The organism is Mesorhizobium sp. M1050 (assembly GCF_040318715.1).
Taxonomy (GTDB): Bacteria; Pseudomonadota; Alphaproteobacteria; order Rhizobiales; family Rhizobiaceae; genus Mesorhizobium.
This window is the reverse complement of the sequence record NZ_JAMYMV010000015.1, coordinates 55,850-100,130: the sequence shown is the minus strand read 5'-3', so window position 1 is coordinate 100,130 and position 44,281 is coordinate 55,850. Positions and strand designations below refer to the sequence as shown.

Annotated in this window: 47 protein-coding genes (1 of these 47 only partly in view); 32 read left to right on the top strand and 15 right to left on the bottom strand. The window is 61.0% G+C overall.

Going from position 1 to position 44,281, the window contains the following annotated elements:
* Positions 1–157 precede the first annotated feature (157 nt).
* The 5 genes from urtB to NKH57_RS11880 all read left to right on the top strand — a co-directional run bounded on the left by urtB (position 158) and on the right by NKH57_RS11880 (position 4,966).
* A complete protein-coding gene (gene urtB / locus NKH57_RS11900; protein WP_352944360.1) occupies positions 158–1,771 on the top strand; it encodes an urea ABC transporter permease subunit UrtB in 1,614 nt (537 codons plus the stop codon).
* Positions 1,768–3,000, top strand: coding sequence for an urea ABC transporter permease subunit UrtC (gene urtC, locus NKH57_RS11895; RefSeq protein ID WP_352944358.1), 1,233 nt, complete (start codon positions 1,768–1,770; stop codon positions 2,998–3,000). Before urtB ends, urtC begins: the two co-directional genes overlap by 4 nt.
* Positions 3,001–3,006: 6 nt before the next feature.
* A complete protein-coding gene (gene urtD, locus NKH57_RS11890; protein WP_352944356.1) occupies positions 3,007–3,753 on the top strand; it encodes an urea ABC transporter ATP-binding protein UrtD in 747 nt (248 codons plus the stop codon).
* 69 nt (positions 3,754–3,822) lie between these two features.
* Positions 3,823–4,518, top strand: a complete 696-nt coding sequence (gene urtE, locus NKH57_RS11885; protein ID WP_352831796.1) for an urea ABC transporter ATP-binding subunit UrtE — start codon at positions 3,823–3,825, stop codon at positions 4,516–4,518.
* Positions 4,519–4,789: 271 nt separating this feature from the next.
* Positions 4,790–4,966 carry a hypothetical protein gene (locus NKH57_RS11880; protein WP_023759335.1) on the top strand — a complete coding sequence of 59 codons (177 nt, stop codon included), beginning with the start codon at positions 4,790–4,792 and terminating at the stop codon, positions 4,964–4,966.
* 47 nt (positions 4,967–5,013) lie between these two features.
* On the opposite strand, the gene NKH57_RS11875 is transcribed toward NKH57_RS11880, so the two are convergent.
* The 10 genes from NKH57_RS11875 to NKH57_RS11830 all read right to left on the bottom strand — a co-directional run bounded on the left by NKH57_RS11875 (position 5,014) and on the right by NKH57_RS11830 (position 13,901).
* Complete coding sequence (locus NKH57_RS11875; protein WP_352944353.1) at positions 5,014–6,165, bottom strand: GGDEF domain-containing protein; 1,152 nt, start codon at positions 6,163–6,165, stop codon at positions 5,014–5,016.
* 109 nt (positions 6,166–6,274) lie between these two features.
* Entirely contained in the window at positions 6,275–6,415 is a 141-nt protein-coding gene (locus NKH57_RS11870; RefSeq protein ID WP_245266605.1) for a hypothetical protein, read from the bottom strand.
* Between the two features lie 284 nt (positions 6,416–6,699).
* Positions 6,700–7,503, bottom strand: coding sequence for a DUF72 domain-containing protein (locus NKH57_RS11865; protein WP_352944351.1), 804 nt, complete (start codon positions 7,501–7,503; stop codon positions 6,700–6,702).
* A gap of 58 nt (positions 7,504–7,561) precedes the next feature.
* On the bottom strand, positions 7,562–8,026 hold the full coding sequence (locus NKH57_RS11860; RefSeq protein WP_352944349.1) for a GNAT family N-acetyltransferase: 465 nt from the start codon (positions 8,024–8,026) through the stop codon (positions 7,562–7,564).
* 34 nt (positions 8,027–8,060) lie between these two features.
* The gene (gene uvrA, locus NKH57_RS11855) at positions 8,061–10,982 is read right to left on the bottom strand and encodes an excinuclease ABC subunit UvrA (protein WP_352944347.1); all 2,922 of its coding nucleotides are present in this window, start codon (positions 10,980–10,982) and stop codon (positions 8,061–8,063) included.
* Between the two features lie 714 nt (positions 10,983–11,696).
* Positions 11,697–11,864: a hypothetical protein gene (locus NKH57_RS11850; RefSeq protein WP_352944345.1), complete on the bottom strand. Its 168-nt coding sequence runs from the start codon at positions 11,862–11,864 to the stop codon at positions 11,697–11,699.
* A gap of 320 nt (positions 11,865–12,184) precedes the next feature.
* Positions 12,185–12,790 carry an ATP-dependent Clp protease proteolytic subunit gene (locus tag NKH57_RS11845; RefSeq protein ID WP_352732259.1) on the bottom strand — a complete coding sequence of 202 codons (606 nt, stop codon included), beginning with the start codon at positions 12,788–12,790 and terminating at the stop codon, positions 12,185–12,187.
* Positions 12,791–12,813: 23 nt separating this feature from the next.
* Positions 12,814–13,320, bottom strand: coding sequence for an SRPBCC family protein (locus tag NKH57_RS11840; RefSeq protein WP_352606137.1), 507 nt, complete (start codon positions 13,318–13,320; stop codon positions 12,814–12,816).
* Positions 13,317–13,631, bottom strand: a complete 315-nt coding sequence (locus tag NKH57_RS11835) for an ArsR/SmtB family transcription factor (RefSeq protein ID WP_352944343.1) — start codon at positions 13,629–13,631, stop codon at positions 13,317–13,319. The genes NKH57_RS11840 and NKH57_RS11835 overlap by 4 nt, the downstream gene beginning before the upstream one ends.
* Positions 13,632–13,676: 45 nt before the next feature.
* On the bottom strand, positions 13,677–13,901 hold the full coding sequence (locus NKH57_RS11830) for a cupin domain-containing protein (RefSeq protein ID WP_352944341.1): 225 nt from the start codon (positions 13,899–13,901) through the stop codon (positions 13,677–13,679).
* A gap of 377 nt (positions 13,902–14,278) precedes the next feature.
* On the opposite strand from NKH57_RS11830, the gene NKH57_RS11825 reads away from it, so the two are divergent.
* From NKH57_RS11825 to NKH57_RS11815, 3 genes are read left to right on the top strand one after another with little or no spacing between them, the layout of a single operon-like run.
* Positions 14,279–14,794, top strand: coding sequence for a single-stranded DNA-binding protein (locus NKH57_RS11825; RefSeq protein ID WP_352732247.1), 516 nt, complete (start codon positions 14,279–14,281; stop codon positions 14,792–14,794).
* A gap of 37 nt (positions 14,795–14,831) precedes the next feature.
* Positions 14,832–15,254 (top strand): DUF2306 domain-containing protein, encoded by a 423-nt coding sequence (locus tag NKH57_RS11820; RefSeq protein WP_352944339.1) that lies wholly within the window; start codon positions 14,832–14,834, stop codon positions 15,252–15,254.
* A 39-nt stretch (positions 15,255–15,293) separates the two neighbouring features.
* Positions 15,294–15,725, top strand: coding sequence for an OsmC family protein (locus NKH57_RS11815; RefSeq protein ID WP_023759324.1), 432 nt, complete (start codon positions 15,294–15,296; stop codon positions 15,723–15,725).
* A 17-nt stretch (positions 15,726–15,742) separates the two neighbouring features.
* Here NKH57_RS11815 and NKH57_RS11810 read toward each other — a convergent pair whose 3' ends face one another.
* Together NKH57_RS11810 and NKH57_RS11805 are read right to left on the bottom strand one after the other, a co-directional pair.
* Positions 15,743–16,372: a MarC family protein gene (locus tag NKH57_RS11810; protein ID WP_023759323.1), complete on the bottom strand. Its 630-nt coding sequence runs from the start codon at positions 16,370–16,372 to the stop codon at positions 15,743–15,745.
* A 146-nt stretch (positions 16,373–16,518) separates the two neighbouring features.
* Positions 16,519–17,049: a hypothetical protein gene (locus NKH57_RS11805; protein ID WP_352944336.1), complete on the bottom strand. Its 531-nt coding sequence runs from the start codon at positions 17,047–17,049 to the stop codon at positions 16,519–16,521.
* Positions 17,050–17,133: 84 nt separating this feature from the next.
* Between NKH57_RS11805 and NKH57_RS11800 the strand changes: the two genes are divergently transcribed.
* Together NKH57_RS11800 and gyrA are read left to right on the top strand one after the other, a co-directional pair.
* Positions 17,134–17,988, top strand: coding sequence for a helix-turn-helix transcriptional regulator (locus NKH57_RS11800; protein WP_352944335.1), 855 nt, complete (start codon positions 17,134–17,136; stop codon positions 17,986–17,988).
* Positions 17,989–18,251: 263 nt separating this feature from the next.
* The gene (gene gyrA / locus NKH57_RS11795; protein ID WP_352944333.1) at positions 18,252–21,053 is read left to right on the top strand and encodes a DNA gyrase subunit A; all 2,802 of its coding nucleotides are present in this window, start codon (positions 18,252–18,254) and stop codon (positions 21,051–21,053) included.
* Positions 21,054–21,128: 75 nt separating this feature from the next.
* On the opposite strand, the gene NKH57_RS11790 is transcribed toward gyrA, so the two are convergent.
* A complete protein-coding gene (locus NKH57_RS11790) occupies positions 21,129–21,281 on the bottom strand; it encodes a hypothetical protein (RefSeq protein WP_023759319.1) in 153 nt (50 codons plus the stop codon).
* 194 nt (positions 21,282–21,475) lie between these two features.
* Here NKH57_RS11790 and coaD point away from each other — a divergent pair, with 194 nt between their 5' ends.
* From coaD to tgt, 7 genes are read left to right on the top strand one after another with little or no spacing between them, the layout of a single operon-like run.
* Positions 21,476–21,976 carry a pantetheine-phosphate adenylyltransferase gene (coaD, locus tag NKH57_RS11785; protein WP_023759318.1) on the top strand — a complete coding sequence of 167 codons (501 nt, stop codon included), beginning with the start codon at positions 21,476–21,478 and terminating at the stop codon, positions 21,974–21,976.
* A gap of 17 nt (positions 21,977–21,993) precedes the next feature.
* Positions 21,994–22,581, top strand: a complete 588-nt coding sequence (locus NKH57_RS11780) for a peptidylprolyl isomerase (protein ID WP_352606150.1) — start codon at positions 21,994–21,996, stop codon at positions 22,579–22,581.
* A 27-nt stretch (positions 22,582–22,608) separates the two neighbouring features.
* Positions 22,609–23,121: a peptidylprolyl isomerase gene (locus NKH57_RS11775; RefSeq protein WP_352732222.1), complete on the top strand. Its 513-nt coding sequence runs from the start codon at positions 22,609–22,611 to the stop codon at positions 23,119–23,121.
* 12 nt (positions 23,122–23,133) lie between these two features.
* A complete protein-coding gene (locus NKH57_RS11770) occupies positions 23,134–23,583 on the top strand; it encodes a DMT family transporter (RefSeq protein ID WP_023759315.1) in 450 nt (149 codons plus the stop codon).
* Complete coding sequence (queA, locus tag NKH57_RS11765; protein WP_352606154.1) at positions 23,583–24,671, top strand: tRNA preQ1(34) S-adenosylmethionine ribosyltransferase-isomerase QueA; 1,089 nt, start codon at positions 23,583–23,585, stop codon at positions 24,669–24,671. The genes NKH57_RS11770 and queA overlap by 1 nt, the downstream gene beginning before the upstream one ends.
* Positions 24,661–24,930: a hypothetical protein gene (locus NKH57_RS11760; RefSeq protein ID WP_352606156.1), complete on the top strand. Its 270-nt coding sequence runs from the start codon at positions 24,661–24,663 to the stop codon at positions 24,928–24,930. Before queA ends, NKH57_RS11760 begins: the two co-directional genes overlap by 11 nt.
* Complete coding sequence (tgt, locus tag NKH57_RS11755) at positions 24,923–26,053, top strand: tRNA guanosine(34) transglycosylase Tgt (RefSeq protein WP_352732215.1); 1,131 nt, start codon at positions 24,923–24,925, stop codon at positions 26,051–26,053. The genes NKH57_RS11760 and tgt overlap by 8 nt, the downstream gene beginning before the upstream one ends.
* Positions 26,054–26,057: 4 nt before the next feature.
* Here tgt and NKH57_RS11750 read toward each other — a convergent pair whose 3' ends face one another.
* A complete protein-coding gene (locus NKH57_RS11750; RefSeq protein ID WP_023759311.1) occupies positions 26,058–26,477 on the bottom strand; it encodes a DUF4864 domain-containing protein in 420 nt (139 codons plus the stop codon).
* Between the two features lie 264 nt (positions 26,478–26,741).
* Between NKH57_RS11750 and NKH57_RS11745 the strand changes: the two genes are divergently transcribed.
* The 5 genes from NKH57_RS11745 (at position 26,742) to NKH57_RS11725 (ending at position 31,357) form a co-directional block, all read left to right on the top strand.
* Positions 26,742–26,978: an Lrp/AsnC family transcriptional regulator gene (locus tag NKH57_RS11745; RefSeq protein ID WP_010909609.1), complete on the top strand. Its 237-nt coding sequence runs from the start codon at positions 26,742–26,744 to the stop codon at positions 26,976–26,978.
* A gap of 170 nt (positions 26,979–27,148) precedes the next feature.
* Complete coding sequence (locus NKH57_RS11740) at positions 27,149–28,561, top strand: circularly permuted type 2 ATP-grasp protein (protein WP_352944329.1); 1,413 nt, start codon at positions 27,149–27,151, stop codon at positions 28,559–28,561.
* A 142-nt stretch (positions 28,562–28,703) separates the two neighbouring features.
* Complete coding sequence (locus NKH57_RS11735; RefSeq protein WP_023759308.1) at positions 28,704–29,645, top strand: alpha-E domain-containing protein; 942 nt, start codon at positions 28,704–28,706, stop codon at positions 29,643–29,645.
* Between the two features lie 52 nt (positions 29,646–29,697).
* Positions 29,698–30,492 carry a transglutaminase family protein gene (locus tag NKH57_RS11730; protein ID WP_023759307.1) on the top strand — a complete coding sequence of 265 codons (795 nt, stop codon included), beginning with the start codon at positions 29,698–29,700 and terminating at the stop codon, positions 30,490–30,492.
* Positions 30,493–30,625: 133 nt separating this feature from the next.
* Positions 30,626–31,357, top strand: coding sequence for a proteasome-type protease (locus NKH57_RS11725; protein ID WP_023759306.1), 732 nt, complete (start codon positions 30,626–30,628; stop codon positions 31,355–31,357).
* Positions 31,358–31,423: 66 nt separating this feature from the next.
* On the opposite strand, the gene NKH57_RS11720 is transcribed toward NKH57_RS11725, so the two are convergent.
* Positions 31,424–32,248 carry a CPBP family intramembrane glutamic endopeptidase gene (locus NKH57_RS11720; protein ID WP_352732207.1) on the bottom strand — a complete coding sequence of 275 codons (825 nt, stop codon included), beginning with the start codon at positions 32,246–32,248 and terminating at the stop codon, positions 31,424–31,426.
* A gap of 829 nt (positions 32,249–33,077) precedes the next feature.
* Between NKH57_RS11720 and NKH57_RS11715 the strand changes: the two genes are divergently transcribed.
* The 10 genes from NKH57_RS11715 to glpK all read left to right on the top strand — a co-directional run.
* Entirely contained in the window at positions 33,078–34,490 is a 1,413-nt protein-coding gene (locus NKH57_RS11715) for a pyridoxal phosphate-dependent decarboxylase family protein (protein ID WP_023759303.1), read from the top strand.
* A 128-nt stretch (positions 34,491–34,618) separates the two neighbouring features.
* The gene (locus NKH57_RS11710; protein ID WP_023759302.1) at positions 34,619–35,386 is read left to right on the top strand and encodes a DeoR/GlpR family DNA-binding transcription regulator; all 768 of its coding nucleotides are present in this window, start codon (positions 34,619–34,621) and stop codon (positions 35,384–35,386) included.
* 126 nt (positions 35,387–35,512) lie between these two features.
* Positions 35,513–37,039 (top strand): glycerol-3-phosphate dehydrogenase, encoded by a 1,527-nt coding sequence (glpD, locus tag NKH57_RS11705; protein ID WP_352944325.1) that lies wholly within the window; start codon positions 35,513–35,515, stop codon positions 37,037–37,039.
* A 41-nt stretch (positions 37,040–37,080) separates the two neighbouring features.
* Positions 37,081–38,160, top strand: coding sequence for an ABC transporter ATP-binding protein (locus tag NKH57_RS11700; RefSeq protein ID WP_352944323.1), 1,080 nt, complete (start codon positions 37,081–37,083; stop codon positions 38,158–38,160).
* A gap of 9 nt (positions 38,161–38,169) precedes the next feature.
* Positions 38,170–39,252 carry an ABC transporter ATP-binding protein gene (locus tag NKH57_RS11695; protein ID WP_352944321.1) on the top strand — a complete coding sequence of 361 codons (1,083 nt, stop codon included), beginning with the start codon at positions 38,170–38,172 and terminating at the stop codon, positions 39,250–39,252.
* Entirely contained in the window at positions 39,253–40,119 is an 867-nt protein-coding gene (locus tag NKH57_RS11690) for a carbohydrate ABC transporter permease (protein WP_023759298.1), read from the top strand. It begins immediately after the preceding gene.
* A 1-nt stretch (position 40,120) separates the two neighbouring features.
* Positions 40,121–41,044, top strand: coding sequence for a carbohydrate ABC transporter permease (locus NKH57_RS11685; protein ID WP_127258930.1), 924 nt, complete (start codon positions 40,121–40,123; stop codon positions 41,042–41,044).
* Between the two features lie 67 nt (positions 41,045–41,111).
* Positions 41,112–41,399, top strand: coding sequence for a DUF2160 domain-containing protein (locus tag NKH57_RS11680; protein ID WP_023777478.1), 288 nt, complete (start codon positions 41,112–41,114; stop codon positions 41,397–41,399).
* A gap of 81 nt (positions 41,400–41,480) precedes the next feature.
* Positions 41,481–43,208 carry an ABC transporter substrate-binding protein gene (locus NKH57_RS11675; protein ID WP_352732187.1) on the top strand — a complete coding sequence of 576 codons (1,728 nt, stop codon included), beginning with the start codon at positions 41,481–41,483 and terminating at the stop codon, positions 43,206–43,208.
* Positions 43,209–43,302: 94 nt separating this feature from the next.
* Positions 43,303–44,281: the 5' portion of a glycerol kinase GlpK gene (glpK, locus tag NKH57_RS11670; protein ID WP_352944316.1), read on the top strand. It continues 512 nt past the right edge of the window; 979 of the gene's 1,491 nt are visible here — the first part of the coding sequence; its start codon is at positions 43,303–43,305; the stop codon falls past the right edge of the window.

Here is a 44,281-nt window from a genome sequence, read left to right as displayed (position 1 = left end):
CCCGGGCCTGGGCGCCCGAAATCCACCTCAGGGACCCCCCCGGCGGGGCCCCTTCGTCCCATCCCCCGGGCTTCGAGCGCCCCCCCGCGGGGGCCGGCCCGGCGCCCCCCGGCGGGGGCACGCCCAATTCAAACCTCCAAGGGGCTAACAGAAGCCGATGACCTTGATCCGCGCGGGCCTGACGCTGTTGTTCCTGCTGGCGATGCTGTCGTCATCGGGCGCAGGCGAGGCCGATCTGCGCGGCATCATCGCCAAATTCGCGACGGCCAAGGGCTTTTCGGAGACAGGAGCCGTCGTCCACGAATTGGCAGGCACCGGTGACCCGGCGGTGGAGCGGCCGCTTGCGGCACTCGCCGACGGCAACCTTTATGTCCGCAAGGCCGATTCCCTGGTGTTTGCCGGTAAGGAAGCAGGCGAGAGCGTTCAGCTTTTCGACCCGCTGAACGGCGAAGCGTCGGGCCAAGCGGGCAAGGACGACATCACCAAGATCAAGGTCAACAACACGCTGCGCCGCGTCATCCGCGATGCGCTGGGCACGCTGACGCTTGGCGCCAAGGATCCGACTGTCCGCATTGCCGCCGCCGACACCATGTTCAAGACACCCGATGCGGCAAACATCGAGCCGCTCGACACCGCGATCGCCAGTGAGACCGTGGCCAGCGTCAAGGCTCTGCTCGAACAGGCTCGTGCGGCCTCCATCCTGGTCTCCGACCGGCCAGACGCGGACAAGCTCGCCGCAATTGCACTCATCGGTGCACGGGGCGACCGTGATGCGGTTTCATTGCTGACTTCGGTCGAGGCGAATTCCCCGGATGCGATCAAGCAGGCGGCGACAGCCGCGATCGCCACCATTAACTCGACGCTGGCCTTCTGGGATGCGGGCCAGAACATCTGGTATGGCATTTCGCTTGGCTCGGTGCTGCTGCTGGCGGCAATCGGACTTGCCATCACCTTTGGCGTCATGGGCGTCATCAACATGGCGCATGGCGAGATGGTCATGCTGGGCGCCTACACGACCTTCGTCGTCCAGCAGTTGATCCGTACGTCTTTTCCGGACCTGTTCGACTGGTCGCTGGTCATTGCACTGCCGCTCGCCTTCCTCGTCTCGGCTCTGGTTGGTCTGATCATCGAGCGCGGCATCATCCGTTTCCTTTATGGGCGGCCGTTGGAGACACTGCTGGCGACATGGGGCGTTTCGCTGATCCTGCAGCAGTCGGTACGCTCGATCTTCGGGCCGACAAACCAGGAGGTCGGCAACCCCTCCTGGATGTCGGGCTCAGTCAATCTCGGCCAGCTTGCGATCACCTGGAACCGGCTGTGGATCCTGGTTTTCGCGCTCACCGTCTTCGCGGTGCTGCTCTATGTCATGAAGCGCACGCCTTGGGGCCTGCAGATGCGCGCGGTCACCGCCAACCGGCGCATGGCCGCCTCGATGGGCATCAGGACACCGTGGGTCGACGCGCTGACTTTCGCGCTAGGGTCCGGCATTGCCGGCATCGCCGGTGTCGCGCTCAGCCAGATCGACAATGTCTCGCCCAATCTTGGCCGTGGCTACATCATCGACAGCTTCATGGTCGTCGTCTTCGGCGGCGTCGGCAATCTGTGGGGCACGCTGGTCGGCGCCTTCTCGCTCGGCATCGTCAACAAATTCCTTGAGCCCTATGCCGGCGCCGTGCTCGGCAAGATCGTCGTGCTGGTCCTGATCATCCTGTTCATCCAGAAGCGCCCGCGCGGCCTGTTCGCGCTCAAGGGCAGGGCGGTGGAGGCATGATCTCAGGACGCTTCTTCTCCGCCGGCGCGGATCGCCGCATTGCCATCACGATTCTCATCCTGCTGGCGGTGGCTGTCATCGTGCCGCTGCTCAACCTTGCGGTCTCGCCGGCCAGCGCCTTCTACGTGCCGTCCTACATCGTCGCGCTGACCGGCAAATATCTCTGCTACGCGCTGCTCGCCTTGGCGCTCGACCTTGTCTGGGGCTATTGCGGCATCCTTTCGCTCGGTCACGGCGCCTTCTTCGCGCTCGGCGGCTACGCGATGGGCATGTATCTGATGCGCCAGATCGGCTCGCGCGGCGTCTATGGCAACCCGATCCTGCCCGATTTCATGGTGTTCCTGAACTACAAGGAATTGCCGTGGTTCTGGACTGGGTTCGATCATTTCTGGTTCGCCGGCCTCATGGTGCTGGCGGTGCCGGGCCTGCTCGCCTTCGTCTTCGGCTGGTTTGCCTTTCGCAGCCGTGTCACCGGCGTCTATCTCTCCATTATCACCCAGGCGATGACCTATGCGCTGCTGCTCGCGTTTTTCCGCAACGACATGGGTTTCGGCGGCAATAACGGGCTGACCGATTTCAAGGATATTCTGGGCTTCAACGTGCAAGCCGACGCGACGCGTTCGGCGCTGTTCGCGGCCAGCGCGGTGACGCTCGCACTCGCCGTTTTCGTCACCTGGGCAATCGTCGGCTCAAAATACGGCAAGCTCTTGATGGCGGTGCGCGACGCCGAGAGCCGCACGCGCTTCCTCGGCTGGCGGGCGGAGAACGTTAAGCTGTTCGCCTTCACCGTGTCGGCTGTCATGGCCGGGATTGCGGGTGCGCTCTACGTGCCGCAGGTCGGCATCATCAATCCGGGCGAATTCGAGCCGGCCAATTCGATCGAGGTCGTCGTTTGGGCCGCTGTCGGCGGACGCGGCACCATTGTCGGGCCGATCATCGGTGCGTTGCTGGTCAATGCCGGCAAATCCTGGTTCACCGGCGTGCTGCCGGAGTTCTGGCTGTTTGCACTGGGCGGGCTGTTCGTCGCCGTCACGCTTTTGCTGCCCAAGGGCATTATCGGCATGTGGGATTCCTGGCGTGGCAACGCCAAGGCACTGCGGGCAGCCTCGATTGCCGAGGAAGCCGGCACCGATGCCGACGTCCCGCTGCCGGCAAAGATTGTTCGTAGCGAAGCGAGAAAGCCCGGTGACTGGTCCGCGACCAGCCCCGAACCGCAGCCGGCGGAGTGAGCGATCATGTCAAAGTCGAACACGATCCTCTATCTCGACGGCGTCTCGGTTTCCTTCGACGGTTTCCGTGCCATCAACAATTTGTCGCTGGTGCTCGACAAGGGCGAGATGCGGGCCATCATCGGCCCCAACGGGGCCGGCAAGACGACGATGATGGACATCGTCACCGGCAAGACGCGGCCCGACGAGGGCGAGGTGTTCTTCGACGGAGAGGTGGATCTCACCAAGCATGACGAGGCCGAGATCGCCATGATGGGCATCGGTCGCAAATTCCAGAAGCCGACTGTCTTCGAAAGCCATACGATCGAGGAAAACCTGATGCTGGCGCTGAAGGGTCCGCGCTCGATCTTCCCGGCGCTGTTCCATCGCCGCTCGGCAGCCGAGACGCGGCAGATCGACGATATCCTCGGCATCATCCGGCTTGGCGACAAGCGGAACGACCTGGCAGCCAATCTCAGCCATGGACAGAAGCAGTGGCTCGAGATCGGCATGCTGCTGGCGCAGGATCCGAAGCTGCTTCTGGTCGACGAGCCGGTCGCCGGCATGACCGACGCAGAGACCGAGGAAACCGCGCGCCTGCTCAAGGATATCGCGCGCGATCATTCGGTCATCGTCGTCGAGCACGACATGCATTTCGTGCGCGAACTCGGCGTCAAAGTCACCTGCCTGCACGAGGGCTCGGTGCTGTCGGAAGGCACACTCGATTTCGTGTCGGCCGACGAGCGCGTCGTCGAAGTCTATCTGGGGAGATGAGCATGGTCTGGCGGGTTCAATTCCATCGCTTCGATCTGTCGTTTCTCAGGTTCTGGAGAAGGCGCTGACATGCTCGAAGTTTCCAATGCCACGTTGCACTACGGCGCCGCCCAGGCGCTGCGCGGCGTGTCGCTGAAGGCGGGCGCGGGCAAGATCACCTGCGTGCTCGGCCGCAACGGCGTCGGCAAGACCAGTTTGATGAGATCGATCGTCGGCCACCACCGGCTGACGAGCGGAAGCGTTGCCTTCGAGGGGAAGGCGCTCGACCGGAGCGCGGCGTATGACCGCGCCCGGTCGGGCATCGCATTCGTGCCGCAGGGCAGGGAGATCTTTCCGCTGCTCACCGTGCGGGAAAATCTCGAATCGGGCTTCGCGCCCCTGAAGCGGACCGACCGCAACATTCCCGCGCATGTCTTCGAATTGTTCCCGGTGCTCAAGCAGATGCTCGGCCGGCGTGGCGGAGACCTTTCCGGCGGCCAGCAGCAGCAGCTCGCCATCGGCAGGGCGCTGGTGATGCGGCCGAAGCTGCTGGTGCTCGACGAGCCGACCGAAGGCATACAGCCGTCGATCATCAAGGATATCGGCCGTGCCATCCGCTATCTGCGCGACCAGGCCGGCATCGCCGTGCTTTTGGTCGAACAATATCTCGATTTCTGCCGCGAACTCGCCGACGAGGTCAACATCATGGACCGTGGCCTGATCGTCCATACCGGCCCGGCGGAAGATTTAGACCGTGCTGATGTACGCAAGTTCCTGACGGTGTAGAATCGACACTGGACTTCAGTTGACGATCCGAAGTCCTTGGCAAGTCCAATATTTCTCCGATCGAACGCTCTGCGTCACTGGTGCGCCACAAGCTGCGTGCTAGTCTTTCGCAGGGCTTTTGTGAGTCGGCCGCTTCCGTATCAGTCTGGTTCATCGCAGATCGAGGGCGCGGCTAGCACCGGGCAAGTTTCACGCAAGCAAGGCTTCCTAGCTTCTCTCCTGCGATCTCTGTCGTTCAAACGCGTTTGGGCACACAGGCCAAGGGACAGCCATGGAACGTTATGTCGAGGACTACCAGAAGCGGCGGCTTACCGAGCGCGTCGATATCATCACCGCCATCAACATCTTGAAGTCCCAAGGCTACGGCCATGACGACCTGATCGAGGAGATCACCAAGGTCTTCTATGTCGACCTGGACGCTTTCAATGAAATCGTCATGGCGGCATAAGAGCCGCAATCTCTCCGGGCCGTTGCCATGGCATCGATACGCGTGGTCTAACCCACGCGCCGTAATGCCGAGGCGGTTACGCGGTTGCGGCCGCCGCGTTTGGCGGCGTAGAGCGCCTTGTCGGCGGCGCTGAGCACCTTGTCGAAGCTGAGGCCCTCTTTGGTGCCGAAAGCAAATCCGGCACTGACCGTGCAAATCAGCGAGCCTGCCTCGGTTTCGATGCGACGCGCGGCGAAAGCTGCCCGGATGGATTCGGCGGTGGCTTCCACCGTTTCGGGCAAGGTCCGCTTCAGCACCAGCGCGAATTCCTCGCCGCCCATGCGCGCAGCGACATCGGCCGGGCGAAGATTGCCGGCGAGATCCCTGGCGAACACCCTCAGCACTTCATCGCCGGCGGCATGGCCGAATTCGTCGTTGATGGCCTTGAAGCCGTCGAGGTCGAACACCACCACGGCCGTGAAGGCGCCGACGGGCGCATCACCGTGCATGTCGAAAAGGGCTCGGCGATTGAGAAGGCCGGTCAGCGGATCGGTCAGCGCGTTGCGGCGGTGATACTGTGCCAGGCGCCCCTGGTTGAGTGCCAGCGAAAGGGAGCCGATACCGGTCATGCAGGCGATGACGATGACCAGGCTGAGGTCCTCGGCCCAGTTGCTCGGCGCATGGCCGAGCACAAGCTTGCCGTCCGATGCCAGAACCATGGCGCACAGCACGAAGGATACGGCGGTGATCGAATAGAGCGCGGTGACCCCGATTATCGGGACAGGGGATTCGGCACGGCCCTTCCAGTATTCGAGAGCGGTGGCGAAGAGCAGCAGCGCGGCAAAGAAATTCTCCAGCATGAAGCCCAGTCCGTCATAGCCGAGCGCCATCGGCGGCAGGGCCACGGCCAGCGAGATGTTGGCGCCGAGCGCGATACGCGGCAGCGGAGAGCGGCCCGTGGTGAACTGGTGGGCGGCGCCGAGCATGGTCGAGAAGCCGAGCAGCAGCAGCGTGAACGAGGCGACGCCGAGCATCGGTCCGGGCTGGTCGATATAGGCTTTGTAGGTGAAGACGTCGCCGACAACCAGCAGCACGCTGGCCGCCCAGGTCAGCAAGAATTTCTCCGAACGCGCTGTAAGCCAGATACCGAACAACGTCAGGCTGAGGCAGGCGGCGGAAAAGCCGACAGCGAGCAGCAGTGAGTTGTAGTCGAGTGACATGCCCTCTTCCTTGCCCGCGCTGGAGCAACTCTGCGCCCAACTGGATTTATGCAGCAAGGAAGTATCGATAAGGTTACGATATCAGTGAAGATGTCGAGATTCCGCAGTATCAGAAGAGCGCCGACAACAACAGCAGCGCCAGGCCAATGCCCATCATCAAAAGGCCCGGCCAATTCTGCGACAGGCCGAGGAAACTGAGCCCCCGCCGGCGTGGCTCGAGCGTCGGGCCTGGTGTTGCGAGGTGTGGCATCGGGCGATCCGGAACGACAGGCGCAGGATCGCTAAGCCTCCCGCGCCAAAGGACGGCGCCTGCCATGTACACAACGCCAGCGACAGTAAGCAATGCACCGAGGAGGATGATAGCCATTTGTCGTTGCCCTTTTTCAAGTCCCTGCATCCGATGCAGGAACTTGCGGGATCGCTGGCTAAGCGTTCGCGATGTCGCATACGTCGCCGCCTGCCACGATAGAACGATCAACGCGCCGGGCTGGTTCCAACAACAATCTAAGGCGCGCCGGGTGGAGGTCCGCCGCTCTAATTCACTCGCTTCATCAATGCCATGGCGCCGAACGGCGCGCGCACTTTGCCCTCGGTGATGAAGTAGACGAACACGTCGCGCGGCTGGGCTGGTGCATCGGTACCGGGATCGGCACGTCGCAGGTCGGCCGGCTGCTTGCCCTCCGCCCAGGTCTTTGCCCGCGCGGCCCATTCATCGAGACCCTTCGGCGTGTAGCAATCGGGATTGTCGTCACTGCCGGTCTGTAGCCGTGCATAGACGAAATCGGCTGTAACGTCGGCGATGTCGGGATACTTGGCATGATCGGCATAGACGATCGCCGCCTTGTGTCTGCGCGCCAGCGCCACGAATTCCGGCACGATAAAGCTATCGTTGCGTACTTCAAGCGCGTGGCGCAGCGCGACGCCATCCTGTTTTTCCGGCAGCAGTTTCAGGAAGGCTTCGAAGTCATCCGGATCGAATTTCTTGGTCGGCGCGAACTGCCACAGGATCGGCCCAAGCTTTTCACCGAGCGCGGTCACGCCTGATCCGAGGAAGCGCATTATCGATTCGCCGGCCTCGCCGAGCACGCGGCGGTTGGTGACGAAGCGATTGCCCTTCAGCGCATAGACGAAACCGTCGGGCGCCTCGCTGGCCCATTTGACGAAGGTCGGTTCCTTGAAGCTGGAGTAATAGGTGCCATTGACCTCGATGGTCGGCACCTGCCGGCTGGCGTAGTTCAGCTGCTTGGCCTTGGAAAGCTTGTCGGGATAAAAGGACGTATCCCAGGGCTCGAAGGTCCAGCCGCCCATGCCGGCGCGGATTGTTCCCGATGTGCTCATTGTCATCCTCCCAGTGAAGAAATCTGGCCAGTGAAGAAATCTGGCCAGTGAAGAAAAATCAGGCCGCTTCATCGACTGGCTTTGCCATGTCGACGAGCACCCAGCCTGGCCGGTAGGGATTGGGCCTGCGACCCGTTTCATGGAAACCATAGGCCAGATAGAGCGCGATGTTCCGCTCCATCCTGGCGTTGGTGTAGAGCCGCACCTCGGGCAAGCCCCAGAGGCGCGTCTGTTCGTCGGCGTGTTTGAGCAGGGCGACGCCGAGGCCCTTGCCTTGGAAGGCCGGGGCCACGGCGACGGAAAAGATCATCGCGTGATCGTCATGCCACTCCAGCGTGAGCACTCCGGCAAGCTCGCCGCCGCTCTCCAGCAGCCAGACCTCGCCGCGCTCGATGCGCGGAGCGTAGTCCTCGGTGACCGGGATCGGCGGCGCGCCGAACAAGGCGGTGTAGGGGGCATAGGCTGCTTCCGTCAGCGAGACGACTGTCTGGAGATTACCGGCCCGAGCCCTTCTGATTGTCATTCAAAAGCTCCCCCAGGTGCCGCCGGTCCGATCATCACTCCGCGGCTTCGCGCTTGCCTCCGGGGCGTCGCTCCAGCAGCTCCTTGAGGAACTGACCGGTGTAGCTGCGCTTCTCGCGCACGATTGCTTCCGGCGTGCCGGAGGCGACCAGTTCGCCGCCGCCATCGCCACCTTCGGGGCCGAGGTCGAGCACCCAGTCCGCGGTCTTGATCACTTCGAGGTTATGCTCGATGACGACCACCGTGTTGCCTTGGTCGACCAGCTCGTGCAGCACTTCCAGCAGTTTGGCGACGTCGTGGAAGTGCAGGCCGGTGGTCGGCTCGTCAAGGATGTAGAGCGTCTTGCCTGTCGCCTTGCGCGACAGTTCCTTGGCGAGCTTGATGCGCTGCGCCTCGCCGCCGGACAGCGTCGTTGCTTGCTGGCCGATATGGATATAGCCGAGGCCGACCTGCTTTAGCGTATCGAGCTTGTCGCGCACGCCCGGCACCGCGGCGAAGAAATCGACGCCTTCCTCTACGGTCATGTCGAGCACGTCGGCGATTGACTTGCCCTTGAACAGCACATCGAGCGTCTCTCTGTTGTAGCGCTTGCCGTGGCAGACGTCGCAGGTGACGTAGACGTCGGGCAGGAAGTGCATCTCGATCTTGATGACGCCGTCGCCCTGGCAGGCTTCGCAGCGCCCGCCCTTGACGTTGAACGAGAAGCGTCCCGGCTGATAGCCGCGCGCCTTGGCTTCTGGAAGGCCGGCGAACCAGTCGCGGATCGGTGTGAAGGCGCCGGTGTAGGTGGCCGGATTGCTGCGCGGGGTCCTGCCAATGGGCGACTGGTCGATGTCGATGACCTTGTCGAGGAATTCCAGGCCCTCGATGCGGTCATGATCGGCCGGGTGTTCGCGCGAGCCCATGATGCGGCGCGAGGCCGCCTTGAACAGCGTCTCGATCAGGAAGGTCGACTTGCCGCCGCCCGAGACGCCGGTGACGGCGGTGAACGTGCCGAGCGGGATTTCGGCGGTGACGTTCTTCAGATTGTTGCCGCGAGCGCCGACGATCTTGAGGCGCCGGTTCTTCTTCGCTTCGCGGCGCACGCCAGGCGTCGCCACTTCGAGCGCGCCCGACAAATATTTGCCGGTGATCGAATTGGGGTTGGCCATGACTTGCTGCGGCGTGCCCTGGGCGATGATCTCGCCGCCATGGATGCCGGCGGCCGGGCCCATATCGACGACGTAGTCGGCATGCAGGATGGCATCCTCGTCATGCTCGACGACGATCACCGTGTTGCCGATGTCGCGCAGGTGCTTGAGCGTGTCGAGCAGGCGGGCATTGTCGCGCTGATGCAGGCCGATCGACGGCTCGTCCAGCACGTAGAGCACGCCGGTGAGGCCGGAGCCGATCTGCGACGCCAGCCGGATGCGCTGGCTCTCGCCGCCCGATAGCGTGCCGGAATTGCGCGACAGGGTCAGATAGTCGAGCCCGACATCGTTGAGGAAGCGCAGCCGCTCGCGGATTTCCTTGAGCACACGCACCGCGATCTCGTTCTGCTTGTCGTTCAGCGAGGCGGGCAGGTCGGTGAACCACCGGTCGGCCTTGCGGATGGAAAGCTCGGTGACTTCGCCGATGTGCTTGCCGGCGATCTTGACCGCCAGCGACTCGGGTTTCAGCCGATAGCCTTTGCAAGCCGGGCAAGGTGTGGCCGACATGAAGCGCTCGATCTCCTCGCGCATCCAGGCGGATTCGGTCTCTTTCCAGCGCCGCTCGAGATTGGGAATGACACCTTCGAAGGTTTTCGTGGTCTTGTAGGAGCGCAGACCGTCATCGTACTGGAAGGTGATCTCGCGCTCGCCGGTGCCGCGCAGGATGGCTAACTTTGCCTCTTCGGTCAGGTCTTTGAACTTGTCGCCGAGCTTGAAGCCATAGGCCTTGCCGAGCGCCTCCAGCGTCTGCGCGTAATAGGGCGAGGTCGACTTCGCCCACGGGCTGACGGCGCCGTCGCGCAGCGAGATGTTTTCGTCCGGCACTATCAAATTGCCGTCGATGGCGCGCTGGCTACCGAGACCGTCGCAGGTCGGGCAGGCGCCGAACGGATTGTTGAACGAGAACAGGCGCGGTTCGATTTCCGGAATGGTGAAGCCGGACACCGGACAAGCAAATTTTTCCGAGAACAGGATGCGCTCATGCGTCTCGTTCTTCGACTTGTTGACCGAATCCTCGCCGGTCTGGCTGGCGTCGAGCGGCTTGTCGGCGAATTCGGCGACCGCCAACCCATCGGCCAGCTTCAAAGCGGTTTCGATGGAGTCGGCGAGCCGTGTCGCCAGATCGCCGCGCACAACGATGCGGTCGACGACGACGTCGAGGTCATGCTTGTACTTCTTGTCCAGCGCCGGCACGTCGGCGATTTCATAGAAGACGCCGTCGACCTTGACGCGTTGAAAGCCCTTTTTCTGCAACTCCAGCAGTTCCTTGCGGTACTCGCCCTTGCGGCCGCGCACCATCGGCGCAAGGATGAACAGACGGGTGCCTTCCTCGACCGCCAGCACGCGGTCGACCATCTGCGAAACCGTCTGGCTCTCGATCGGCAGGCCGGTGGCCGGCGAATAGGGGATGCCGACGCGCGCAAACAACAGGCGCATGTAGTCGTAGATCTCGGTGACGGTACCGACCGTCGAACGCGGGTTCTTCGAGGTGGTCTTCTGCTCGATCGAGATGGCAGGCGACAGGCCGTCGATCTGGTCGACGTCCGGCTTCTGCATCATTTCGAGGAATTGCCGGGCATAGGCCGACAGGCTCTCGACATAGCGGCGCTGCCCTTCGGCATAGATGGTGTCGAAAGCAAGCGAGGATTTGCCGGAACCCGACAGGCCGGTCATGACAATCAGGCTGTCACGCGGCAGGTCGAGATCGACATTCTTCAGATTGTGTTCGCGCGCCCCGCGAACGGAAAGATATTTATGGTCGGCCATCGCCGGTCGCCGCCTCAGAATCTGGAGATTTCCTGGTATGGCGAGTTTCCCAGCCATCCCCTATGTAGGTAGTTTTGCCGCCGCGTCGAGAGACGCCACAATTCCCAACAAAAGCGTTTAACCGTCTTTCGCGTAAACGGGCAAGCGGAAAGAACAAAGACCGAACACGCTCCTGACAAAGCTGTGCAAAAACTGACCTGTGCGTAATCTCCGGGCGATCACATTTTTCGGTATCTGTCTATTGCCGGTTGACGTCCCCGACACACGGGGGCAGACTCCGGCAGTCAACGAAGCCGGCCGTCTTTCGATGGTCTCGCCGCCCGGAGGCGGCCTGCGAGACGCCGCAGGCATTAGCGATTTGTGCTTCGAGACGACAACGTTGGAATGGACAAAGGAGCGGAGCTATGACGCCACCGGATCGTCCCCCAGGGTTCCAGTTGTTACTGGAGCCGCGGCAGGCATAAGTGCCAGGGTTTAGCGTCTGCGCCACCCGACAAACCGTGACCTGCCATACCCCGTAAAAATCAGAGACTGCAGTCGGATCGTCGGCTGACGCCGCGTTGCATCCGAAATCAAATGCCGGCAGTACGCCCCCGGTAGAAGTTGGATTTGAGATCCAAAAAGGCCCCGTCCGTTTGCGCAAAGCACGGCGGGGCCATTTATGTGCGGATTGTCTTGTTGGCGATATGGCAGCGCAGCACGCCGACACCACTATCAGTGGCGCGGCTGCCCGATTGAGCCGGCGCCGACATCGACGGTGATGCTGCCTGAAATCCTGACATCCGTGTCACCGATCTTGAACTGGCCGTTGCCGTTGCCGGGAAATGCGTCGTCGGGTTCGGGCTCGGGAGCCGGCTTGGCGATGTGATAATCGCCGGCCACGCCGGGCAGGGCTCTTTTTTGCGCCTGCGCCGAGCTATCGCCTGCGAACGCCGAGCCGCTCGAGAGACACGCGAGCGCTACAATGGCGATCACACGGTGCAATGTTCTGGGCGGATGAGTGTCGATCATCCCAGGATGATAGTGGCATGCCGTCGACGGGACCAGACCGACATCGTCAAATCTTCCAAAGCGTGTCGTGTTTCGAGAGCGGATTCAGGCGACGCGTTTTAGCCCTTTGTCTTTATGCATGTCATTCTCCCAAAACCGGGCCACTTTGGGCGACCACTTGACCGCGGGCGGGAATGCGATCCGGCCCACTTTTATGCCGCCTTTTTTCGTGTGTCGAAGACATGGTCGACGATGCCCCAGGCCTGGGCCTCGCGGGCGGTCATGAAGTGGTCGCGGTCCAGCGTGCGTTCGACCTCTTCATAGGTGCGGCCGCAATGCTGCGCGTAGAGTTCGGCCATGTGCCGTTTCGTCTGGACGATGCGCTCGGCATGGCGCTGGATGTCGGAGGCCTGACCCTGGAAGCCGCCAAGCGGCTGATGCAGCAGGATGGTGGCGTTCGGCAGTGAGATACGACGCCCGGCCGTTCCTGCCATCAGCAGGAACGAGGCCATCGAGGCGGCAAAGCCCATGCACACGGTCGAGACCGGGCAACTGATGTATTGCATCGTGTCGTAGATGGCGAAGCCGCTGGTCACCACGCCGCCCGGCGAGTTGATGTAGAGCGAGATCTCCTTGTCGGGATTGTCCGATTCCAGCGACAGCAACTGTGCGCAGACCAGCGCCGAGATGTCGTCGTTGATCTCGCCATTGATAAAGACAATGCGTTCGCGCAACAGCCGCGAAAAGATGTCGAAGGCGCGTTCGCCGCGGCTCGATTGCTCGATGACCATCGGCACCAGACTGGCAACACCGCTCATGATCTTCTCTCCATTGTCCCTGTTCAGGCTGCACGCAACAAGAGGCGAGGCGTGTTTGCGGCGATTGGCTTGCGTGAATCGGTTGCGTCGAGTGAAAGCCGGCAGTTGGCGCCCGCCATGGCGACCGCGGGCATTGCCTTGCGGGCGAAGCCGTCATGGACAATGCGCAGATGGGTGCCGCCGGAAACTGTAGGGGCAAGTGTGAAGGTGACAATGCTGTCCAATGCGCTGTCGAGGCTATCCTGTCGCGCGGCGTCGCCTGGCTGCTCCCGCCAGGAATAGCGCAGCAGCTTCTCCGGCTCGGCGTCGAGAATTTCGCATTCGATCGCTGCGTCCGGCCCGGCGAAGGCAAAACGATTGCCGGTCTGCGGTCTGATATCGTTCGGCATCATCCAGGCGGCGAGCAACTCCGGCACGGTCAGAGCCCGCCATACCTTTTCCGGCGGCTCGGCAAGGTCATACTCGAATTCGATCGCATCGGGAGAGATCTCGCGATGGCTATCGGCCTTCATCGATCGAACGTTTTTCATTGGTCCATGTCCTTCAAAACCGCCTTCAGTCTTTCGATGCGTTCCGGCCAGAAGGTCCGGTAGCGTTCGATCCAGGAGAGCAAGGGGGCTAGCCCTTGCGGGTCGGCGCGGTAATAGGCGTTGCGGCCCGCGCGGCGCTCGACCACCAGGCCGGCGCCGCGCAGCACCGCCAGATGCTGCGATACCGCCGGTTGCGACACCGTCATGCCGGTGCGCAATTCCGATACCGTCATTTCGCCAGAGCCGAGCCGCTCAAAGACGGCTCGGCGCGTCGGGTCGGCCAGGGCCCGGAAAATCTCTGCTTCGATCATGGCCAAAGCATAAGTATACACTTATTGATTTGGCAAGTGCTGTTTTCACGAGACTGCCGGAAGCCAGCGCCTCACTGCCCCAACAGGCCCATCAAACGTCGCCTCGAAGATCGGCGATGCGAGCACGGCGTGAATATGAAGCGTTCCGGTGCCGACGTTCTTGAACCCATGTTTCCTGTTTGCGGGAACAACCAAAGACTGGCCCGGTGTCAGGACGCGGTGCTCATCGTCGATCCACATCTCGGCCCTGCCGGCGATGACGGTCAGCACTTCCTCCACGGGATGCCAGTGCGTTGGGGCACCGACCGTGGGTTCGACCCATTGTTCGAATATGCAGAGTTGCGATGCACCGTTGCTGGCTGATACATTGCATACGCGTTTCCACACCTGCTCGCCATTGCTCGCGCTGCTGGTTCCTCATGTGCCACGAACTTCATTTGATCGTCCGGTCCATTCCCGATTTCATGGAAAATCTCGGACTGGGACACTACGTCTTGCTGACAAACATTGACAGAACGTCGTACATACAATAGAACGAAAAGAGAACAAAAAACGTTGTGGGAAAAGCCAGCCTTAGCAGGCGGCTGACGTCGGCAGCCTGTAAGGTGCTGCGACAAAAATTGGTTTTGGATAAGCGGAGAAATATCATGGCGGGTAGCGTCAACAAGGTCATTCTGGTCGGCAATCTCGGTGCGGACCCTGAAATCCGCCGGCTGAATTCGGGCGAACCGGTCGTCAACATCCGCATCGCGACGTCGGAAAGCTGGCGCGACAAGAATTCCGGCGAGCGCAAGGAAAAAACCGAGTGGCACAACGTCGTCATCTTCAATGAGGGCATCGCCAAGGTGGCGGAGCAGTATCTGAAGAAGGGCATGAAGGTTTACGTCGAGGGCCAGCTGCAGACGCGCAAATGGCAGGACCAGACCGGCGCCGACAAGTACACGACGGAAGTCGTGCTACAGAAGTTCCGTGGTGAGCTGCAGATGCTCGACGCACGCGGGCAGGGTGAGGGCGGACAGGTCGGCGGCTATGCCGGTGGTGGCAGCAGCCGTGGTTCCGATTTCGGCCAGTCCAGCCCCAGCGAAGGCTTCAATCGCGGTGGCGGCGGTGCCAAGAGCGGTGGCGGTTCGTCGCGCGAACTGGATGACGAAATTCCGTTCTGAAGACATACAATAGAGGGGCAACCGCCGGAGAGGGGCAATGTCGCTGGACCCGCTGCTTGCCGCGCCATCTCCTATACCCTGGCATGCCTTTGCGGCCTTCGCCGCATTGGCGATAGGGGCCACGCAGCTGGTGCTGCCGAAGGGAACCCCGCGCCACCGCATCGCGGGCTATGTCTGGGCCGTGCTGATGCTGGTCATCGCGGTCTCGAGTTTCTGGATTCATCAGATCCGCCTCATCGGCCCTTTCGGTCCTATCCATTTCCTGTCGATCCTGGTGCTGGTCACCGTGCCGCTGGCCGTGTGGCACGCCCATAATCAGCGCGTCGCCAAGCATCGCAAGGTCATGATTTCACTTTACGTTTTCGCGTTGATTGGCGCCGGCATTTTCACCCTGTTGCCGGGCAGGGTCATGCACGACGTCGTCTTTGGCGTCGCGCGAGCCGGCCGTGATCCGATTTAATTCTTGAGGCGGATGAACTCGAGTGGAAGGAAATGTCAGGTGAAAGCACGCGTAAAATGGGTCGAGGAGCGCACCTTCGTCGGCGAGTCCGGTAGCGGCCACAAGGTCGTACTCGGAACCGCGCCCGGGCCGGAAGGCAGGACGCCGGGCCCGAGCCCGATGGAACTGGTGCTGATCGGGACCGGCGGCTGTTCGGCCTATGATGTCGTCCATATTCTCGAGAAGGGCCGGGAAGCGGTCGAGGATTGCATCGTCGAACTTGACGCCGACCGAGCCGAAACCGAGCCGAGGGTTTTCACCCGCATCCATATGCATTTCGTGGTCAAGGGTCGGGCTCTTTCCACCGACAAGGTCAAGCGGGCGATCGATCTTTCGATCGAGAAATACTGCTCGGCCTCCGCTATGTTGGCCAAGACCGCTACGATCACACACGACTTCGAAGTGATCGATACGGGCGTGAGTAGGCAGTAGGGAAGCAGGGACGCCGCTCAGCCAGCCATCAACGCCTTGATGCCGTCGGCGACGAACTGGACGGCAAGCGCCGCCAGGATGACGCCAAGCAGGCGGGTGAGGATCGAACGCCCGGTCTGGCCGAGGATGCGGTCGATGCGCTCCGACAGCACGAACACAAGGTAGGTGATGGCGAGGCAGACGAAGATTATGCCGACCAGGGCAGCCTGCGCGGCAAATCCCTGAAAGGAACCGGAGAGCAGCACGGTCGCTGAAATCGCGCCTGGGCCGGCGATCAACGGGATCGCCAGCGGGAAGGCGGCGATGTTGTGGATCATGTCCTTGGTGATGGCGACGTCGCCGATCTTCTCCTTGCGGTCCTGCCGTCGCTCGAACACCATTTCGAAAGCGATGAAGAACAGCAGAAAACCGCCGGCGACCCGGAAGGCCGGCAGCGTGATGCCGAACACCGACAGGATGGAGGCGCCGGCAACCGCAAACAGCGCCATCACCAGGAAGCCGATGATCGAGGCGCGGACGGAAACCTGCTGGCGCTCCTCGCGGTTCATGCCGCGTGTCACGGCGAGGAACAGCGGTGCCAGTCCAGGCGGATCGATGGTCACGAGAATGGTCACGAAGGCGTTGAACAGACTGTCGAAATTCGGCATTTCTGACCCTCCCGCCGGGCCGTGCCCGCACCATGATAGTGGTAGAGCAAAGCCCGGTCGGTGGGAACCGTCAGCGAAAAAGTCGTTCGCGTATCAAGAACTTCGATGCCGGAGGGACACAGGGGGCGTGAACGATCGCGACACTTTCATTCCATTCTGTGCGCCAGGAACTCGACTTCCAGCCGCCATGTCGCGCCATTGTCGTGCGAGCGCTCGCCAAGCCAGCGGAAGCTGTCTTCGGTGATCCGCGAAAAGCTCCAGCGCACGGAGGATCCGGTGCCATCGGCGCCCGCTTGCACGATCGTATCGCCCTCGGCGCGGCCGAGCTGGCGGCTATAATACTGGTTGCGCGGGTCGCTCCAGAAAATGTGCCAGGCGTCGGCAGTCGGGTCGTACAGGCGCAACGTCGTACCATAGAACGTCCATTTGCCGAGCGACGGCGAGGGACCGGCGTCACGCGCGGGCAGGATCCAGACATCCTGAATCGCGCGGCCTTCCAGGACCCAGCCGAAGTGCACCTCGCCGCGCCCGGTCAGCACCGTGCCGTCATCAAGATGGCGCGAGGCATCAAACATCCAGGCGCCGACGAAGCGGCCGTAAAGGTTCAGTTTTTCGGCAAGCCCTTCTGCTGGTCCGGGACTGTGCAAGGCTTCGGCAAACGAGGATTGGTCGAACATGGCTCCGGTCTCTTCTTGTCAGGAGACCGGAGGAGTAGGCGGTGAAGGGGTTCTGGGCTTGGGAAAAATTGCTATATTTCGGTCATGACAGCGACCACACGCTCACTCGCATCCGGACCTGGCTGGCAGGTATCGGATGTGATTTGCACGGCCAGCGCTGGTGATAGGCCGTTCGAGGAAGCACATCGGGATTTCTGTGTCGCCGCGGTCACCAGCGGCACGTTCCGCTATCGCGCCCAACAAGGCACGGCGATGCTGGCGCCCGGCGCGCTCCTGCTCGGCAATCCCGGCACGTGCTACGAATGCGGGCACGAGCACGGCAGCGGCGATCGTTGCCTCTCGTTCCATTTCGGACCGGTCTATATGGAACGGATCGTGGCCGGCGTGCCGGGCGCCAGGAAGCTGGCCTTCGAGGCGCCCCGCCTGCCACCTTTGCCGATCCTGGCGTCCTTGCTCGCCGAGGCGGAAACCGCTCGCGAGATGGCCGACACCGACGCCTTCGAGGAACTCGGGCTGCGCATTGCCGGTGCCGCTGTGGCAAAAGTCTGCGGGCCGACGCCTGTCAGGCGTACGCCAAGCCGCCGCGATCAGAAACGGGTTGCCGAGGCGGTGCGGCGGATCGAACTCGATGCCGACAGGCCGGTCTCGCTTTCAGCGCTTGCCGACGAGACGGCGACCAGCCCCTATCATTTCCTGCGTGTCTTCCGGCAGGTCGCGGGCATGACGCCCTATCAGTTCCTGCTCAAGACCCGGCTGCACAGAGCTGCGGTGCGGCTGCGCATGTCGGATGATGCGGTCTCTGCGATCGCCTTCGAGGCCGGCTTCAACGATCTGTCGACGTTCAACCGGCGGTTTCGGCGTGTCATGGGCGAAACGCCGGGTCACTATCGCGCCTGCCGTGGTGCATTTCGCGACATCCGGGTCGCTCCGGTCTCGTGAAATCCGCGTCTACCCGCTCAGTGCTCGCAAAGGCAGCCACGGGTCCAATTCATCGCGCTCGTGGCTTTCGCTCAGGGAAAACGGTCGATTGCGGGCTTTTGCCTCGGTGGTGGAGAAACCGCCTTGGCCATATCGTCGCAATCAGTGGTATCCTTTTGAAATTACCACCAAAAATGACACTGGAAAAGTGCCTGACATGTTGGAGTTTCGGCCTTGCTTCCTATATAAGCACCGAGTGATTCCTGATTAGATTGTGATCCGATTTGACCGACCAGAAGACACCGCGCGGCGCCGACGGCGGCCCAACCGGCATCGAGCCGATATCCATCGTCGAGGAGATGCAGCGCTCCTATCTCGATTACGCCATGAGCGTGATCGTCAGCCGTGCGCTGCCCGACGTGCGCGACGGCCTGAAGCCGGTGCATCGCCGCATTCTCTTCGCCGCCCATGAGAGCGGCTACCACTGGAACCGCAAATATGTGAAGTCGGCGCGTCCCGTCGCCGACGTGATGGGTAAATACCATCCGCATGGCGACGCTTCCATCTACGACGCCTTGGTGCGCATGGCGCAGGACTGGTCGTTGCGCGTGCCGCTGATCGACGGACAGGGCAATTTCGGCTCCATCGACGGCGATCCGCCGGCGGCGATGCGCTACACGGAAGCGCGGCTGACCAAGGTTGCGCACGAGCTCTTGGAGGATATCGACAAGGACACCGTCGATTTCCAGGACACGTACGATGCGTCGGGCAGCGAACCGAAGGTTCTGCCTGCACGGTTCCCCAATCTTCTTGTCAACGGCTCGGGCGGCATAGCCGTCGGCATGGCGACCAACATCCCGCCACACAACCTCGGCGAGGTCTGCAACGGCGCCATCGCCATCATCGACAATCCGGCGATCGACCTGCCGGCGCTGATGGAGATCATTCCGGGACCGGATTTTCCAACTGGCGGCATCGTGCTTGGCCGTTCCGGCATCTACAGCGCCTATGCGACCGGCCGCGGCTCCATCGTCATGCGTGGCAAGGTCAACATCGAACAGCGCGGCAATGACCGCGAGTCGATCATCATCACCGAAGTTCCCTACCAGGTGAACAAGTCGTCGATGATCGAGAAGATGGCCGAACTGGTGCGCGACAAGCGCATCGAAGGCATTTCCGACATTCGCGACGAGAGCGACCGCCAGGGCTACCGGGTCGTCATCGAGCTGAAGCGCGACGCCGTTGCCGACGTCATCCTCAACCAGCTTTATCGCTTCACGCCGCTGCAGACTTCCTTCGGCGCCAATATGGTGGCGCTGAACGGCGGCAAGCCGGAAGTGATGAACCTGACCGATATGCTGAAGGCGTTCGTCGCCTTCCGCGAGGAGGTGATCACAAGGCGGACGAAATTCCTGCTGCGCAAGGCGCGCGACCGCGCCCATGTGCTGGTCGGTCTCGCCATCGCCGTCGCCAACATCGACGAGGTCATCAAGCTGATCCGCACCGCGCCGGATCCGCAGACGGCGCGCGAGCAGTTGATGGAACGGCGCTGGCCGTCCGGCGACGTCGAATCGCTGATCCTCCTGATCGACGATCCGCGCCATCGCATCAACGAAGACGGCACCTACAACCTGTCCGAGGAGCAGGCGCGCGCCATCCTCGAACTGCGCCTGCAGCGCCTGACGGCGCTTGGCCGCGACGAAATCGCCGACGAGTTGAACACGATCGGCGCCGAAATCATTGATTATCTGGACATTTTGTCTTCGCGCGCGCGTGTCCAGCAGATCGTCAAGGACGAGCTTGCCGCCGTGCGCGACGAGTTCGGCACGCCGCGGCGCACCGAGCTCTCCGAAGGCGGCTCGGACATGGAAGACGAGGACCTGATCCAGCGCGAGGACATGGTCGTGACGGTGAGCCATTCCGGCTACATCAAGCGCGTGCCGCTGTCGCTCTACCGGGCTCAACGCCGGGGCGGCAAGGGCCGCTCCGGCATGTCGACCAAGGAAGAGGATTTCGTCACCCGGCTGTTCGTCGCCAACACGCATACGCCAGTGCTGTTCTTCTCCTCGCACGGCATCGTCTACAAGGAAAAAGTCTGGCGGCTGCCGATCGGCAACCCGCAGTCGCGCGGCAAGGCGCTGATCAACATGCTGCCCCTGGAGCAGGGGGAACGCATCACCACCATCATGCCGCTGCCCGAGGACGAGACCAGCTGGGGCGAGCTCGACGTGATGTTCGCCACCACGCGCGGCACTGTGCGCCGCAACAAGCTTTCCGACTTCGTCCAGGTCAACCGCAACGGCAAGATCGCCATGAAGCTGGAGGAGGAGGGCGACGAAATCCTCGGCGTCGAGACCTGCACCGACAATGACGACGTGCTTTTGACCGCCAGTTCCGGCCAGTGCATCCGCTTCTCGGTCGGCGACGTGCGCGTCTTCCAGAGTCGCAATTCGGTCGGCGTGCGTGGTATCGCGATGGCCAAAACCGACAGGGTGATTTCCATGGCGGTGATCGAGAACGTCGATGCGCCGCCGGCCGAGCGCGCCGCCTATCTGAAGCGGGCGGCGGCCGAACGGCGGCTTGCCGCCGGCATCGCTGCCGGCGAAGAGGAAGAGATCGCGCTGACCAACGAAGAGGTCGGCGAGGAGACGGAGCTTTCCGACGAGCGCTACGAATTCCTCAAGGCACATGAGAAGTACGTGCTGACGGTGACGGAATATGGCTACGGCAAGCGCTCTTCGTCCTACGATTTCCGGCTGACCGGACGCGGCGGCAAGGGCATTCGCGCCACCGATGTTTCCAAGGTAGCCGAGATCGGCCGGCTGGTGGCGACCTTCCCGGTCGGCAATGACGATCAGATCATGCTGGTATCGGACGGCGGCACCGTCATCCGGGTGCCGGTCAACGGCATCCGTTTCGCCAGCCGCGCCACCAAGGGCGTGACCATCTTCAATACGGCCGAAGGTGAAAGGGTGGTTTCGGTCGAGCGGATCTCTGAGCCGCAATCGGACGAGGAAGAGATCGTTGAAGTCGGTACCGAGGCCACTCCTCCTGCGCCTGATGCCGGTCCCGAAGGTGCGGAGTAAGCACGGCATCCAGAGTTCGATTTTGACATAGCAACGCCGGCCCATCGGCCGGCGTGGCAGCAAGTCTGGACCGACTTAGTGGTGACGATACGGCTTGCGGGGGCCGAAGCCTTCGAAGCGTTTGGTGTTAGCCTTGACGCGGACGCGTTGTGCCTCATGATGCAGCCCAAGTAGGGTGGCGATCAGCATGGCGACGGTCATTGCGATGGCGAGCATGTAGATCAGCATGTGCGTGTTCTCCTGCGCCTTACAACGGATAGGTGGGATTTTGGTTTCATCTTATTAAGGCGCAACCTAGTGAACGCTGCGTGAAGGCTCCGTGATCAGCGTGTTCATCTGTCGTCCATGTGCCGGAAAAGGTTCACGGCCGGCGCGCCAATCGGATTTGCCTTTGCGAGAGAGGCTCGCTAGAAGCACCAGCCATGACTGAACGCATCGCCCTCTATGCCGGCTCTTTCGACCCGCTGACCAATGGCCATCTCGACGTGCTGAAGGCGTCGCTGGCCGTGGCCGATGTCGTTTATGCGGCGATCGGCATTCATCCGGGCAAGCAGCCGCTGTTTTCCTTCGAGGAACGGGTGAAGCTGATCGAGACGGCGACGAAAGCGGAATTCGGCCGCGACAGCACCCGCATCAAGGTCGTCGCCTTCGACGGTCTGGTCATCGACGCTGCCAGGAAGCAGGGCGCGTCGATCATGATCCGCGGCCTTCGCGACGGTACCGACCTCGACTACGAGATGCAGATGGCCGGCATGAACGAGACCATGGCGCCTCAACTGCAGACGGTTTTTCTGCCCGCCAGCCCCTCCGTGCGCACCATTACCGCCACACTTGTCCGCCAGATTGCCTCGATGGGAGGCGACATTCGCCCCTTCGTGCCGGCGGCGGTTGCCGGTGCGCTCACCGCCAAATTCGCAAAATAAGTTTCTCGGAGAAAACCATGCAGCTGAAGAAGCTCGCCTCGTTCCTCGTCGTGTTTGCCGGCCTCGTGACCGCATCGGTCTCGGCTTTCGCCGCCGACCCGGAAAACACCATGATCATCACGCTGAAGGACGGCGATGTGACCGTTGCTCTTCGGCCCGACCTCGCACCCAAGAACGTTGCCCAAATCAAGACGCTGGTGCGCCAGGGCGCCTATGACAACGTCGCCTTCCACCGCGTCATCGATGGTTTCATGGCGCAGACCGGCGACGTCAAGTTCGGCAACATGAAGAAGGGTTTCAGCGCCGAGGCCGTCGGCACCGGCGGTTCCGATCTGGCCGATCTGCCGGCTGAATTCTCGCAGACCGAACGCTTCAAACGCGGCGTGGTCGGCATGGCCCGCTCGCAGGACCCCAACTCCGCCAATTCGCAGTTCTTCATCATGTTCGCACCGGCGCCGCCACTTGATGGCCAGTACACCATCGTCGGCAATGTCGTCAGCGGCATGGAGCTGGTGGACAACATCAAGAAGGGCGACGAAGCGGACAATGGCACGGTCACCGATCCTGACCGGATGATCAAAGTGCGCATCGCTGCCGACAAATAACTGTGTTTTTTCAAAAGGATATCTGACATGGCCGAAATCAAAGACCGCGAGAACGCGCTCATCATGGAAACGACCAAGGGCAATGTGGTCATCGAACTTTTCCCCGACCTGGCGCCCGGCCATGTAGCCCGCATCAAGGAACTGGCCCGCGAAGGCGCTTATAACGGGGTGGTCTTCCACCGCGTCATCGAGGGCTTCATGGCGCAGACCGGCGACGTCAAGTTCGGCAATTCGACCAAACCGACATTTGCTCCATCCCGCGCGGGCATGGGTGGCTCGGAAAAGCCGGACCTGAAGGCCGAATTCTCAAACGCCAACCATGGCCGCGGCACCTGCTCGATGGCCCGTTCGCAGAATCCGAACTCGGCCAATTCGCAGTTCTTCATCTGCTTCGACGATGCCGCCTTCCTCAACCGCCAGTATACGGTCTGGGGCCAGGTCATCGAAGGCATGGACAATGTCGACAAAATCAAGCGCGGCGAGCCGGTGCAGGATCCCGACAAAATCGTGTCGCTGAAGGTCGCGGCCGACGTCAAGTAAGGGTAATCGACAATGATGGGCGTCGTCTGGTCGCTTCTCGGCATCCTGTCCGGCGCCTTCATTGCCATTCAGGCGCCAATCAATTCGCAACTGGCGCGCGATCTCGGGCTTCCGGTCGCGGCGGCGGCGTTTTCGTTTCTATCGGGCGCGATCGTGCTTGGCGTCATCTCCCTCGCGGTGGTGAAGCTGCAAGGCATCTCGCTCGAATGGAAAGCGCCGGCGCCCTGGCTGTTCGTCGCAGGCGGAATGCTCGGCGGCTTCTATGTGACGCTGTCGACGATCCTGACACCGCGCATCGGCGCCGCCGCGCTGATGGCGTTTCTGGTGGCCGGCCAGTTGCTGGCCGGCATGCTCATCGACCGCGTCGGCTTCCTCGGCGTCGCGGTGCGTGAAATCTCGCTCGGCCGCGTTGCCGGCGCGGTGCTGCTGCTGGCCGGAGCGCTGCTCGTCCGGCTCTATTGATGCGCGTCGACCTCTTTGATTTCGATTTGCCGGAGGAGCGCATCGCGCTTCGTCCGGCAGAGCCGCGCGACAGCGCCAAGATGCTGGTCGTGAAGCCAGGCGAGGGGCTCGACGACCGCACGGTTAGTGACCTGCCATCCTTGCTCAGGGCCGGCGACGTGCTGGTGTTCAACGATACCAAGGTCATTCCGGCGCAGCTCAAAGGCATCAGGCGGCGCGGCGAGGCGGCGGCACAGGTAGAGGCCACGCTGCACATGCGCATGGCACCCGACCGCTGGCTGGCCTTCATGCGGCCGGGCAAGCGCATTGCTGCCGGTGACCGCATTCATTTCGGCCATGACGGCAATTCCTGTTTTCTCGGCCAGCTTGACGCTACGGTGATCGAGAAAGGCGAGGGCGGCGAGGCGCTGCTTGGCTTCGATCTGTCAGGGCCTTTCCTCGACGAGGCGCTGCACGCGGTCGGCCACATTCCGCTGCCGCCCTATATTGCCTCGAAGCGCGATGACGACGAACGCGACCGGGCCGACTACCAGACCATCTATGCCCGCGAGGAAGGTGCCGTCGCGGCACCGACAGCGGGCCTGCATTTCACGCCGGAGCTTTTTGCAGCGCTTGACGCCAAGGGCATCGAACGCCGCTTCGTCACCTTGCATGTCGGCGCCGGTACGTTCCTGCCGGTGAAGGCGGACGATACCGCCGACCACAAGATGCATGCCGAGACGGGTTCAGTCAGCGCAGAAACCGCCGACGCGTTGAACGCAGCGAAGGCGAGGGGCGGACGCATCGTCGCCGTAGGCACAACCTCGCTGCGCCTGCTGGAGAGTGCTATGCGTGAGAACGGTGCCATGGCTGCCTGGTCCGGCCCAACCGACATCTTCATCACGCCCGGCTATCGCTTTCGCACTGCCGACTTGCTGATGACCAATTTCCATCTGCCGCGCTCGACGCTGTTCATGCTGGTTTCGGCCTTCAGCGGACTTGATACGATGCGTGCGGCCTATGAGCATGCCATCGAGAACCGTTACAGGTTCTATTCCTATGGCGACTCAAGTCTGCTTTATCGAGCGGAGACGAGCGATGGACGATGACCTCAAGAACCTGGACCGCGACGCCCTGATCGCGGAAGTGAAAAAACTGCGCGCCGGCATTCGTGCCCACCGCGATGCAACAGGGCATGATCTGTGCTGGCATCACCCCGATTTGTGGTCGCTGTTGCCGGAGAGGATCGAGCCGGCGATCGCCGTGCCGCCCTGGCCCAAATTCATGCGCGGCTGCATCCACTACCGGCAGTCGCTCGACAGGCAGGCACCCGGCGCACCGGTCCATGACAAGGAATTCAATGGCTAAGCCGTTCAGCTTCAAGGTTCTGGCGACTGACGGCAGAGCACGGCGCGGCGTGATCGACATGCCGCGCGGTGAAATCCGCACGCCGGCGTTCATGCCGGTCGGCACCGGCGGCACTGTCAAAACCATGTATATGGACCAGGTGCGCGGTGTCGGTGCCGACATCATCCTGGGCAACACCTATCATCTGATGCTGCGGCCCGGCGCCGAGCGTGTGGCGCGGCTCGGCGGCTTGCACGAGTTCGCGCGCTGGCCTCATCCGATCCTGACTGACAGCGGCGGTTTCCAGGTGATGTCGCTGTCGAAGCTGAGAAAATTGACCGAAAGGGGCGTCACCTTCCGCTCGCATATCGATGGCGCCGCCTATGAGATGTCGCCGGAGCGTTCGATCGAGATCCAGGGGCTGCTCGATTCGGATATCCAGATGCAGCTCGACGAATGCACGGCTCTGCCGGCCCAGATGAAGGAGATCGAGCGCGCCATGGAGCTGTCGCTGCGCTGGGCCGAGCGCTGCAAGACGGCGTTCGGCGACCAGCCGGGCAAGGCGATGTTCGGCATCGTGCAAGGTGGCGACAATGCGGCACTCAGGGTGCGATCGGCGCAGTCGCTGAGCGCGATGGGACTGAAGGGCTACGCTGTCGGCGGCCTTGCCGTCGGCGAACCGCAAGCGGTGATGCTCGAGATGCTCGACATCACCTGTCCGGAACTGCCTGATGACAAGCCGCGCTATTTGATGGGCGTCGGCACGCCTGACGATATCCTGAAATCCGTGGCGCGAGGTATCGACATGTTCGATTGCGTGATGCCGACACGGGCCGGCCGCCATGGCCTTGCCTATACAAGGCGCGGCAAGGTCAATTTGCGCAACGCCCGCCATGCCGACGACCCGCGTCCATTGGACGAGGAGAGCGATTGCCCTGCCGCCCGGGACTATTCGCGTGCCTATCTGCACCATCTGGTGCGCTCGCAGGAGGCGCTTGGAGCGATGCTTCTGACATGGAATAATCTTTCCTACTATCAGAAGCTGATGCAGGATATTCGCGCCTCGATCGAGGCGGGCGCATTCGAAGCGCGCTCGGCGGAGATCGCAGAAGGCTGGGCAAAGGGCGATATCCCGTTGCTGTGAAGCCTCAGGTGCTGAGTGAATTCGAGGCGCGCAGGCTGCAGCCGGTGATCTGGAAGGTGCCGTCGGGCTGCTGCTGCAAGGTGTAGACAGCCTCGTAGTCCTTGCCGTCGGGTCCGACGATCAACACCTGCTGGACGATCGAACCCGGAGCCGTCTCTTCGACCTTGCCGAAAGAGTAGGTTTGCGGCTTGCGCACCGGCGGATAGCCGTTGGTCACCATGTTCATGAAGGCGTCGACGGTCGGAAAAATCCGTTTCACGTTCGGTGCGGCGAAACTGTAGGCGGTGGCGCCGTCATTGGCGATGAGAGCCTTCAACTGGCCGTCGATGACGGACTGCGCTGCCTTGATCTCAGCGTCGCCGGCAAACGCCGACGACACCAAGATGAATGGAATGACTGCGAATGCGAAAAAGGCGCGGCGCATGGCCTGTCTCCGTTGGCTCGCGAAATATCTTCCCTCAAAACGTGCTGTCCGAAGACGCATCATAACATACGCTTGGCGGTGCATCCCGGTTTCAGCGATTGGTGAATATTCATCTCGCTCGGTTAAACGCGGCATGCCGGTGGCGGAGCTGCGGGAACCGCAGCCCGAGCCCAGGCCGGCTGGGTACGGATTCCAGCGCTTGAAAGCCCGCCTCCAGTCTGCCAGAAGGGCCGCTTGGACTTGGATGTTTAGCGGGACGAAGCCATGAAGGCATTTTTCGTGCAGATCAAATGCGAACTGGGCAAATCCTATGAGGTTGCCAGCGCGCTTGCCGATGCCGAGATCGCTTCGGAAATCTACTCCACCGCCGGCAACTACGATCTGCTCGCCAAATTCTATGTCGACGACGAGGAAGACGTCGGTCATTTCGTCAACGAGAAGGTGCAGATTCTCCCCGGCATCAAAGACACATTCACCGTCGTCACGTTCCGCGCTTTCTAGCTGGAAAACCACTTGCCCGGACACGAGGCAAAGCCTGATTACCTTTGTATTTCAGCTGCCTCAATTTTAGGCAGCCGCAACATACTGATCGTGCGTATCTCCCAAATCACCGATTGCGCTTGATTTTCTCCGGCGACGCCAGTGAAATGGTGTCACAGGGGAGTATGCGATTGGCAGCGTTCGATGAAATGCTTCCGGAAGTTTCCGGATTGAGAAGACCGTATTCGGCTTATGATCGCTGGCTGAAGGAGCAGGATCCGGCCAGGCTTACCGAGAAGATGCAGGACGCCGAACGCGTCTTCCGCAAGACCGGCATCACCTTCGCCGTCTATGGCGAGCAGGAAGCTTCCGAACGGCTGATCCCTTTCGACATCGTTCCCCGCATCATTTCGGGCAATGAGTGGCGGCGTCTCACGCAAGGCATCGAGCAGCGCGTGCAGGCGCTGAACGCGTTCCTCGATGATATCTACCATCGCCAGGAAATCCTGCGCGCCGGGCGCATCCCAAGGGAGCTGATCGCCAGGAACGAAGCATTCCTGCCGGAAATGATCGGTGTTAGGCCGCCGGCCGGCGTCTACACTCACATTATCGGCGTCGACATCGTCCGCATCTCAGAGGACGAATTCTATGTGCTGGAGGACAATGCGCGCACGCCGTCGGGCGTCTCCTATATGCTGGAGAACCGCGAGACGATGATGCAGCTGTTCCCCGAGCTGTTCCAGAAAATCAAGGTGCGGCCTGTGGAGAACTACCCGCAGCTTCTGCGCCAGTCGCTGGCGGCAGTGCGGCCGCAGAGCACCAAGGGCGCGCCGACAATTGCGGTGTTGACGCCCGGCAGCTTCAACTCCGCCTATTTCGAACACGCCTTCCTGGCCGACCAGATGGGCGTGCAACTGGTCGAAGGCCAGGATCTGCGGGTCGTCGACGGCCATGTCGCGATGCGCACGACCGAAGGCTACAAGCAGATCGACGTGCTGTACCGCCGCGTCGACGATTCGTTCCTCGACCCGCTGACCTTCCGCCCTGACTCTACACTTGGCATACCTGGCATCATGGATGTCTATCGTGCCGGCAACATCACCATCGCCAATGCGCCGGGCACCGGTATCGCCGACGACAAGGCGATCTATTCCTACATGCCCGAGATCATCGAATTCTATACCGGCCGCAAGGCGATCCTCGGCAACATTCCGACCTGGCGCTGCTCGGAACCCGACAGCCTGAAATATGTGCTCGAACACATCGACGAGCTGGTGATCAAGGAAGTCCATGGGTCCGGCGGCTACGGCATGCTGGTTGGGCCGGCGGCGACCAAGAAAGAATGCGAGACGTTTGCCAAGAAGCTCGCGGCCAAACCCTCCAATTACATCGCTCAACCGACATTAGCGCTGTCGACATGCCCGATCCTGACGGAAAAAGGGCTGGCGCCGCGCCACGTCGATCTCAGGCCCTACGTGCTGGTCTCCGACCGCATCCAGATCGTCCCCGGCGGGCTAACCCGCGTCGCGCTGAAGGAAGGCTCGCTGGTCGTCAACTCCTCGCAAGGCGGCGGGACGAAGGATACGTGGGTGCTGGATGACTGAAGTGAGTGAGTAGGCAGTAGGCAGTAGGCAGTAGGCAGTAGTGGAAGTAGAGGGACAGGGAAATGCCATATTCCATTGAGATTCAAACTCTTACTATTCCCCACTGCCTATTCCCTACTCACTAGCCCGAAGGGCCAATTCAATGCTTCTCGGCCGCACCGCCAACGGGCTTTACTGGATGAACCGCTACATAGAGCGGGCGGAGAATATGGCGCGGCTGGTCGATGCGGGTCTGCGCATGGCGCTGACCCGCACCCAGAGCGCGTCGGAAGAGTGGAATTCGGTGCTGCTCAGCGCCGGTTCCGACATCACCTTCAGCCAGAAATATTCTGACTATACCGCCGCCAATGTCGCCGACTTTCTTTTGCGCGACACGTCGAATCCCTCCAGCACAATGTCTTCGATCGAAACGGCCCGCAACAATGCCCGCATGGTGCGCACCGCGCTGACGCGCGAGACCTGGGAAAGCATCAACGAAGCCTGGATGGCGCTGAAGCGGATGCTGGCAAGGCCGATCGACGAGCGCGACCTACCCAGCGTGCTCGACGCCATCAAGCGCGAGACGGCGCTGATCCGCGGCTCGTTCTATGGCACCATGCTGCGCAACGAGATCTTCGATTTCTCGCAGCTCGGCACCTATGTCGAGCGCGCCGACAACACGGCGCGCATCCTCGACGTGAAATACTACGTGCTCTTGCCGTCGATCTCCTGGGTCGGCTCGACGCTCGACAACTACCAGTGGGAATCGATCCTGCGTTCGGTGTCGGCGCATCGCTCCTATCGCTGGGTCTATGATGCCGACTACAAACCGACCAACATTGCCGACTATCTGATCCTCAATGTCCGCATGCCGCGTTCTCTGACCTTCTGCTATCGCTTCCTGTCCGAACATCTGAAGTTCCTCGGCGACGACTATGGCGAGCGCCATGCCTGCCACGCGACGGCGGACAAGACGCAGGCCATGCTTAGAGCAGGATCGATCAAGGACATATTCGACGCGGGCCTGCATGAATTCCTGGCCAATTTCATTCGCGACAACACCAGGCTTGGCGACGAGATCGCGCAGGACTACCGGTTCAATTGAGCATGACTCCGAAAAGTGGGACAAGATCATGCTCACAGGCGGGACATAGCGCATGCGGCTGAAGATCACCCACCGGACCGAATACCGCTACGATGCACCGGTGCACTATCTGTTGCAGCGCTTGCGGCTGCTTCCGGTCAGCGGATCGACGCAGACCGTTCTGTCCTGGGCTCTGACCATCGAAGGCGCGCGCGAAGAGGTTCGCTTTGTGGACCATTTCGGCAATGACACAAGGCTGCTGAGCGTCGAGGGTGAGCGCGACTTCATCACGGTGGAAGCATCAGGCGAAGTGGTGACGCGCGACACGGCAGGCGTCTCCGGACCACACCAAGGCTTCACGCCGCTCTGGCTGTACAGCCATGAAACGCCATTGACGGCGATCGGCAGCGGTGTTCGCGAACTCGCCGCATCGATCGGCAAGGGCACTGACATCGAAAGGCTGCACCGGCTGATGGCAGTCATCGGCGAGCGCGTCGCCTACACGTCCGGCACTACCAATGCGACGACGCCCGCGGAGGAAGCCTTGGCGCTCAAAACCGGTGTCTGCCAGGATCACACCCATATCTTTGCCGCCGCGGCGCGCGCCATGGGCTTTCCAGCCCGCTATGTCAGCGGCTATCTGATGCTGGATGCGACGGTCGAGCAGGCCGCAAGCCATGCCTGGGCCGAAGCGCATGTTTCGGGCCTCGGCTGGGTTGCCTTCGATGCCGCCAATGGCATTTCGCCTGACGAGCGTTATGTAAAGGTGGCGACGGGACGCGATTACCGCGACGCTACGCCGGTGTCGGGAATTCGGCTGGGACAGGCGGAAGAACAGCTTGCCGTCACCGTCACGGTGGAGCAGTAATCCTTCGCAAGATTGCCGGTGGGGCGGTTCGTCGTTTCACGAAAACGATGAACCACTCCACTTGTTTTGTTTGGAGCAATTCCGGGCGGAAAACCGCCTTACACTTTTTCTGGAATTGCTCTAGGGAGATTCCATGACTTATTGCGTTGGCCTGAAGATCGATCGCGGGCTCGTGTTCATGTCCGACACGCGCACCAATGCCGGCATGGATTCGATTTCCACCTTCCGAAAGATGCATGTCTGGGAGCAGCCGGGAGAGCGCGTCATCGTGCTGATGTCGGCGGGCAACCTGGCGACGACGCAGGCCGTGGTCAGCCTGCTTGACGAACGCACCAAGGCCGTTGCCGATCGTCACGCCACGCTGCTGGAGACGCCATCAATGTATCAGACGGTGCGGCTGGTCGGCGATACAGTCAAGGAGGTCATCGCCAATTCGTCGCCTGCGGGCGAAAAGGCAGATTCCTACTTTAATGCCTCCTTCATCCTCGGCGGCCAGATCAAGGGCAGCGAACCGCGCCTGTTCATGATCTACCCCGAAGGCAATTTCATTGAATCGACCGATGACACGCCGTTCTTCCAGATCGGCGAGACCAAATACGGCAAGCCCATCATCATCCGCGCCTATGAAAAGTCGATGAGCCTTGCCGAGACGGTGAAGCTGCTGCTGGTGTCGTTCGATTCGACGTTGAAGTCGAACCTGTCGGTCGGCTTGCCGCTCGACCTGCTCTTCCTTGAGAAGGACGCCTTCACGGTCGGGTTGAAGAAGCGGTTCGGTCAGGACGATCAGTACTATCGCACGATCTCGGACGGCTGGTCGAATGCGCTGAAGACGGCTTTTGCCAGCCTGCCGGAATTCCCTGGATAGCGAAGACGCGCCTCTGTTCCTTCCTGCCAGGTACACCTGCGTCGGGCGCGTCTTGCTCGAAGCGATTTAACGCACAGAAATAGGTATGAGTATCGTTTTTGAACCTTTGCGTCTAAACCAGGTTATTGCTTCCGAATCTGAATTAGAGCGCACGATATCGACTTCCAAATAGTAGTCTCCACCCTTCAAGGGCGCGTTCAACGTGATCTCGACGGTCTCGGACTTCCCGGGCTCAATTGGTGTGTCGAAGGGCGTTAAAGGATTGTCTGCTGATATCACATCTCCGTTTTGGTCGATGAGGCGATAACCAACCGACACCAGATAGTCTTTATCAGTTGAAGACCACGTCTTCGTGCTCTTGTTTGCTACCAAAACCGGGATGATAATTACGCCTCCGGCAGCACTCTGCGCCAGAGGGAGGCTTCCTTTGTACTCCAATTCAGCCAGGTATGCCGGGTATCCTTTAGGAGGCCCTACGCTCAGATCGAATGTAAAATATCCTCTACCGTCGAGGTAAGATCCAGACAAAATGATTGACGCAAGAAATATCCTTAAGGCCTGTTGGACTACACCATGCATGATTCCAATGGTGAAGATATTTCTATTCCTAATGAACAGAAAACTACACGCGGTGCCGAAAATCATGGTGGCGACCATCAGTATTATGTTTGGCGCGTGGATCAGGCAAAATACAAATGATGAGCAAAGAATCGCTGTCGGCTTGTTTCTAAATATTGCTAGCGTTCGTTGCAGAATAAAGCTCTGCAGAAGAAATTGCTGAGCCGTGCCAGACAGGATGGCTACAAAAATGTCTGATAATAAAGTCCTGCCAGTTATTTTCTGTTTTGATAGATATCCATCTATTGATAAATAGTTATTTGATATGGCCATGATGGCGATTGCGCATATACAGATAATGAGAACTAAATATATGCAGTCGCGTCCTGAGATCCAAATGTTTCTAGTAGTAAGACCCATTTCTCGCGGCGAAGTACGTCGTATGTAGATGCTTGCCAGAATAAAGCATACAATTGAAGCGATCAGAAATGATCGTATAAAGTTCTTTTCTAGCCAAATCTCGTAGAAGAATGCCGATACGCTGTCCGGAACCGCGATATTTAGACGATATATGCTCCAAAACCAGAGCGGCACTATCCATAGATAAGTGACGAGCAATCCAATTAAAAACAAAAGTTCAAATAAAGAGGCCCCTCTGGGATATCTCTTATAGATCCATCTCAACCACACCAAATTGAAAGCCCCCATTTACGACAATAGGTCGTAGTTGTTTTTTGATCGATTTAAGTTCACGCGCCAGCGCAAGTCAATAACCTCCGGAGAGGCTGGATGTTCTGGTTGGAATCTGCCGGAGGCGAATGGGAAATGACCGTGGGGACAAGCGATCTGACTTAGAAAGTTGAGAATCTGATCTCCAGTTGGCCCAACTGTCGATCTGCCATTTCCTGGTTCTCGACGTAGAATAGGATCAGGTCTTCATTCCGGCCGTTGGTGGGGAACTGCACGACTGTGAAGCGATGCCGCCGCTGCTGGATCGATTTCGACCCTCAAGAAGATCAATGTCCGGGAGCCTGGCGAGCGCGTGCGTCGTCGTGCTGGCGATCTGGCGACGACGCAGTTTGTGATCAGGCCGCTGGACGAACACACCAAGGCAATTCTACCGTCGCGCCGCAGAGGAAATGTCCACTCCAAGGGGGATACAATGAACAGTGATGATTTTCGGCAGTGGTCGCGGCGCGCCGCCGACTGGGGCGCCGACTATCGCAACACGCTGCGCGAGCGGCCGGTGCGGCCACTCGTCGAGCCCGGCGACATCTTTAGAAGCATAGAGGCTTCGCCGCCGGAAGACGCCGAACCGATGGACCGGATCTTCGCCGACTTCGAAGAGAAGATTTTGCCTGGCATGACGCATTGGCAGCATCCGCGCTTCTTCGCATACTTCCCGGCCAATGCGGCGCCTGTTTCGGTGGTGGCGGAATATCTGGTTTCGGCGATGGCCGCGCAATGCATGCTTTGGCAGACGTCGCCAGCGGCAACCGAGCTCGAAACACGCACCGTCGACTGGATGCGCCAGGCGCTCGGCCTGCCGGAAGGGTTTTCCGGGGTGATCCAGGATTCAGCCTCGTCGGCGACGCTGGCCGCGGTGCTGACCATGCGTGAACGGGCGTTGGACTGGCAAGGCAACAAACAAGGGTTGGCCGGGCAGGCGCGGCTGCGCATCTATTCCTCCGACCAGGTGCACACCTCCATCGATCGGGCGATCTGGATTTCCGGCATCGGCGAGGACAATCTCGTGCGCATTCCTGTCGGCGACCGTTTTCTCGCCATGGACACGGCAGCGCTCGAGGCGGCAATCGTCGCCGACCGGGAAGCCGGCATGCTGCCGGCGGGGATCATCGCTTGTGTCGGCGGCACCAGCACCGGCGGCACCGACGACATTGCAGCGGTCGCCGAGGTGGCGCGGCGGCATGGCCTTTATCTCCACGTCGATGCCGCCTGGGCCGGATCTGCGATGATCTGTCCGGAGTATCGACATTTCTGGACGGGCGTTGAAGGTGCCGATTCGGTCGTTTTCAATCCGCACAAATGGCTCGGAGCCCAGTTCGACTGCTCGATCCAGTTCCTGCGCGACCCGGAAAGCCATGTCAGGACGCTGGCCATCAAACCGGATTATCTGAAGACGCATGGCCGCGACGGCATCATCAACTATTCCGAATGGTCGGTGCCGCTCGGCCGGCGCTTCCGCGCGCTGAAATTGTGGTTCCTGTTGCGTGCTCATGGGTTGGAAAGCCTGCGAACGATGATCCGCAACCACGTCGCGTGGAGCGAAGGGCTTGCCGCGCGGCTGGCAAGCGAGCCGGACTTCGAGATCGTCAGCGAACCGATGCTGTCGTTGTTCTCGTTCCGGCACAACGCGGTAACCGACGCAGATACGGACGCGCATAATCTACGGCTTGTGAATGCGATCAACGACGGTGGCCGCATCTACCTGACGCAGACGAAGGTCGATGGGCGGATAGCAATCCGTTTCCAGGTCGGCCAATTCGAAGCGACCGCCGCCGATGTCGATATGGCTTTCACCGTCATCACGGAAATCGCTCGGGGTACGGCCTGATCTGGTCCGGCCGGAATTGCGCTGGCGTTTGCCTTTCCAATCATATGCATTTCATTAGCCGGCTTATACCTTTTCATTGGTTTCGTTTTCGACTATAGACAAGAAAAACGAAAACGGGAGGTTGTCCTATGTATTTGTCGCCACGCCATGCCGAAATCATCCAGATGGCCAAGGATCATGGTCGGGTGCTGGTCGAGGATCTGGCCACACATTTCAATGTGACGCCGCAGACCATACGCAAGGATCTCAACGACCTGTGCGACCAGCGGCTGCTTTCGCGCATCCATGGCGGCGCGTTGTTCCCGTCCGGCATCGAGAACATGGAGTATGAGGCCAGGCGCAAGATCGCCGCCGACGAGAAGGAGGCGATCGGCCGGGCGGCAGCCAGGCTGATTCCCGACAACGCCTCGCTGTTCATCAACATCGGCACCACGACAGAGTCGGTCAGCAAGGCGCTGCTCGATCATACCGGCCTGATGGTGATCACCAATAACATCAATGTTGCCAACAGGATGCGGATATATCCGTCGATTGAGGTTGTGATTGCGGGTGGCGTCGTGCGTGGTTCCGATGGTGGCGTCGTCGGCGAAGCGGCGGTCGACTTCATCAGGCAGTTCAAGGTCGATTATGCGGTGATCGGCGCCTCGGCGATCGACCATGACGGCGCCTTGCTCGACTTCGATTTCCGCGAGGTCAAAGTAGCGCAGGCAATCATCGCCAATGCAAGGCATGTCATCCTGGTTTCCGACCAGACCAAATTCGAGCGAACCGCACCGGTGCGCATCGGCCACCTGTCACAGGTCAACACCTTCATCACCGACCGTTGCGACATCCCGTCGGTGCGCAAAATCTGCCAGGAGGCCGAGGTTCAACTGATCGAGACTTCGCTCGCCTAGGCGATTTCGGCTTGGCATCACACGCTCGTGATATTTCGTTTGACATTCGTTATGATTTCGAAATAATCCCGACACGGTTTCGTAAAAGGCCAAAAATGGTGCAATGCGAAATCGTTGGAGGAATTTGTGGAAGCATCTCCGATCCGTGACATTTTCGTCATAGGCGGCGGCATCAATGGCTGCGGCATTGCCCGCGATGCTGTCGGGCGTGGCTTTTCCGTCTTCCTCGCCGAGATGAACGACCTCGCCAGCGGAACCTCCTCAGGCTCGACCAAATTGATCCATGGCGGCCTGCGCTACCTCGAATTCTACGAATTCCGCCTGGTGCGCGAGGCGCTGATGGAGCGCGAGGTTCTGTGGAAGAACGCGCCGCACATCATCTGGCCGATGCGCTTCGTGCTGCCCTATGCCAAAGGCCTGCGCCCGGCCTGGCTGATCAGGCTGGGTCTGTTTCTCTACGATCACATTGGCGGGCGCAAATTGCTGCCGGCGACCAGGACGCTTGACATGGCCAGGGACCCGGCCGGCAAGCCTTTGAAACCATTGTTCAAGAAGGCCTTCGAATATTCGGATGGCTGGGTCAATGATGCACGGCTGGTGGCGCTGAACGCGCGTGATGCCGCCGATCGTGGCGCAACGGTCCGCACCCGCACGAAAGTGGTCGGCGCACGCCGCGAAAACGGATTGTGGACGATTCAGATCGAAGACCTGCAGACCGGCAAGACCGAAGAAATCAAGGCGCGCCTGCTGGTCAATGCCGCTGGCCCCTGGGTCGATCATGTGCTGTCCGGCGTCGTTGGGCTCAACGATGTGCACAATGTCCGCCTCGTGCAAGGCAGCCATATCGTCATCGCCAAGAAATTCGACGATCCGCGCGCCTATTTCTTCCAGAACAGGGATGGTCGCATCATTTTCGCCATTCCTTACGAGGACGAGTTCACCCTGATCGGCACCACGGACCAGGATTACCCCGGCGACCCGCATGACGTGAAGATCAGCGACAAAGAGATCGACTACCTCTGCGCCGCGGCAAGCGAATATTTTGCGCAACCGGTCAAGCGCTCGGAGATCGTCTGGACCTATTCGGCCGTGCGTCCGCTCTATGATGATGGCGCCTCCAAGGCCCAGGAAGCGACGCGCGACTATGTGCTCAAGGCAGATGGCGGCGAGGGCGCTGCCCCGATCATCAACGCCTTTGGCGGCAAGATCACCACCTATCGCCGGTTGTCGGAATCGATGCTGGAAAAGATCGAGGGTTTTCTCGGCAAGCGCGGCAAGCCATGGACGGCAAACGCGCCATTGCCGGGCGGCGATTTCCCGGCCACCGGTTTCGATGCCGAAGTGGCGAAGCTGAAAACCGCCTATCCGTTCCTCGATGCGCGCCTGGCCCGGCGATTGACCAGGCTCTACGGCACCCGCGCAAGGATGCTGTTGGGGCTGGCCAAATCGAATGCCGATCTGGGCCGCAACTTCGGCGCCGATCTTTTTGAGGCCGAGGTGCGCTATCTCGTTCAAAACGAATGGGCTGTCACCGCTGAAGATGTATTGTGGCGCCGGACCAAGCGCGGTCTGTATCTCAGCCGCGAGCAGGTAGCGGTGCTCGATGAATTCATGCACGGCATAAGCCGGCGACATGTCGCGGCTGCGGAATGAAGAGGGTTTGAGCTGATGCAGAAAGCCTGGGAGGAGGCGTCATGCTGGAACTAAGGAACGTCACCAAGACGGTTGGTGCGGTCGAGCATATCCGCGACGTGTCGCTGACGCTCCAGCATGGCTCGCTCAACGTACTGCTCGGGCCCACGCTTTCCGGCAAGACCAGCCTGATGCGCCTGATGGCCGGCCTCGATGTGCCGGCCTCCGGTTCGATCTGGTTCGACGGTCAAAATGTCACCGGCGTGCCGGTGCAGCAGCGCAAGATCGCCATGGTCTACCAGCAGTTCATCAACTACCCGGCGATGACCGTCTACGAGAACATCGCCTCGCCGCTCAGGGTGGCTGGCACCGATCAGGCGAAGATTGACAAGGAAGTGCGCAATGCCGCCGCACTTCTCAAGCTGACACCTTACCTCGACCGCACGCCGCTCAGCCTGTCCGGCGGCCAGCAGCAGCGCACCGCACTGGCGCGTGCCATCGTCAAGAATGCCAGCCTGGTGCTGCTTGACGAGCCGCTTGCCAATCTCGACTACAAATTGCGCGAAGAGCTGCGCGCCGAACTGCCGAGGATTTTTGCCGCCACCGGCACCATCTTCGTCTATGCCACCACCGAGCCGCACGAAGCGCTGCTGCTCGGCGGCAACACGGCGACACTTTCCGAAGGACGCATCACCCAGTTCGGTCCGACAATCGACGTCTTCCGCAAGCCGGTCGATCTGGTGACAGCCAGGACTTTCGCCGACCCGCCGCTCAACACCATCGTGCTGGCCAAGAAGGGGCCGGACTTCTTGCTCGAAGGCGGCGTCAAGCTGCCGGTGCCCGCCGAACTCGTCGGCATTGCCGATGCGAACTATACGGTTGGCTTCCAGCCGCACCATCTTTCGCTCGATCGGCCCAATGCGTTGGCCGTGCCGGTGCGTGCGAAGGTCACCATCACCGAGATCACCGGGTCGGAGAGCTTCATTCATCTCGACTTCGCCGATGCGCGCTGGGTTATGCTGAGCCACGGTATCCTCGATTTCGAGATTGACGCCGCGATCGACGTGTTCATCGACCCGCGCCACATCATGGTCTTCGACGGGCAAGGCAGCGCCGTAAGCGCGCCAAAGCTGGCGGCATAGGAGAGCGATATGGCGCGCATCGACGTCAATCACATCCGCCACTCCTACCTGCCGAGCCCGCGCACGGATGCCGATTTTGCGCTCAAGGAAGTGCATCACATCTTCGAGGATGGTGGCGCCTATGCGCTGCTCGGGCCTTCGGGCTGCGGCAAAACCTCGCTGCTCAACATCATTTCGGGCCTGCTTCATCCCTCGCATGGCCGGTTGCTGTTTGACGGCAAGGACGTGACCAACTTGTCGACGCAAGAGCGCAACATCGCGCAGGTGTTCCAGTTCCCGGTCATCTACGACACGATGACCGTTTACGACAATCTGGCCTTCCCACTGCGCAATCGCGGCGTGCCGGAAGCCGATGTCGACCGCAAGGTGCGCGAGACGCTGGAAATGATCGATCTTGCGTCCTGGGCGAAGAAGAAGGCGAGGGGGCTGACCGCCGACCAGAAGCAGAAGATATCGCTCGGCCGCGGACTGGTGCGCTCGGATGTCAACGCCATCCTGTTCGACGAGCCGCTGACCGTCATCGATCCGCACATGAAGTGGGTGCTGCGCTCGCAACTGAAGCAGTTGCACCGCCGCTTTGGCTACACCATGGTCTACGTGACGCACGACCAGACCGAGGCGCTGACCTTCGCCGACCAGGTCGTGGTCATGTACGATGGCGGCATCGTGCAGATCGGCACCCCGGCGGAACTGTTCGAGCGACCGCGCCATACGTTTGTCGGTTATTTCATCGGCTCGCCGGGCATGAACGTCATGCCGGTGGCGATCGACGGCAAGACGGCGATGCTTGGGGCCCAGCGGATCGAACTGCCGGGCGCGCCCAAGGCAGCCAGCGGCGCCATAGAGCTTGGCATTCGTCCCGAATATGTCCGGCTCGGCCGTGACGGCATGGCCGTACAGGTCAGCAAGATCGAGGATCTCGGCCGCCACAAGGTGGTGCGCGCGAAGCTCGAAGGCCGCGACATCGCTGCCGTGATCGGCGAGGACGAAACCGTACCCGCCGATCCGAGGGTGCGCTTCGACCCGGCCGGCATCAACATTTATGCCGATTCCTGGCTGGTTGAGATGGCGCGCGTCGAGATGGGGGCATAGATGGAAAAGACCTGGAACAACAAGGCCTGGTTCCTGGTGCTGCCAGTGCTGGTGCTGGTGGCATTCTCGGCGGTCATCCCGCTGATGACGGTCGTCAACTATTCGGTGCAGGACACTTTCGGCAACAACGTCTTCTTCTGGGCCGGCACCGAGTGGTTCGAGGAACTGCTCTCTTCCAGCCGCTTCTGGGAGGCGATGGTCCGCAACCTGATCTTCTCCTTTATCATCCTCGCCATCGAAGTGCCGCTCGGCATCTTCATAGCCCTCAACATGCCCAAGAAGGGCTGGGGCGTGCCGGTCTGCCTGGTACTGATGGCATTGCCGCTGTTGATCCCGTGGAACGTCGTCGGCACCATCTGGCAGGTTTTCGGGCGCAACGACATCGGCCTGCTCGGCTATTACGTCAATGCGCTCGGCATCGACTACAACTACGTGCAGGATTCGTTCGACGCCTGGGTCACCGTCATCATCATGGATGTCTGGCACTGGACCAGCCTGGTCGTGCTGCTCTGCTATGCCGGCCTGGTCTCCATTCCGGATGCCTTCTATCAGGCGGCCAAGATCGACGGTGCCTCGCGCTGGGCGGTGTTCCGCTACATCCAGCTGCCGAAGATGAACCGGGTGCTGCTGATCGCCGTGCTGCTGCGCTTCATGGACAGCTTCATGATCTATACCGAACCTTTCGTGGTGACGGGCGGCGGTCCCGGCAATTCGACGACGTTCCTGTCGATCGACCTCGTCAAGACGGCGCTCGGCCAGTTCGATCTCGGGCCGGCCGCGGCCATGTCGCTGGTCTACTTCCTCATCGTCCTTCTGCTGTCATGGGTGTTTTACACCGTGATGACCAACTACGACGCGGAGCGCTGAGATGAGCGGCGCCAACGAAAGAACGACGAGGCAGGACAGAGTGAGCGAAACGACGGCTTCGGAAGGGCTCGCCAGTGCTATGTCGCAGGACCAGATCGCGCGGCTGATGCGCCGCCGCGGCGAGGAATCGCGCTGGTGGTGGATCGTGCCGACGGTCTACATCATCGTGCTGTTGCTGCCGATCTACTGGCTCATCAATATGAGCTTCAAGACCAATGCCGAGATCGTCTCCTCGCTGACGCTCTATCCGCATGCGCCGACGATCGCCAATTACGTCACCATCTTCACCGATGCATCCTGGTACTCGGGCTACATCAACTCGATCACCTATGTGGTGATGAACATGGTGATCTCGGTGGCAGCGGCGCTGCCGGCGGCCTACGCCTTCTCGCGTTATCGCTTTCTCGGCGACAAGCACCTGTTTTTCTGGCTGCTGACCAACCGCATGGCGCCACCGGCAGTGTTCGCGCTGCCCTTCTTCCAGCTCTATTCGGCCTTCGGCCTGATCGACACCCACATCGCCGTCGCGCTGGCGCACTGCCTGTTCAACGTGCCGCTGGCGGTGTGGATCCTCGAAGGCTTCATGTCGGGCGTGCCGAAGGAAATCGACGAGACGGCCTATATTGACGGCTATTCGTTTCCGCGCTTCTTCGTCAGGATATTCATGCCGCTGATCGCGAGCGGCATCGGCGTCGCCTGTTTCTTCTGCTTCATGTTCTCGTGGGTGGAACTGCTTATCGCCCGCACGCTGACCACGACCGACGCCAAGCCGATCGCCGCCACCATGACCCGCACGGTCTCGGCCGCCGGCATGGACTGGGGCCTGCTCGCCGCTGCCGGCGTGCTGACGCTGATCCCCGGCGCGCTCGTCATCTGGTTCGTGCGCAATTACATCGCCAAGGGCTTCGCCCTGGGGAGGGTTTGATGAAACGAACGCCAGAATTCGTTCGCAACACCATCGCCAAGGGCCTTGCCCCGGGGAGGGCATGACGATGAATTTCGACCTCACCTGGATGGCATGGACCTGGCCGACAGCAGCCTTCTTCGGGACCATCCTTCTGCTGCTGTGCGGCATGGCGGCGTGGGAATATGCCTCGCCGGGCGGCAATCCGCGCGTCGGCGTGCTGCGTTTCGAGACGACGCGCGGCGACCGTCTTTTCCTGTCGCTGCTTGGCAGCGCCTTTATCCATCTCGCTTGGCTGGGTCTTGTCGGACCCAACCTGTGGTGGGCTCTCGCTCTCTCCGTGGTCTACGCCGTCGGCGTGTTCCGCTACGTATAGAGGGGGAAACTGTTGGAGCGACCGCGTGCCGGCGGCCGCTCCAGATCGCACTTGAAACCTTAAAACAGTGGAGGAAACACAATGCGACGGCAATTTTTAACATCAACGACTGCGCTTGTCCTGTTACTCGGGGTTGGCAATGCCTACGCCGGAATGGACGAGGCAAAGGCTTTCCTGGACAAGGAAATCGGTCCGCTTTCGACGCTCGACCGCGCCGGCCAGGAAGCCGAAATGCAGTGGTTCATCGATGCCGCGAAGCCTTTCGCCGGCATGGACATCAAGGTCGTTTCGGAAACCATCGCCACGCACCAGTATGAATCGCAGGTCCTGGCGCCGGCCTTTACCGCCATCACCGGCATCAAGGTCACGCATGACGTCATCCAGGAAGGCGACGTCGTCGAGAAGATCCAGACCCAGATGCAGACCGGCCAGAATCTTTATGACGGCTGGGTCAACGATTCCGACCTGATCGGCACCCACTGGCGTTACCAGCAGGTGCGCAACCTGACCGACTGGATGGCGGGCGACGGCAAGGACGTTACCAATCCGAACCTCGACCTGAAGGACTTCATCGGCACCTCGTTTACGACGGCGCCCGACAAGAAGCTCTACCAGCTGCCCGACCAGCAGTTCGCCAACCTCTACTGGTTCCGTTACGACTGGTTCAACGACGAGAAGAACAAGGCCGACTTCAAGGCCAAGTACGGCTACGACCTCGGCGTTCCGGTCAACTGGTCGGCCTATGAGGACATCGCAGAGTTCTTCACCGGCCGTGAGATCGACGGCAAGAAGGTCTATGGCCACATGGACTACGGCAAGAAGGATCCGTCGCTCGGTTGGCGGTTCACCGACGCCTGGCTGTCGATGGCGGGCAACGGCGACAAAGGCCTCCCGAACGGCCTGCCCGTCGACGAATGGGGCATCAAGGTTGACGAGAATTCGCGACCGGTTGGCTCCTGCACGGCGCGCGGCGGCGACACCAACGGCCCGGCGGCCGTCTATTCGATCCAGAAGTACCTCGACTGGCTGAAGGCCTACGCTCCGGCCGAAGCCCAGGGCATGACCTTCTCCGAATCCGGCCCAGTTCCGGCTCAGGGCGCGGTCGCGCAGCAGATCTTCTGGTACACCGCCTTCACCGCGTCGATGGTTGATGCCGGCGCAAAGGCAGTACTGAACGACGACGGCACGCCGAAGTGGCGCATGGCTCCGTCGCCGCACGGCGTCTACTGGAAGGACGGTATGAAGCTCGGCTACCAGGACGTGGGTTCCTGGACGCTGATGAAGTCGACCCCAACCGACCGCGCCAAGGCCGCCTGGCTTTACGCCCAGTTCGTCACCTCGAAGACCGTCGACGTGAAGAAAAGCCATGTCGGGCTGACCTTCATCCGCGAGAGCACGATCCACGACAAGAGCTTTACCGAACGTGCGCCCAAGCTCGGCGGTCTGATCGAGTTCTACCGTTCGCCGGCTCGCGTGCAGTGGTCGCCGACCGGCACCAACGTGCCTGATTATCCGAAGCTGGCACAGCTCTGGTGGCAGGCGATCGGCGATGCATCGTCGGGCGCCAAGACGGCGCAGGAGGCGATGGACTCGCTCTGCAGCGAGCAGGAAAAGGTGATGAGCCGTATCGAGAAGTCGGGCGTCCAGGGCGATATCGGCCCGAAGATGGCCGAAGAGCATGACCTCGCCTATTGGAACGCCGACGCGGTCAAGAAGGGCAATCTCGCTCCTCAGCTCAAGATCGAGAACGAGAAGGAAAAGCCGATCACCATCAACTACGACGAACTGGTGAAGAGCTGGCAGAAGTAGCATTGTCTATGCGGGCGTTCGCGCGCCCGTGTGAAATTGGGGGAGGCGGCTCGTTGCCGTCTCCCCTCTTTGTATCGAGGCGGAGGGCGCTGGAATGAGCGGTTTTGTGCTGGCAATCGACCAGGGAACGACTTCGACACGGGCGATCCTGTTCGATGGCCAGATGAAGGTCGTCGGCAGCGGGCAGAAGGAATTCACGCAGCATTATCCGGCCTCCGGCTGGGTCGAGCATGATCCGGAGGAAATCTGGGCGAGTGTGGTGGCGACGGTGAAGGCGGCGCTGAAGAAGGCCGGCCGGAATGCTTCCGAAGTGGCTGCGCTTGGCATCACCAACCAGCGCGAAACCGTCGTCATCTGGGACAGGGCGACCGGCAAGCCGATCCACAACGCCATCGTCTGGCAGGACCGGCGCACCGCGCCGCTGTGCCAGAAACTGAAAAAGCATGGCCTGGAGAAGAAATTCACCCGCAAGACCGGTCTGCTGCTCGATCCCTATTTCTCCGGCACCAAGATCGCCTGGATGTTGGACAAGGTGAAGGGCGCGAGGCGGCGCGCAGAGAAAGGTGGATTGCTGGCCGGCACCATCGACAGTTTTCTGATCTGGCGGCTGACCGACGGCAAGGTCCACGCCACCGATGCCACCAATGCCTCGCGCACGCTGCTCTACAATATCGAGAAGAATGTCTGGGATGAAGAACTGCTGGCCATTCTAAACATCCCGGCCAAAATGCTTCCCGAGGTAAAGGACTGCGCCGATGATTATGGAATCACGGAGAAAAATCTCTTCGGCGCCGCGATAAGGATTCTCGGCGTTGCCGGCGACCAGCATGCGGCGACCATTGGCCAAGCCTGCTTCGACCCGGGGATGATGAAATCCACCTATGGCACCGGCTGCTTTGCGCTGCTCAACACCGGCAGCGACCTGGTGCGCTCGAAAAACCGGCTTTTGACCACCATCGCCTATCGGCTGAACGGCAAGACCACCTATGCGCTGGAAGGCTCGATCTTCATTGCCGGTGCTGCCGTGCAGTGGCTGCGCGACGGCATCAAGGTGATCGGCAAGGCCGAGCACA

Excerpts from the sequence above, each read along its gene's own strand:
- NKH57_RS11775 (WP_352732222.1), top strand. The coding sequence starts at position 22,609 with ATGGCCGAAATCAAAGACCGCGAGAACGCGCTCATCATGGAAACGACC.
- NKH57_RS11690 (WP_023759298.1), top strand. The coding sequence starts at position 39,253 with ATGGAAAAGACCTGGAACAACAAGGCCTGGTTCCTGGTGCTGCCAGTG.
- NKH57_RS11790 (WP_023759319.1), bottom strand. The coding sequence starts at position 21,281 with ATGCTGATCTACATGCTCGCCATCGCAATGACCGTCGCCATGCTGATC.
- NKH57_RS11700 (WP_352944323.1), top strand. The coding sequence starts at position 37,081 with ATGCTGGAACTAAGGAACGTCACCAAGACGGTTGGTGCGGTCGAGCAT.
- NKH57_RS11800 (WP_352944335.1), top strand. The coding sequence starts at position 17,134 with ATGACAGCGACCACACGCTCACTCGCATCCGGACCTGGCTGGCAGGTA.
- uvrA (WP_352944347.1), bottom strand. The coding sequence starts at position 10,982 with ATGGCCGACCATAAATATCTTTCCGTTCGCGGGGCGCGCGAACACAAT.
- urtD (WP_352944356.1), top strand. The coding sequence starts at position 3,007 with ATGTCAAAGTCGAACACGATCCTCTATCTCGACGGCGTCTCGGTTTCC.
- NKH57_RS11735 (WP_023759308.1), top strand. The coding sequence starts at position 28,704 with ATGCTTCTCGGCCGCACCGCCAACGGGCTTTACTGGATGAACCGCTAC.
- NKH57_RS11685 (WP_127258930.1), top strand. The coding sequence starts at position 40,121 with ATGAGCGGCGCCAACGAAAGAACGACGAGGCAGGACAGAGTGAGCGAA.
- NKH57_RS11805 (WP_352944336.1), bottom strand. The coding sequence starts at position 17,049 with ATGTTCGACCAATCCTCGTTTGCCGAAGCCTTGCACAGTCCCGGACCA.
- NKH57_RS11825 (WP_352732247.1), top strand. The coding sequence starts at position 14,279 with ATGGCGGGTAGCGTCAACAAGGTCATTCTGGTCGGCAATCTCGGTGCG.
- NKH57_RS11820 (WP_352944339.1), top strand. The coding sequence starts at position 14,832 with ATGTCGCTGGACCCGCTGCTTGCCGCGCCATCTCCTATACCCTGGCAT.
- queA (WP_352606154.1), top strand. The coding sequence starts at position 23,583 with ATGCGCGTCGACCTCTTTGATTTCGATTTGCCGGAGGAGCGCATCGCG.
- NKH57_RS11810 (WP_023759323.1), bottom strand. The coding sequence starts at position 16,372 with ATGCCGAATTTCGACAGTCTGTTCAACGCCTTCGTGACCATTCTCGTG.
- coaD (WP_023759318.1), top strand. The coding sequence starts at position 21,476 with ATGACTGAACGCATCGCCCTCTATGCCGGCTCTTTCGACCCGCTGACC.
- NKH57_RS11860 (WP_352944349.1), bottom strand. The coding sequence starts at position 8,026 with ATGACAATCAGAAGGGCTCGGGCCGGTAATCTCCAGACAGTCGTCTCG.
- NKH57_RS11760 (WP_352606156.1), top strand. The coding sequence starts at position 24,661 with ATGGACGATGACCTCAAGAACCTGGACCGCGACGCCCTGATCGCGGAA.
- NKH57_RS11680 (WP_023777478.1), top strand. The coding sequence starts at position 41,112 with ATGAATTTCGACCTCACCTGGATGGCATGGACCTGGCCGACAGCAGCC.
- NKH57_RS11695 (WP_352944321.1), top strand. The coding sequence starts at position 38,170 with ATGGCGCGCATCGACGTCAATCACATCCGCCACTCCTACCTGCCGAGC.
- NKH57_RS11745 (WP_010909609.1), top strand. The coding sequence starts at position 26,742 with ATGAAGGCATTTTTCGTGCAGATCAAATGCGAACTGGGCAAATCCTAT.
- urtB (WP_352944360.1), top strand. The coding sequence starts at position 158 with ATGACCTTGATCCGCGCGGGCCTGACGCTGTTGTTCCTGCTGGCGATG.
- NKH57_RS11730 (WP_023759307.1), top strand. The coding sequence starts at position 29,698 with ATGCGGCTGAAGATCACCCACCGGACCGAATACCGCTACGATGCACCG.
- NKH57_RS11845 (WP_352732259.1), bottom strand. The coding sequence starts at position 12,790 with ATGAGCGGTGTTGCCAGTCTGGTGCCGATGGTCATCGAGCAATCGAGC.
- NKH57_RS11720 (WP_352732207.1), bottom strand. The coding sequence starts at position 32,248 with ATGGCCATATCAAATAACTATTTATCAATAGATGGATATCTATCAAAA.
- NKH57_RS11750 (WP_023759311.1), bottom strand. The coding sequence starts at position 26,477 with ATGCGCCGCGCCTTTTTCGCATTCGCAGTCATTCCATTCATCTTGGTG.
- NKH57_RS11780 (WP_352606150.1), top strand. The coding sequence starts at position 21,994 with ATGCAGCTGAAGAAGCTCGCCTCGTTCCTCGTCGTGTTTGCCGGCCTC.
- tgt (WP_352732215.1), top strand. The coding sequence starts at position 24,923 with ATGGCTAAGCCGTTCAGCTTCAAGGTTCTGGCGACTGACGGCAGAGCA.
- NKH57_RS11725 (WP_023759306.1), top strand. The coding sequence starts at position 30,626 with ATGACTTATTGCGTTGGCCTGAAGATCGATCGCGGGCTCGTGTTCATG.
- NKH57_RS11870 (WP_245266605.1), bottom strand. The coding sequence starts at position 6,415 with ATGCCACACCTCGCAACACCAGGCCCGACGCTCGAGCCACGCCGGCGG.
- NKH57_RS11710 (WP_023759302.1), top strand. The coding sequence starts at position 34,619 with ATGTATTTGTCGCCACGCCATGCCGAAATCATCCAGATGGCCAAGGAT.
- NKH57_RS11770 (WP_023759315.1), top strand. The coding sequence starts at position 23,134 with ATGATGGGCGTCGTCTGGTCGCTTCTCGGCATCCTGTCCGGCGCCTTC.
- NKH57_RS11865 (WP_352944351.1), bottom strand. The coding sequence starts at position 7,503 with ATGAGCACATCGGGAACAATCCGCGCCGGCATGGGCGGCTGGACCTTC.
- urtC (WP_352944358.1), top strand. The coding sequence starts at position 1,768 with ATGATCTCAGGACGCTTCTTCTCCGCCGGCGCGGATCGCCGCATTGCC.
- NKH57_RS11875 (WP_352944353.1), bottom strand. The coding sequence starts at position 6,165 with ATGTCACTCGACTACAACTCACTGCTGCTCGCTGTCGGCTTTTCCGCC.
- NKH57_RS11715 (WP_023759303.1), top strand. The coding sequence starts at position 33,078 with ATGAACAGTGATGATTTTCGGCAGTGGTCGCGGCGCGCCGCCGACTGG.
- NKH57_RS11835 (WP_352944343.1), bottom strand. The coding sequence starts at position 13,631 with ATGATCGAAGCAGAGATTTTCCGGGCCCTGGCCGACCCGACGCGCCGA.
- NKH57_RS11675 (WP_352732187.1), top strand. The coding sequence starts at position 41,481 with ATGCGACGGCAATTTTTAACATCAACGACTGCGCTTGTCCTGTTACTC.
- NKH57_RS11840 (WP_352606137.1), bottom strand. The coding sequence starts at position 13,320 with ATGAAAAACGTTCGATCGATGAAGGCCGATAGCCATCGCGAGATCTCT.
- urtE (WP_352831796.1), top strand. The coding sequence starts at position 3,823 with ATGCTCGAAGTTTCCAATGCCACGTTGCACTACGGCGCCGCCCAGGCG.
- NKH57_RS11880 (WP_023759335.1), top strand. The coding sequence starts at position 4,790 with ATGGAACGTTATGTCGAGGACTACCAGAAGCGGCGGCTTACCGAGCGC.